This is a genomic window from Pseudomonas sp. Irchel 3E19, from assembly GCF_900187585.1.
GTDB classification, from domain to species: Bacteria; Pseudomonadota; Gammaproteobacteria; order Pseudomonadales; family Pseudomonadaceae; genus Aquipseudomonas; species Aquipseudomonas baetica.
Genome location: NZ_FYDT01000015.1, coordinates 1 through 57,671, shown reverse-complemented (window position 1 = coordinate 57,671; position 57,671 = coordinate 1). Strand labels below are relative to the sequence as shown.

Annotated in this window: 48 protein-coding genes (1 of these 48 running past the window's edge); 19 read left to right on the top strand and 29 right to left on the bottom strand. The window is 59.1% G+C overall.

The window, feature by feature from the left end; translation table 11 throughout:
* Positions 1-1,180, top strand: partial view of an acylase gene (locus tag CKW18_RS12155; protein ID WP_095189019.1) — the 3' portion only. It extends 1,166 nt beyond the left edge of the window; the window shows 1,180 of its 2,346 coding nt (coding positions 1,167-2,346); its start codon lies beyond the left edge, outside the window; its stop codon occupies positions 1,178-1,180.
* 57 nt (positions 1,181-1,237) lie between these two features.
* Here CKW18_RS12155 and CKW18_RS12150 read toward each other — a convergent pair whose 3' ends face one another.
* Complete coding sequence (locus CKW18_RS12150) at positions 1,238-2,245, bottom strand: FecR family protein (RefSeq protein ID WP_095189018.1); 1,008 nt, start codon at positions 2,243-2,245, stop codon at positions 1,238-1,240.
* 153 nt (positions 2,246-2,398) lie between these two features.
* On the opposite strand from CKW18_RS12150, the gene CKW18_RS12145 reads away from it, so the two are divergent.
* Positions 2,399-2,668 carry a PepSY domain-containing protein gene (locus CKW18_RS12145; RefSeq protein ID WP_095189017.1) on the top strand — a complete coding sequence of 90 codons (270 nt, stop codon included), beginning with the start codon at positions 2,399-2,401 and terminating at the stop codon, positions 2,666-2,668.
* Between the two features lie 59 nt (positions 2,669-2,727).
* On the opposite strand, the gene CKW18_RS12140 is transcribed toward CKW18_RS12145, so the two are convergent.
* Positions 2,728-7,533, bottom strand: a complete 4,806-nt coding sequence (locus tag CKW18_RS12140; protein WP_095189016.1) for a dermonecrotic toxin domain-containing protein — start codon at positions 7,531-7,533, stop codon at positions 2,728-2,730.
* Between the two features lie 230 nt (positions 7,534-7,763).
* Between CKW18_RS12140 and CKW18_RS12135 the strand changes: the two genes are divergently transcribed.
* Positions 7,764-8,804, top strand: coding sequence for an Ldh family oxidoreductase (locus CKW18_RS12135; RefSeq protein ID WP_095189015.1), 1,041 nt, complete (start codon positions 7,764-7,766; stop codon positions 8,802-8,804).
* Positions 8,805-8,886: 82 nt separating this feature from the next.
* Here CKW18_RS12135 and CKW18_RS12130 read toward each other — a convergent pair whose 3' ends face one another.
* A complete protein-coding gene (locus tag CKW18_RS12130; RefSeq protein WP_095189014.1) occupies positions 8,887-9,204 on the bottom strand; it encodes a YqjD family protein in 318 nt (105 codons plus the stop codon).
* A gap of 154 nt (positions 9,205-9,358) precedes the next feature.
* Here CKW18_RS12130 and CKW18_RS12125 point away from each other — a divergent pair, with 154 nt between their 5' ends.
* Positions 9,359-9,613 (top strand): hypothetical protein, encoded by a 255-nt coding sequence (locus CKW18_RS12125; protein ID WP_095189013.1) that lies wholly within the window; start codon positions 9,359-9,361, stop codon positions 9,611-9,613.
* 7 nt (positions 9,614-9,620) lie between these two features.
* Here the strand turns inward: CKW18_RS12125 and CKW18_RS12120 are convergent, their stop codons facing one another.
* Entirely contained in the window at positions 9,621-10,535 is a 915-nt protein-coding gene (locus CKW18_RS12120; protein WP_095189012.1) for a LysR family transcriptional regulator, read from the bottom strand.
* Positions 10,536-10,619: 84 nt separating this feature from the next.
* Here CKW18_RS12120 and CKW18_RS12115 point away from each other — a divergent pair, with 84 nt between their 5' ends.
* The gene (locus CKW18_RS12115; protein WP_095189011.1) at positions 10,620-11,543 is read left to right on the top strand and encodes a carbon-nitrogen hydrolase family protein; all 924 of its coding nucleotides are present in this window, start codon (positions 10,620-10,622) and stop codon (positions 11,541-11,543) included.
* A 114-nt stretch (positions 11,544-11,657) separates the two neighbouring features.
* On the opposite strand, the gene CKW18_RS12110 is transcribed toward CKW18_RS12115, so the two are convergent.
* From CKW18_RS12110 to CKW18_RS12095, 4 genes are all read right to left on the bottom strand, one after another.
* Positions 11,658-12,203 carry a GNAT family N-acetyltransferase gene (locus CKW18_RS12110; RefSeq protein ID WP_095189010.1) on the bottom strand — a complete coding sequence of 182 codons (546 nt, stop codon included), beginning with the start codon at positions 12,201-12,203 and terminating at the stop codon, positions 11,658-11,660.
* Positions 12,204-12,256: 53 nt separating this feature from the next.
* A complete protein-coding gene (locus tag CKW18_RS12105; protein ID WP_095189009.1) occupies positions 12,257-12,730 on the bottom strand; it encodes an LEA type 2 family protein in 474 nt (157 codons plus the stop codon).
* Between the two features lie 65 nt (positions 12,731-12,795).
* The gene (locus CKW18_RS12100) at positions 12,796-14,262 is read right to left on the bottom strand and encodes a nucleobase:cation symporter-2 family protein (protein WP_095189008.1); all 1,467 of its coding nucleotides are present in this window, start codon (positions 14,260-14,262) and stop codon (positions 12,796-12,798) included.
* A gap of 182 nt (positions 14,263-14,444) precedes the next feature.
* Entirely contained in the window at positions 14,445-15,338 is an 894-nt protein-coding gene (locus CKW18_RS12095) for a LysR family transcriptional regulator (protein WP_095189007.1), read from the bottom strand.
* A 99-nt stretch (positions 15,339-15,437) separates the two neighbouring features.
* On the opposite strand from CKW18_RS12095, the gene CKW18_RS12090 reads away from it, so the two are divergent.
* From CKW18_RS12090 to CKW18_RS12065, 4 genes are all read left to right on the top strand, one after another.
* Positions 15,438-16,529: a polyamine ABC transporter substrate-binding protein gene (locus CKW18_RS12090; RefSeq protein WP_095189060.1), complete on the top strand. Its 1,092-nt coding sequence runs from the start codon at positions 15,438-15,440 to the stop codon at positions 16,527-16,529.
* Between the two features lie 18 nt (positions 16,530-16,547).
* Positions 16,548-17,519 carry an agmatinase gene (speB, locus tag CKW18_RS12085; RefSeq protein ID WP_095189006.1) on the top strand — a complete coding sequence of 324 codons (972 nt, stop codon included), beginning with the start codon at positions 16,548-16,550 and terminating at the stop codon, positions 17,517-17,519.
* Between the two features lie 552 nt (positions 17,520-18,071).
* On the top strand, positions 18,072-19,190 hold the full coding sequence (zapE, locus tag CKW18_RS12070; RefSeq protein ID WP_095189005.1) for a cell division protein ZapE: 1,119 nt from the start codon (positions 18,072-18,074) through the stop codon (positions 19,188-19,190).
* A gap of 17 nt (positions 19,191-19,207) precedes the next feature.
* Positions 19,208-19,789, top strand: a complete 582-nt coding sequence (locus CKW18_RS12065; protein ID WP_095189004.1) for a DinB family protein — start codon at positions 19,208-19,210, stop codon at positions 19,787-19,789.
* Positions 19,790-19,875: 86 nt separating this feature from the next.
* Here CKW18_RS12065 and CKW18_RS12060 read toward each other — a convergent pair whose 3' ends face one another.
* Both CKW18_RS12060 and CKW18_RS30555 read right to left on the bottom strand, forming a co-directional pair.
* Positions 19,876-20,241: a DUF6124 family protein gene (locus CKW18_RS12060; RefSeq protein WP_095189003.1), complete on the bottom strand. Its 366-nt coding sequence runs from the start codon at positions 20,239-20,241 to the stop codon at positions 19,876-19,878.
* Positions 20,242-20,816: 575 nt separating this feature from the next.
* A complete protein-coding gene (locus CKW18_RS30555; protein ID WP_170947240.1) occupies positions 20,817-23,159 on the bottom strand; it encodes a hypothetical protein in 2,343 nt (780 codons plus the stop codon).
* Positions 23,160-23,569: 410 nt separating this feature from the next.
* On the opposite strand from CKW18_RS30555, the gene CKW18_RS12050 reads away from it, so the two are divergent.
* Positions 23,570-24,067 carry a GNAT family N-acetyltransferase gene (locus tag CKW18_RS12050; RefSeq protein ID WP_095189002.1) on the top strand — a complete coding sequence of 166 codons (498 nt, stop codon included), beginning with the start codon at positions 23,570-23,572 and terminating at the stop codon, positions 24,065-24,067.
* Between the two features lie 85 nt (positions 24,068-24,152).
* Here CKW18_RS12050 and CKW18_RS12045 read toward each other — a convergent pair whose 3' ends face one another.
* The 3 genes from CKW18_RS12045 to CKW18_RS12035 form a co-directional block, all read right to left on the bottom strand.
* Positions 24,153-24,362: a hypothetical protein gene (locus CKW18_RS12045; RefSeq protein WP_095189001.1), complete on the bottom strand. Its 210-nt coding sequence runs from the start codon at positions 24,360-24,362 to the stop codon at positions 24,153-24,155.
* Positions 24,363-24,515: 153 nt separating this feature from the next.
* Positions 24,516-26,762, bottom strand: a complete 2,247-nt coding sequence (locus CKW18_RS12040) for a TonB-dependent siderophore receptor (protein ID WP_095189000.1) — start codon at positions 26,760-26,762, stop codon at positions 24,516-24,518.
* A 170-nt stretch (positions 26,763-26,932) separates the two neighbouring features.
* The gene (locus tag CKW18_RS12035) at positions 26,933-28,675 is read right to left on the bottom strand and encodes a phosphoethanolamine transferase CptA (RefSeq protein WP_095188999.1); all 1,743 of its coding nucleotides are present in this window, start codon (positions 28,673-28,675) and stop codon (positions 26,933-26,935) included.
* Between the two features lie 259 nt (positions 28,676-28,934).
* Between CKW18_RS12035 and CKW18_RS12030 the strand changes: the two genes are divergently transcribed.
* Complete coding sequence (locus tag CKW18_RS12030; protein ID WP_095188998.1) at positions 28,935-33,722, top strand: dermonecrotic toxin domain-containing protein; 4,788 nt, start codon at positions 28,935-28,937, stop codon at positions 33,720-33,722.
* A gap of 43 nt (positions 33,723-33,765) precedes the next feature.
* On the opposite strand, the gene CKW18_RS12025 is transcribed toward CKW18_RS12030, so the two are convergent.
* The gene (locus CKW18_RS12025; RefSeq protein ID WP_095188997.1) at positions 33,766-33,957 is read right to left on the bottom strand and encodes a DUF6026 family protein; all 192 of its coding nucleotides are present in this window, start codon (positions 33,955-33,957) and stop codon (positions 33,766-33,768) included.
* A 275-nt stretch (positions 33,958-34,232) separates the two neighbouring features.
* On the opposite strand from CKW18_RS12025, the gene gnd reads away from it, so the two are divergent.
* From gnd to CKW18_RS12010, 3 genes are read left to right on the top strand one after another with little or no spacing between them, the layout of a single operon-like run.
* Positions 34,233-35,213, top strand: a complete 981-nt coding sequence (gene gnd / locus CKW18_RS12020; RefSeq protein ID WP_095188996.1) for a phosphogluconate dehydrogenase (NAD(+)-dependent, decarboxylating) — start codon at positions 34,233-34,235, stop codon at positions 35,211-35,213.
* Positions 35,210-36,733: a glucose-6-phosphate dehydrogenase gene (zwf, locus tag CKW18_RS12015; RefSeq protein WP_095188995.1), complete on the top strand. Its 1,524-nt coding sequence runs from the start codon at positions 35,210-35,212 to the stop codon at positions 36,731-36,733. The genes gnd and zwf overlap by 4 nt, the downstream gene beginning before the upstream one ends.
* Positions 36,730-37,539, top strand: a complete 810-nt coding sequence (locus CKW18_RS12010; RefSeq protein WP_095188994.1) for an HAD family hydrolase — start codon at positions 36,730-36,732, stop codon at positions 37,537-37,539. Before zwf ends, CKW18_RS12010 begins: the two co-directional genes overlap by 4 nt.
* 125 nt (positions 37,540-37,664) lie before the next feature.
* Here CKW18_RS12010 and nhaB read toward each other — a convergent pair whose 3' ends face one another.
* The 3 genes from nhaB to CKW18_RS11995 form a co-directional block, all read right to left on the bottom strand.
* The gene (nhaB, locus tag CKW18_RS12005) at positions 37,665-39,167 is read right to left on the bottom strand and encodes a sodium/proton antiporter NhaB (RefSeq protein ID WP_095188993.1); all 1,503 of its coding nucleotides are present in this window, start codon (positions 39,165-39,167) and stop codon (positions 37,665-37,667) included.
* Positions 39,168-39,289: 122 nt separating this feature from the next.
* The gene (locus tag CKW18_RS12000; RefSeq protein WP_095188992.1) at positions 39,290-40,579 is read right to left on the bottom strand and encodes a delta-60 repeat domain-containing protein; all 1,290 of its coding nucleotides are present in this window, start codon (positions 40,577-40,579) and stop codon (positions 39,290-39,292) included.
* 281 nt (positions 40,580-40,860) lie between these two features.
* Positions 40,861-41,127 carry a hypothetical protein gene (locus CKW18_RS11995; protein ID WP_095188991.1) on the bottom strand — a complete coding sequence of 89 codons (267 nt, stop codon included), beginning with the start codon at positions 41,125-41,127 and terminating at the stop codon, positions 40,861-40,863.
* Positions 41,128-41,484: 357 nt separating this feature from the next.
* Here CKW18_RS11995 and CKW18_RS11990 point away from each other — a divergent pair, with 357 nt between their 5' ends.
* Complete coding sequence (locus CKW18_RS11990) at positions 41,485-42,810, top strand: sigma-54 dependent transcriptional regulator (RefSeq protein ID WP_095188990.1); 1,326 nt, start codon at positions 41,485-41,487, stop codon at positions 42,808-42,810.
* An 84-nt stretch (positions 42,811-42,894) separates the two neighbouring features.
* On the opposite strand, the gene CKW18_RS11985 is transcribed toward CKW18_RS11990, so the two are convergent.
* The 9 genes from CKW18_RS11985 to CKW18_RS11945 form a co-directional block, all read right to left on the bottom strand.
* Positions 42,895-44,202, bottom strand: a complete 1,308-nt coding sequence (locus CKW18_RS11985) for a transporter (protein ID WP_095188989.1) — start codon at positions 44,200-44,202, stop codon at positions 42,895-42,897.
* A gap of 45 nt (positions 44,203-44,247) precedes the next feature.
* Positions 44,248-44,994 (bottom strand): hypothetical protein, encoded by a 747-nt coding sequence (locus CKW18_RS11980; RefSeq protein WP_095188988.1) that lies wholly within the window; start codon positions 44,992-44,994, stop codon positions 44,248-44,250.
* A gap of 44 nt (positions 44,995-45,038) precedes the next feature.
* Positions 45,039-45,719 (bottom strand): C39 family peptidase, encoded by a 681-nt coding sequence (locus tag CKW18_RS11975; protein ID WP_095188987.1) that lies wholly within the window; start codon positions 45,717-45,719, stop codon positions 45,039-45,041.
* Between the two features lie 63 nt (positions 45,720-45,782).
* Positions 45,783-46,772 carry a heme utilization protein gene (locus CKW18_RS11970; protein ID WP_095188986.1) on the bottom strand — a complete coding sequence of 330 codons (990 nt, stop codon included), beginning with the start codon at positions 46,770-46,772 and terminating at the stop codon, positions 45,783-45,785.
* 68 nt (positions 46,773-46,840) lie between these two features.
* The gene (locus CKW18_RS11965) at positions 46,841-47,413 is read right to left on the bottom strand and encodes an adhesin (RefSeq protein WP_095188985.1); all 573 of its coding nucleotides are present in this window, start codon (positions 47,411-47,413) and stop codon (positions 46,841-46,843) included.
* 1 nt (position 47,414) lies between these two features.
* A complete protein-coding gene (locus tag CKW18_RS11960; protein ID WP_095188984.1) occupies positions 47,415-47,864 on the bottom strand; it encodes a hypothetical protein in 450 nt (149 codons plus the stop codon).
* 358 nt (positions 47,865-48,222) lie between these two features.
* Complete coding sequence (locus tag CKW18_RS11955; protein ID WP_095189059.1) at positions 48,223-48,747, bottom strand: AAA family ATPase; 525 nt, start codon at positions 48,745-48,747, stop codon at positions 48,223-48,225.
* The gene (pnuC, locus tag CKW18_RS11950) at positions 48,744-49,307 is read right to left on the bottom strand and encodes a nicotinamide riboside transporter PnuC (RefSeq protein WP_095188983.1); all 564 of its coding nucleotides are present in this window, start codon (positions 49,305-49,307) and stop codon (positions 48,744-48,746) included. The genes CKW18_RS11955 and pnuC overlap by 4 nt, the downstream gene beginning before the upstream one ends.
* A 167-nt stretch (positions 49,308-49,474) precedes the next feature.
* Complete coding sequence (locus tag CKW18_RS11945) at positions 49,475-51,109, bottom strand: methyl-accepting chemotaxis protein (RefSeq protein ID WP_095189058.1); 1,635 nt, start codon at positions 51,107-51,109, stop codon at positions 49,475-49,477.
* A 303-nt stretch (positions 51,110-51,412) separates the two neighbouring features.
* On the opposite strand from CKW18_RS11945, the gene CKW18_RS11940 reads away from it, so the two are divergent.
* Positions 51,413-52,243, top strand: a complete 831-nt coding sequence (locus tag CKW18_RS11940; protein WP_095188982.1) for an undecaprenyl-diphosphate phosphatase — start codon at positions 51,413-51,415, stop codon at positions 52,241-52,243.
* Positions 52,240-52,668 carry a DUF1294 domain-containing protein gene (locus tag CKW18_RS11935; protein ID WP_095188981.1) on the top strand — a complete coding sequence of 143 codons (429 nt, stop codon included), beginning with the start codon at positions 52,240-52,242 and terminating at the stop codon, positions 52,666-52,668. The genes CKW18_RS11940 and CKW18_RS11935 overlap by 4 nt, the downstream gene beginning before the upstream one ends.
* Before the next feature lie 151 nt (positions 52,669-52,819).
* Here the strand turns inward: CKW18_RS11935 and CKW18_RS11930 are convergent, their stop codons facing one another.
* Entirely contained in the window at positions 52,820-53,140 is a 321-nt protein-coding gene (locus tag CKW18_RS11930; protein WP_095188980.1) for an MmcQ/YjbR family DNA-binding protein, read from the bottom strand.
* Positions 53,137-54,045, bottom strand: a complete 909-nt coding sequence (locus CKW18_RS11925) for a LysR substrate-binding domain-containing protein (RefSeq protein WP_095188979.1) — start codon at positions 54,043-54,045, stop codon at positions 53,137-53,139. Before CKW18_RS11925 ends, CKW18_RS11930 begins: the two co-directional genes overlap by 4 nt.
* Before the next feature lie 128 nt (positions 54,046-54,173).
* On the opposite strand from CKW18_RS11925, the gene CKW18_RS11920 reads away from it, so the two are divergent.
* Complete coding sequence (locus CKW18_RS11920; protein WP_095188978.1) at positions 54,174-54,785, top strand: FMN-dependent NADH-azoreductase; 612 nt, start codon at positions 54,174-54,176, stop codon at positions 54,783-54,785.
* A 239-nt stretch (positions 54,786-55,024) separates the two neighbouring features.
* Positions 55,025-56,062, top strand: a complete 1,038-nt coding sequence (locus CKW18_RS11915; protein ID WP_095188977.1) for a dienelactone hydrolase — start codon at positions 55,025-55,027, stop codon at positions 56,060-56,062.
* Positions 56,063-56,118: 56 nt separating this feature from the next.
* Here the strand turns inward: CKW18_RS11915 and CKW18_RS11910 are convergent, their stop codons facing one another.
* A complete protein-coding gene (locus CKW18_RS11910; RefSeq protein ID WP_095188976.1) occupies positions 56,119-57,312 on the bottom strand; it encodes an MFS transporter in 1,194 nt (397 codons plus the stop codon).
* Between the last annotated feature and the right edge of the window lie 359 nt (positions 57,313-57,671).

The following is a 57,671-nucleotide window of genomic DNA, read 5'->3' as shown; positions in this document are numbered from 1 at the left end:
CAAGGATTTGCAGGATTCGGTACACAAGATTCAGGGCATCCCTTGGGTCAACACCCTGGCCGTGGATGCCAAGGGGCAAACCCTGTACATGAACCTGTCGGTGGTACCGAACGTCAACGCTGCGAAGCTGGCCAAGTGCAGCGATCCGCGTGCCGGGCTGCAGATGATCGTTCTGGACGGCTCCAACAGCGATTGTGCCTGGGATATCGACCCGCAAGCGGCGCAGAAGGGCATTTACGCATCGAGCCAGTTGCCGCAGTTGCTGCGCAAGGACTTCGTTCAACACTCCAACGACTCCGCGTGGCTGGCCAACCCGGCGCAACCGTTGACCGGGTTCTCTCCGCTGATCAGTCAGGACGGCCAGCCACTGGGCTTGCGTTCGCGTTTTGCGCTGGATCGGCTGAGCACGTTGAGCGAAAAGGGCACGCTGACGGTAAAAGACTTGCAGCAGATGGTCATGGACGATCAGGTGTATCTGGCGAGCCAGGTGCTGCCGGATCTGTTGAAGTTCTGTGGCGCGGAACAGGGCGCCGATGCCGCCGCCTTGAAACCGCTGTGTGCCAGCCTGAAGCAGTGGGATGGCCGGGCCAATCTGGATTCCGGACTGGGGCTGGTGCATTTCCAGAACATCATGCAGACCTTGCAACAATCGCCTGATATCTGGCGCGTGGCGTTTGATCCCAAAGACGCCCAAAACACGCCGCGTGGTCTGGCGATCGAGCAACCGCCAGTGGCCAAGGCCCTGCGCGCGGCGATGCTGGCCTCGCTGGAAACCACCGGGAAAATGGGCCTGAAACCTGAAACCCGCTGGGGCGATATCCAGGTCGTCAGCAGTGGCGGTCAGCAGACGCCGATTCATGGCGGTCCGGGGCCTTTGGGGATCTACAACGCGATCCAGAGTGTGCCGCGCCAAGACGGCAAACTTGAAGTGGTCAGCGGCACCAGTTACCTGCAAGTGGTGACATTCGACGACCAAGGGCCACACGCGCAGGGCTTGTTGGCGTTCTCGCTGTCCAGTGATCCGGCGTCGAAATACGCGGCGGATCAGACCGCGGCCTTCTCGAAGAAACAATGGAGCGTGCTGCCGTTTACCGAACAGCAGATCAAGGCTGACCCGCAGTATCAGGTGCAGACTGTGCATCAGACATTGAAGCGCGATGGGGAAGTGGCGGCGCAATAAACGCAGGCATTTGTCAGGAACAGACGTGAAGGCCGCCCCTCGCAAGAGGCGCGGCCTTCAGTTTTTTGGCGGTTGTTGCGCGATGGCGTTGATCACCGGGTTGCCGTCTTTGTTGCGTGTCAGGTAGACCGGTATCACCTTGGGCAGAGACCCGCCGAGGTTGTTCAACTCTTTGATGTTGTAGACACCACCCACGCGGATCGTACCGGTGCTGCTATCGGCCAGCATCAACGGTTTGTTCAGATAACGGTTGATCAGCGGCAGCGCTTCATTCAACGCCAGGTTGTCCAGTATCAGCTTGCCGTTGCGCCAGGCCAGGGCGGCGTCATTGGGGTAGGTCTGGCTGATTTGCGGCATGTAATCGCCGTGCTTGTAGCGGGCCTGCATCGACGGCCCCAGGCGCAGACCATCACCCGGTAACGCCGCGTTGCTGGTCACCAGCACAGAACCTTCGACGAGGTTGACCCGCACCTGGTCCTCGTACATCCAGACGTTGAAGCGGGTACCGGTCACGCGAATCCGTCCTTCGCCGGCGCGGACCACGAAGGGGTGGCTCAGGTCATGGCTGACAGTGAAGAACGCCTCACCCTTTTTCAGGGACACGCGGCGCTCGTCCTTGTAATTGCTGAAGGTCAGTTCGGTATTGAGGTTCAGCTCAATCTGACTGCCGTCCTCGAGCGTGACCTGCCGGACAGAATCGGCGGCTTCGAAATGCTGATAGCTGTTGGGCAGCCAGCCGAGGTTCCAGCCCGTGTAGGCCGCCAGCGGTAACGCCAAGGCACAGACTGTTGCCGCGAGCGCGTACTGACGCCAAGGGCGGGACGCTTGGCTGATCGAGGGGCTTTGGGCAGTGGCGGATACGGGACGCGGCAAATGTTCGGCGACGTCCCAGATTTCCAGCATCGCCTCGTACTCGAAGGCGTGCAGCGGATGGGCGTCACGCCATTGTTCGAACTCCAGACGTTCCTGAGCAGAGCAATCGACGGCGTGCAGACGCATGCACCAGTGCGCAGCGGCATCAGTGATCGCATCGTATTCAGCGTCCGAAAGGGTGTCTTGGGTCATGAAGTCGTCCTGATTTCGCGCATTCTAACCTTTGGGGAGAGTCGCCGAGAACTGCCGTCATGGCATTTGCCCATCAAAGTGGAACTTATTTTTCCCGCAGGCGCCCAAAAAGCAGGACGTCATGCGACTACTATCCACAAATGGAGTGAAAAAATGATCAAAAGAACATTCGCCGCGATGATTGCCACTGCGAGCCTGTTGAGTGCTGGCGCGGCACTGGCGGACCGGCCGGGTGCCGGCTGGGTCACCATTGAGAAAGCCATCGAGATCGTTAAAACCAAGGCCGGCTATGTTGAGGTTTACGAAATCGAAGCCGACAACGACGGCTACTGGAAAGGTGAGGGGCGCAAAGCCGACGGCGCTGTTTACGAGTTCCGCATCGACGGCGCGTCGGGCAACGTGTTGCGCGATCAGAAAGACTGATTCGTCGAAGTACCAATGCGCAGTATCGCTACTGCGCATTTTTTTTGCCTGCGGTTTGCTTACAGGTCGAGTTTGCGGCCCATCATGCAGATCAGCATGGCCACGGAATCGGCATTGAGCAGGATCGTATTGACGCGCGCATCCGACGCGTTCTGATCGAGAAAGGCGTTACGCGCCTCGGTCAGGGTCGTACTGTTGGTTGCCTTGAGAATGCCTTTGCACGCCGCTGCTTCGGACAGCCCGTCGATCTGGTCCAGACCTACCCACGCGTGATCTTCGCTGCTCCACAATCTAAACAATTGCTCACGCGGCGTGGTCAGGGACAACACGTGGTGCTGATGATCCTCCTGCGCCTGCTTGAGCAGTTTGCCAATTGTGGTCTGGGTCGAAATCAGATCGGCGAAGGGCCGCCGGGCTTCGACCATGACGATGTCCTCGGCCTTCGACACCTGGTGCGCAAACTCATGAATCAGTAATGCGGCCTGAGCGTGACCTTCCACGTTGAACGGTTCGGTCATTCCGGTTTTGTACCAATCCAGGCGCTGATCGAAAAAACGCTCGGTGAAATGCACTTTTTTCTCGGCATCATCGTCGAGCACGAAGGCGGTCATGTCGCTATGCGGGTACTTGTTCGAGCCGACGACAAAGCGATCGGTGTTCATCAGGTCTTCCGTCGGGTCCACCAGCGCGTTGCAGATCGGTACGATGGTTTCGTGGATTTTGCCGAGCAGATCGGCGTCAATCGTCTTCACACCGAAAAACGATTTGAGGAAGGCTTCAAGCCGGGTGTTGGCCACTTTGTTCTTGAGCTGCGTCAGATTATGCAGGCTGTTGAAGGCGTAATACCGCGCCAGATCGACCGCCTGCACCAGCATCCAGGCTTTGAGCGGGTGTTTGCGGCGAATCTCTTTCATGCCCTGCGCTTCGATGTTCAGCAGCAGGCTGGTGGTGAAGTCGGGTGCTTCACGGCGATTGAGTTTCGACAGCGCCTTGCCGAAACGGATGGTCCGTGCGCTGCGGTCCAGTACCAGTGAAGTGTCTTTTTTACGCAGCGCGTGGCCATAGTTTTTGCCATCGAACAGGCGCCAGGTGGCGCCATCGTTTTTGATGCGCAAGGCTTTGCCATCGATGGCGGCATACGTGGTCTGGCTGGCGCTGTCCAGGTACGTGGCCTTTGCAGCATCGTGGACCAGATCCTTGAGAGCGATCGTTGTTGCTTCATACCGCTGCAAGCTGGTGCGCAACGAAGAGGTCGGCTGGATATCTTTCCACGCAGGCGCAAAGGTCGGTTCGGCGGCGGCAGGGGGGTTCTCATTCGGGGCGGCTGTCTGAGGCTCGTCCGCGGAATCCGACACGGGTGAGTCTTCCAGGGACAGACGACCGATGGTGATCATTTGTACGGCGCCGTCGATAAATGAGCGCAAGGCCCGTCGCCAATGGTGCGCCTGCAGGTTTTCTGCAGAGTCCTCGAAGTCTTTGTAGGCTTGCCAGAGAAACGGTAAATAGGCGAGCTTTCCGGGATGCAGGCCGGTAACGCGTTTGAAACCATCGCTGAACAGGTGTTTCACCGTTTCCCAATCCGCCTGTGCGTCGGTCAGGGTCTGGCAACCGAGAAACTGTTTGAGCAGGTTGGTGTTGTCACTGAACAGCTGTTCCAGCAAATGGCCGCTGATCGGCTGAGGGTCGAGGGTCATTTCGCTGGTTTCACCGACGCTCGATTGCAACAGGCTACGAAATATCGCTTGCTGTGCGCCGGGCAGTCGGCGGAGCAGCAGCGACTGCAGGGGCCCCGGCGTATTGAGGGCGCTGATCAGGCTGGCCGGCGTTTCGAACTCTTGAAACACGGTGTCGAAGTAGGGTGCGTAGAGCACCGTCGGACCTTTTTGCCCGCTGCCCGGACTCAAGACATACAGGCCCAGGGCTTTTACCGCCGTAGCGCCAACGGTTTTGATCAGCGACAACGGTGATATCACGGCATGCGCGCCAGTGACGGTCGCCCGTGCGCTGCCATCTGGCATATCGAACACCTGGCTGATGTGTTCGAAGGCGTTATCGGACAGTACGCCTTGCAGTTTCAGGCTGTGGGCATGCTGCAGCAATTGCCAGGGCAACTGGCGGATGAAGCGTTGTTTGCGCGCCGTGTCGTCGGTCAGGGTCTTGGACACTTTCGCCGCGTAGGTCGACGATACGTCCAGCGAGAGCAGCAACTGCTTGACGGCTTGCTGGTCCAGGGCTGTGGGTATCACCTTCGACGTTTTCGAGGTGATTTTGAAGCCGGTTCCTTGAGCGACATTAACGTGGTTGAGGGCGAACCCGGTGAGGCTGCGCGCCGGGCCGGCCAGTGCCAGGTTGGGTGTGATCCGGATATCCTGCGGATCCAGTTTACTGTTGGGGAATCGTTCGTCGAGGAGCGTCTTCAGGCGTTGTTTGACGTGGGAGGTCAGGTCGGCAACGTTGTCGAGGTAGTCCTTGTCGTCGCTGGCGCTGTTGTGCCATTGCTGCAGCAGTTCGAGGTGTCGCTGCTGTTCCTTGACGGGGGCCATGCCCAGCCAGGCCGGTAACGTCTGCTGTTGATTGACGGCCTGGCAGACACTGATCGCCTGAACCAGATTGGTGGCGTCGGCTGTTGCACTGAGTTTTTTCAGTGCGGATGCCTGGCGGGTTTTATCCTTGATGCGGCTGCGCACTTTGTTGCAGCGGGCCAGAAACTGCTTGATCGCTGACGCTACGCGATTGCGCAGCGGGCTGCCTTCTATCAAACGAAACGGGCCAAGCGTGTAATTGAGGTGGAACCGCCACTGCGCTGGTGCCAGGTTCTCCAGTAACAAACCACGTCGGGTAGAGTCTTCAAGCCTGGCTTTGAGTGCCTGGCGTGCCAGACCAAGGTTGGCGAACGGCTCCAGGCCCATGGCCGGTGTCCAGAGAATCACCCGTCCGGAATGCCGATCATCAAGACCGCCGCGCTCGGTCAGCAAAAAACAACTGGCCAGCGGCAATAGTCGGGTTTCTCCAGGCGCCTCAAGGGTGAGCGAAAAAACATCGGGGCGAAAGCCGTTGATGACCTTGCGCTCGTTACGGCTGTGGTCTTCGGCGGCGAATACGCTCACGACCATGGCCAGATCGGTCGCTGACAGACTGCCCTGCACACGTCTGAACCGCGCTTCACCGCGAAGTCCCACCGACAAGGCATTGACCCAGTTGGCCTGAATGCTTTCCAGGTAGGTGCGCTGTTCGGCCTCGGTCGCAACAGGCTGGGCACTGAACGTTTCGTTGAGTACGGCCTGGACTGATTCATAGGTCTTGATCGCCGCTACTGCGCTATCGGCCTGTACGCTGGAGGGCTGCTGATTGCCGCTCAATACCGGCCGCGTGCTCCAGCGGCCATTGGCTTCCAGCTCCAGTAAACGCTCATGGATCATCGCGCGGATATCCAGCGCCTTGTCAAACAGGGCATGCACCTGCACGACACCGTCGCTATGACGGAACACTTGCAAGGCGTATTCGATGTTTTGCCGTTGCTTGGTAATGATCGCCTCGAACAACACCGTAAAGATCTCACCGGCGATCGGTTCACCTGAAACATTAGGCTTGTCGAAACCCAGGAAGCGCGCGCGTTCTTCAAGGCTCAACAGGGCGTACATCTCGTCTTCGTGCCCGGCGCTGGCGAATTTCGCCAGTACGGTGCGCTGTAAATCCTGATAGTCCGCCAGCACCTGCAAGCCGGAAGAGGGGGTGTACAAAAATGCGTGGGTGTCGTCGATCATCAAGGAGCCGGCGGGTTCAATGAAATTGGCGGCGTGTTCCCAGACATGCACGGTTTCGAGGGTTGGCCGGCGGCCACCGGCAATCTGCTGAACGATAAAATGCAGGTTGTTGAATTGCTCGGCCGTAATGATATTGGCCTCACGCTTGAGCAACAGCTCTGTGCGCGCCTGACTGGCCAGTGCCTGACTGAAAAATCTGCGCCGCGTGGCGCCATCGGCTGAAGCTGTGTTCCAGTAGCTCTCCATTTGTTTGAACAGTAAGGGCTGCAGCATGCTCGCCGCATGGCTGACCGCATTCTCCCATTCGGTTTGATCCTCGTTGTCCAGCGCTTGTCCGGGATTGGAATATTCACGTTTGTGCTCCGCGGGCCAGTGTGGGTGGCGGTAGAACATCAGGACGGCATCGCTCAGGCTCATGGAGTTGTGCCAGTTCCGTGAGGCAGCCTGAGTGGTCTCGTTGTTCTCGCTGGCCGGCGTATAAAAACTGACCTGTGTGGGGCGATGCGAGTGCTTGCCCGAGGGTGGCTTGAGCAAATCATCGAGTACTTGATCAAGCAAGTCGGTCAGCGAAGGCAGCTTGTTCAACTCGTTGAGCATCGCCTGCGCCTCGGTCTGGCGCGCTTGCACAATCACTGCCTTTTGCGACTCGAAGACATCCCCCTCGATGGTCTTGAACGACACGCTGATACCGCCTGCTTCGAGCAGGCTGCGCCGTTGCGACATCGCCATGAAAGCCAGCAGGTTGTCATCTTCGCTCGCTGCTTTGATCTGCGTTTGCAGTGCGCTTTTGAGGCTGGCGCGGCTGTCGAATTTGCGGATGCCATCGTAGGGCGTGTAAAGGATGTGCGCCTTTTCGTCAGGTGTCGCACTCAGTGTAAAAGCACCGGCCAGCGGCACCGGATCCAGGCCTGCGGCGTTGAGCACAATGCTTTCGGCCAGCATCGAAGGGGTCTGCGCGCTACGCAGTGTGTGAGTGGCAAGCGCAACGTGCGCAAGCCAGCGGAAATCCTTTTCCGTCAGGTCGTGGGTTTTTCCCAGCGCCTTCCACAAACCGGGTGAATTCAGCGTTTCAGCAAATAACAGGTGAGAGGCGGTAGCCATGGTGGAGTCTCGAGCGTGGCGCCTGCGCAGGCGCGGGTGGGTTGAGGCTCAAGACTGACCGCACGCATGGGGTGGCAGGTGGTACATAGTTATCGCACTGACGACGGCCAAGCGTGGCAACGTGCCAATGCCCGACTCCAGGGTTGACAGACGACCGGCATGCCATGGTTAATCGGTGGGCGGTTGTCCGTACGCTGTTGTTCCCTCCAATAATCATTCTGGAGCTTCAGATGTCTGCGCCACACGATCCTGTTCCTGCTGCTGTTTCGTCCACCTTGTCACTTGAAGCGCTGACCCATCTGCTCGAAACGATTTTTCTCAAGCATGGCACGTCTGCCGAGGTCGCCCGTTCGCTGGCGGCCAATTGCGCCAACGCCGAGCGCGACGGAGCCCACAGTCACGGGGTGTTCCGGATTCCCGGGTACGTCTCGACCCTGAACAGCGGCTGGGTCAATGGCTGCGCTGTGCCGCAGGTTGAAGACGTGGCATCGGGGTTTGTCCGCGTCGATGCCGGCAACGGTTTTGCTCAACCTGCGCTGGCGGCGGCTCGACCGTTGTTGATTGAAAAGGCGCGCAGCGCCGGCATCGCCGTGCTGGCGATTCGTAACTCCCACCACTTTGCGGCGCTCTGGCCGGATGTCGAGCCGTTTGCCGAAGAGGGGCTGGTGGCGCTGAGCGTGGTCAATAGCATGACCTGCGTGGTGCCGCACGGCGCTGATCGGCCGTTGTTCGGCACCAACCCGATTGCCTTTGCCGCGCCCCGGGCCGGCGGCGCACCGATAGTCTTCGACCTGGCCACCAGCGCGATCGCCCATGGCGACGTGCAGATCGCCGCGCGCAAGGGTGAGCGCTTGCCCGCCGGAATGGGCGTGGACAGCCTCGGCCAGCCGACTCAGGATCCCAAGGCGATTCTTGAGGGCGGGGCACTGCTGCCATTTGGCGGGCACAAGGGGTCGGCCCTGTCGATGATGGTCGAACTGCTCGCCGCTGCGCTGACCGGGGGCAATTTTTCCTTTGAATTTGACTGGAACAATCATCCCGGAGCGAAAACACCGTGGACCGGGCAGTTATTGATTGTCATCGATCCGGACAAGGCCGCCGGGCAGAGTTTCGCCGAGCGCAGTCAGGAACTGGTGCGGCAGATGCACGGCGTGGGCCTGAAGCGTTTGCCGGGCGATCGACGGCATTTGCAGCGGGCCAGATCGCTGGCTGAGGGGATTGTGCTGGATGAACAAACGCTGGCGCAATTGCGCGAATTGGCTGCTTCGTGAACCAAGGCAGCTGAAAGCGGGCGGCGAGAGCGCTTGCTCCCTCGCCGCAGTTGTTTCGGTGCGGTGCTTTAAGCCGATGTGCTTAACGACGACCCAGCAACAAGCCGACCACCAGACCGAAGCCGGCCGAGATCGCCACGGTCTGCCAAGGATGGCCGCCGATGTAGCTTTCGGTGGCCTCGACAGCGGGTTTGGTGCGGTCGCGCACGCTGGAAACCGAATCCAGCGCCTGTTGCAGCTTCAGGGCGATTTGCCCGCGCAGGGTTTCCGCTTCCTCGCCGACCAGTGAGGCGCTGCTCTTGAGCAGTTTGTCGGACTCTTCGATCAGGGCCTGAAGTTCGCTGAAGGCTTGATCCTTGATTTGGTCTTCGGCGGCTTGCACGGCGGATTTCCGGGCCATTGGGTGACTCCTTGCAGTTGAATGGACAGTGATCAATGGAGTGTGGCGCTTTGTGAAAAGTTGCACTGAATTTAGGTCAGAAATAAAAACCTGCGCGGGAGATTTCCGTCGAGCGTGTAAGATGTCGCCATTTTACGCAGCAGGATAATTCCCCATGAGTTTCAATCTGGCCGACAAATCCCTCGCCGAGCGCGCCGCTCTGGAAGACGAGAAATCCCGTCTGTTCGAACTCTGGCAGAACAATCTGGGCAAAGCCAAAGGCGAAGCCGCGCGTTTGTTCGGCGAGCGCGCCAAGCGCAAGGGCAAGTGGGCCGAGTGGGTCCGCGCGGAACTCGACGGCATGTCGCCACCGGAGTTCGCCAACATGGTGCGCAGTGAAGTCAATCGCTTGATGGCGGCCAGCAAGTAACAGCGTTTCAGTTCGCGCTGAAGCAAGCGGCGATGGCCTCGCGTACCTTGACCACCACCGGATCGATCTGTGTATTGGTGCGCCAGCCCAGTTCGATCGGGTAGCGCGGCAAGGCCAGCGGGCAGGGTAGCAGCGTCAGTCCGCTGAGCGCGGCAATGCACTCGGCGGCATGCGCTGGAATCGTCGCGACCGCCTGACTGCCCTTGAGCAGCCAGGGCAATGCGGCAAAGTGCGTGGTCGAGGCGCAAACCCGACGGCTCAACCCGACCGCCGCCAGCCCCTCATCGGTAATGCCGATAAAACCGCCGGACGACACCAGAAGGTGCTCGCGGGCGACGAACTCCTCCAGATCCATCTGTTGCTGGCCGGGCGCCAGGCTCGCCGGATCGACCAGGCACGCATAACCGCCTTCACCCAATACCTGACGACTGAGCATGCGTTCGGCAAACCCGCCGGCGGTGATCGCCAGGTCGATGCTGCGCTCCATCAACGCACGGGCGACGATCTGGCTGTGAGTCTGGCGCAAGATCAGCCGCAGCTTCGGTACGCGGCGGGCGATTTCCTCAATCAGACGGCGACCGTAGGCGATTTCGAAATCATCTGACAGGCCAACAGTGACTGAACGGCCGTCGTACTGATTGGCGGCCGGATCGACCATCGCCAGGCTTTGCCGGCACTTGTTCAGCGCCTCGCTGATCACCGGTTTCAGTTGATTGGCCTTGAGCGTCGGGGCCAGACCGCGTCCGGTACGCACGAATAATTGATCACCGTAAACCTCACGCAAACGGCGCAATGCCGCACTGACCGCCGATTGCGTCACGCCCAGGCGCAACGCGGCGCGGCTGGCGCTGGATTCCTCATGCAGGGCTTCGAAGACTTTCAGCAAGTTGAGGTCGACCGTGGCGATATTCATTTGGCTCATATCATTCAGTAGTGAGCGGGGCTTTATTCATGATCCCGTGGCGCCGGAGAATCGGCAACACTTGAATCGGATGGAGTGAACGCGATGCCCAAATCAATTGTTGCCGCCCTGCAAATCGGTGCGTTGCCCGGCGGTAAAGGCGAAACCCTGGAACAGATTCTGAGCTGGGAACCGGCAATCATCGAGTCCGGCGCGGCGCTGGTGGTGATGCCGGAAGCGCTGCTCGGCGGTTATCCGAAAGGTGAGGGGTTTGGCACGCAGCTGGGTTACCGCTTGCCGCAAGGTCGCGAAGCGTTTGCGCGGTATTTCGCCAATGCCATTGACGTGCCGGGCGCGGAAACCGACGCGCTGGCCGGGCTGTCGGTACGCACCGGAGCCAATCTGGTGATCGGCGTGATCGAGCGCGCCGGCAGCACCTTGTACTGCACGGCGCTTTACTTCGACCCACAGGCCGGTCTGCTCGCCAAGCATCGCAAACTGATGCCCACCGGCACTGAACGGCTGATCTGGGGCAAGGGCGATGGCTCGACGCTGCCGGTGCTCGACACGCAGGTCGGCAAGCTGGGCGCGGTGGTGTGCTGGGAAAACATGATGCCGCTGTTGCGCACGGCGATGTACGCCAAGGGTATTGAAGTCTGGTGTGCGCCGACCGTGGATGAACGTGAAATGTGGCAGGTCAGCATGCGCCACATCGCCCATGAGGGTCGTTGCTTTGTGGTCAGCGCCTGTCAGGTGCAGGCGTCGCCGAAGGAGTTGGGGGTGGAAGTGGCCAACTGGCCGGCGGATCGGCCGTTGATTGCCGGAGGCAGTGTAATCGTCGGGCCGATGGGCGATTTGCTGGCGGGGCCGTTGCGCGGGGAGGCGGGGTTGCTCACGGCTGAAATCGATACCGACGAATTGATCCGCGCTCGCTACGATTACGACGTGGTCGGCCACTATGCGCGCCCGGATGTGTTCGAACTCAGCGTCGACGAACGCGCCAGACCGGGAGTGCGTTTCCACCCATAACCTGTGGGAGCGAGCCTGCTCGCGAAGCGTTGGGTCCGCCAATATCAATGTTGAATGTGCTACCGCATTCGCGAGCAGGCTCGCTCCCACATTGGAATTGTGTTGTGCCAGAGATTAAGGTTTTTGCAGCCATTCTTCGCGGCTGATTTCCCAGATTTCCCGAGGCAGTCGGCCGCTGACGAAATCGGCTTCATCGGTGCGAATCAGGCGCATCCCCGCGCGCTCGGAGAGTTTGCGCGAGCCGATATTCGGCGCCGCTTTCGGCACCCGCATCAGTGGGCGGTCGAGGGTTTCGAACCAGTAATCGGTAACGGCCGTACTGGCCTCGGTCATCAGGCCCTGACCTCGCCACTCGGGCGCCAGCCAGAAGCCCCGGTGGTTGTCCGGTTGATCCATCAGGCTGATATTACCGATCAACTGCTCAGGTGCCGATTGCAGACGAATCGACCAATGCCACTCCTTGCCGGCCGCGACGGCCGGGAGCGCAATGTCCCGCAGATAGGTAAGGGCGCCATCTTCCGGGTACGGCCATGGCACGGCGGCGTTCAGATAACGCACCACTTCCCAGTGCGCAAAGCGTTGCTGTACCGCCTCGGCATCCGCCAGTTCCAAGGGGCGCAGAATCAGCCGTTCGGTGTGCAACGTCGGTGTCTCGTCCATAAACCAGCGTCCTCCATGAGTGTCTTCGGTAGACGTGCGAAGCTAACGCATTTTTACCAGGTCGCGGCGCTGGCCTTGGGCAGGCTGAGTTTGCCGCTGTCGGTGAACCGCAGGGTGCCGAACAGCCCGCCGGCGAGTTTGCCACGCAGCACGTAAGGCAGGTTGTCGAGGGTTTGCGTCTGGCTCAGGCCAAGGGTCTGGCGCAATACCGAGAACGCGGAAACGCTCACCGGCACGCTGACCACGCTTTCGGAGAAACGCCCGATGGTGCCGCTCTGATCGCTGACGCCCGAGGCCAGGGGGTGGCCGTTGACTTCCAGATCCAGGGCAATGCCGTTGTAGTCGATGGCGGTTTCGTTGGGGTTCTGCACGCGCAGTTTGATGGCGAAGCGCACTTCCAGATCCTGGCTGGTCAACGGCTCGATGCCGACCACATTGATATTCACCGGATCACGATTGGGAAACAGCGCACAGGCACTGAGGGACAACATAAGCAGTGACAGAACGACGGCGTGCAAACGGCGCATAAACACTCTCTCAAAAAAAAGGGCTGAACCGTTGCCGGCTCAGCCCTTTTTCGCAGGCGCAGCGGTTAGCGGTTCAACTGTGCGACCGCTGCCGGCGAGGCAGGTTCAGCTTTGGCCGGCACATCGGGGTTTTCCATGACCTGAAGGATAGAGGCTTCCGGGTCGAAGTCGTCCTCTTCCAGCTCAATGAATTCTTCCGGCAGGAAGATGTTCAGCACGATAGCGCACAACGCGCCGACGGTGATCGGCGATTCGAAGATGTTACGCAGCGCTTGCGGCAGTTCACGCAGCACTTCCGGCACCGCGGCGATGCCCAGGCCCATGCCGAGCGATATCGCCACGATCAGCATGTTGCGCCGATGCAGACCGGCTTCGGCGAGGATCTTGATCCCGGCCACGGCCACGGTGCCGAACATCACCAGTTCGGCGCCACCGAGCACCGGTTTCGGCATCAGTTGCAAGACTGCGCCAATCATCGGGAACAACCCCAATATCACCAGCAGACCGGCGATGAAGAACGCCACGTAGCGGCTGGCCACGCCGGTAAGCTGAATGACGCCGTTGTTCTGCGCGAAGGTCACCATCGGCATGCTGTTGAACACCGCCGCCATCGCCGAGTTGAGGCCGTCAGCGAGCAGTCCGGATTTGATCCGGCGGATATACAGCGGGCCTTTGACCGGTTGTCGGGAGATCATCGAGTTGGCAGTCAGGTCACCGGCGGCTTCCAGTGGCGACACGAGGAAAATCACCGCCACCGGCACGAACGCCACCCAGTCGAAGTTGAAGCCGTACTTGAACGGCACCGGCACACTGACCAGCGGCACCTCTGGCATTGAAGCGAAATCCACCGTGCCCATCAGCCATGCGACGACATAGCCGAGGGTCAGGCCGATGACGATCGCGCCCAGACGCAGAAACGGCACGTCGACGCGGTTCAGCACAACGATGGTGCCGATCACCAGTGCGGCGAGGAAGATATGGCTGGCCGCGCCCAGATCCGCCGCGCCGAAACCGCCGGCAATGTCGGTCATCGCCACTTTGATCAGCGACAGGCCCATCAGCGTGATGATGGTGCCGGTGACCACCGGGGTGATCAGCATGCGCAGTTTGCCGATGAACTGGCTGAGCACCACTTCAATGAACGCGGCGAAGAAACACACGCCGAAGATCGTCGAAAGGATTTCGTCGGTGCCGCCACCGCGTGCCTTGACCATGAAACCGGCGCTGAGAATCACGCTGATAAAGGAAAAACTCGTACCTTGCAGGCACAACAACCCTGAACCCACCGGGCCGAAGCGCTTGGCCTGCACGAACGTGCCGAGGCCGGACACAAACAGCGCCATGCTGATCAGGTACGGAATTTCGCTTTGCAGACCAAGAGCGCCGCCCATGATCAGGGTCGGGGTGATGATGCCGACGAAGCTTGCCAACACGTGTTGCAGCGCGGCAAACACGGTGGCGGTCAGGTGCGGACGGTCGTTGAGGCCGTAGATCAGATCGTTGTTGCGCGGGGCTTTTTCAGAGGCGGTCATGGTGATTTGCGTGCCGTGAGGCGGGGCCGGGTCAGAAAATGGAGGCGCAGAATGCCGGAAGAGGGCGGCGAGGGCAACGCAATAAAACTGCCTGAAAGGTCAGGTTTTACTGGGCGGGGAAGGTTTATCCATCTGTAGGCGCTGGCGAAGGCTCGGGCCGCGTTCGGACGATCTTTTGATCTTCAAGCGAACGCAGCCAGTAAATCCTCTTCAAATGCCTTCTGTGCATCCCCGGGTACCTGCGCCCGATGCCGGGCCAGGTGAAACGCCACTTCAAAACTCAACTCGCCTTCGCGCACGGGCCGTAACAACCCTTTCTCCTGCCAGCCACGCGCATAGTGTTCCGGCAGATAACCGACATGTTTGCCTGACAAAATAAACGCCAGCGTGCCCTCGACCTGCTCCGAACGCGCCGAGCAGTGCTTGCCCTGAAACGGCTCATCAAAACGCAGAAACCGATACGGATGATCGACCCGGTCACAGACTTCTAGCGCCGCATCACTGGGCGCGTCGTCGGTAAACAACGGATGGCCCGGCGCGCAGTACAAATGCTGGGTTTCACTGAACAACTGGCGGTAGTCGAACGCGCTCTGCACCTGCGAGAAATAACCGATCGCCAGATCCAGTCGCTGTTGCAACAGCAAACGTTCCATCTCGCCGGGCATGGCGCTGATCAACTCGATACGCACGGATTCGTCACGCTCACGGAAACGGCGGATCGCCTCGGCTATCCGTTGCAGCACCGATTGGTCAACCGCCTCGGAAATCCCCAGACGCACCTCACCCATCAAACGCCCGACGACACCGTTGGATTGATGACGGAAGGTTTCAATTGATTCGAACAGCGTGCGAATAGCGATCAACAATTGCTCACCCTTGGGCGTCACGCTGAAACCGCCCTTGCCACGGCTGCACAGGCGATAGCCCAGACGTGTTTCCAGTTTGGCCATTTGCTGGCTGATGCTTGATTGGCTCAGGCCAAGTTCGCCTTGCGCAGCGCTGAAACCGCCGCACTCGACCACCCGCACGAACAGGCGCAGCAGTTGCAGATCGACATCGTGAAGCTGCCCGAGCATCACATTACTCCGCGATAAAGTCAGGTTAATAAACTTGGTATTTTGCCAATGTATCCGAGCGCGCATCCTGCCACCACTTCCTCCGGTCAGGTGTTCGTCATGGCTCCCGTGTTCAAGCTGTGTTTCCCCGCGCTTCTGCTGTCCGTGGTTATCAATGCTCAGGCCGAGGACAAAACCCTCAATCTCTATAGCTGGGCTGATTACGTGCCGCCGCAAATCCTGCAGCGGTTCGAACAGGAAACCGGCACCCACGTGCGCTACGACACCTTCGATACCTCCGAGGTGCTCGAAACCAAGCTGCTCACCGGCGGCAGCGGTTACGACGTGGTTGTGCCGTCTTCCAGTGTGTTGGCCCGCGGCCTGGCGGCGGGCGCGCTGCAAGAAATTCCCCATGACGGGCTCAAGGGCTACGCCAATCTCGACCCGGACCTGTTGGAGAAACTCGCCGCTGTCGATCCGGGCAATCGCTACGGTGTGCCGTATACGTGGGGCACGCTCGGTCTGGGCATGAACGTCGAGGCGGTCAGACAGCGCCTGCCGGACGTGCCGCTGAACAGCCTGGATTTGTTGTTCAAGCCTGAATACGCCAGCCAGCTCAAGGATTGCGGCATCGCCATTCTCGATTCGCCGCAGGAAGTCATCGGTCTGGCGCTGCACTACCTCGGTAAAGATCCCTACAGCAGCGACAAGCAGGATCTGGCCGCTGCCGAGGCGTTGTTGCACAAACTGCAGCCGTCGGTGCTGTATGTCGCCACGGGTCGGCAGATCAATGATCTGGCCAGCGGCAACGTGTGTCTGGCGTTGACCTACAACGGTGATGCGAGCATGGCCGCCGATCAGGCGCGCAAGGCCAGCAAACCGTATGAAGTCGCCTATCGCATTCCCAAGGAAGGCACGCTGATCTGGCAGGACAACCTGGCGATCCCCAAGGATGCACCGCATCCCGAAGCGGCGCGGGCGTTTATCGAGTTCATGCTGCGCCCAGACTCGGTGGCCGAACTGACCAACACGCTGTTTTTCGCCACCGCCAACCAGGCCGCGACACCGCTGGTGGATGAAGCGGTGCGCAGCGATCCCGACATTTTCCCGCCGACCGCGGTGCGCGAGCGGCTTTACGCCGATCGCAGCATGAGCCTCAAGGACATGCGCCAGCGCACGCGTCTGTGGACCACTTTCCGTAGCCATCAATAACATCAAGGGAGCGCACCGATGGATCAGCCCATGCTCAACGACCAGGCCATGACCCGTGACAGCCTGTACGGCACCGCAGCCGAAAGCACCTACGCCGGGATCACCAGTTTCATGCGCCGGCGCTACAGCCGCGACTTGCGCGGTGTCGACGTAGCAGTCAGCGGCGTGCCGTTCGACACCGCCACCAGCAACCGCCCGGGCGCACGCTTCGGGCCGCGGGGGATTCGCGCAGCGTCTTGCGCGATTGCCTGGGAACGCCACTGGCCATGGGCATTTGACCCGTTCGATCATCTGGCGGTGATCGATTACGGCGACTGCGATTTCGATTACGGCTCGCCCCACACCATCCCGGAAAGCATCGAGGCCCACGCCGAGCACATCCTGAGTTCCGGCAGCGCCATGCTGACTTTCGGTGGCGATCACTTCATCAGCTATCCGCTGCTCAAGGCCCATGCGCGCAAACACGGCACGCTGTCGCTGATCCACTTCGATGCGCACAGCGACACCTGGCCGGACGAGGAGGGTAAACGGGTCGATCATGGCACCATGTTCTGGCATGCGGCGCGCGAAGGGCTGGTCGATCCGGCGCGTTCGGTGCAGATCGGTTTGCGCACCACCAATGACGATCATCAGGGCTTTGAAGTGCTCGACGCACGGCAGGTCCATCGGCGCGGCTGCGAGGCGATTATCGAAGCGATTCGCGCACGGGTCGGCGATCACCCGGTGTACCTGACGTTCGACATCGACTGCCTCGACCCGGCTTTCGCTCCTGGCACCGGAACCCCGGTGTGCGGTGGCTTGAGCACGGCGCAGGCGCTGGAGATTCTCAGTGGCTTGCGCGGCATCAATCTGGTGGGCATGGACGTGGTGGAAGTGGCGCCGGCCTACGATCACGCCGAAGTCACCTCCTTGGCCGCAGCGACCCTCGCCATGGAAATCCTCTGCCTTTACGCCGCCCGGCACAAAGTCGACCTCAAAAGCACCGAATAAACCCTGTGGGAGCGGGCTTGCTCGCGAAGGCGTCAGGTCAGCCAACATCATGGTTGAATGACACACCGCCTTCGCGAGCAAGCCCGCTCCCACAGGAGACCTGCATTCCAGGCGGGGTTTTGTGTTGCGACCCTCGCCATGGAAATGCTTTGCCTTTACGCCGCCCGGCACAAAGTCGACCTCAAAAGCACCGAATAGACCCTGTGGGAGCGGGCTTGCTCGCGAAGGCGTCAGGTCAGCCAACATCATGGTTGAATGACACACCGCCTTCGCGAGCAAGCCCGCTCCCACAGGAGATCTGCATTCCAGGCGGGGTTTTGTGTTGCGACCCTCGCCATGGAAATGCTTTGCCTCTACGCCGCCCGGCACAAAGTCGACCTCAAAAGCACCGAATAAACCCTGTGGGAGCGGGCTTGCTCGCGAAGGCGTCAGGTCAGCCAACATCATGGTTGAATGACACACCGCCTTCGCGAGCAAGCCCGCTCCCACAGGAGATCTGCATTCCAGGCGGGGTTTTGTGTTGGCCGGGGAGCATCGTGCATACTGCCGCGCATGAATTTCGACTCCCCCCTAAGTGCCTGGCAGCACGCCATCGAGCACAACGGTTTCATCCAGGATGAGGCTCAGGAACACGCCGTCTGGGCGCTGCAAAAATGCCACGAAGCCTTGCACGCCGGTGCCCGTTCAGTCACCGGCGTGTACCTGTGGGGCCCGGTCGGGCGCGGCAAGACCTGGCTGATGGATCAGTTCTATCAGAGCCTGCGGGTGCCGGCACGGCGTCAGCACTTTCACCATTTCATGGGCTGGGTGCATCAGCGTTCGTTCCAGTTGACCGGGATCGCCGATCCGTTGCGTGCGCTGGCCAAAGAGCTGGCGGCCGAGGTGCGGGTGTTGTGCTTCGATGAGTTGTTCGTCAACGACATTGGCGATGCCATCATTCTCGGGCGCCTCTTTCAGGTGATGTTCGACGAAGGCGTGGTGGTGGTCTGCACCTCCAACCTGCCGCCGGACGATCTTTACGCCGACGGCTTCAATCGCGACCGCTTTGTGCCGGCGATTGCCGCGATCAAGGCCCACCTGCAGGTGGTGGCGGTGAACGGGGCCGAAGATCACCGTCTGCATCCGGGCATGGCTCTGCAGCGCTACTTTGTCGCCAGTGCCGAACAGGCCTGCGCGCTCGGTGAAGTGTTCGCGGCGCTGACGGCGGGGCAGCCGGTCAGTGCGCAGCCGGTGCCGGTGGGCCATCGGCTGTTGAAGGTGGTGCAGGCCAGTGAGTCAGTGCTGTGGTGTCGTTACGCTGATCTGTGTGAGCAACCGTTTGCCGCCATGGATTTCATCGCGCTGTGCGACACCTACCGGGCTATTCTGATGAGCGAGGTGCCCAACCTCAGCGCCAGGAAACGCGAAGGACGCATTGCCCGTGGCACCGAGGACGGCGCCGAACGGGTGGTGGCCGGTGATCGGGAACTGCCGCAGTTGTCGGTCCACGATGACGGTGTGCGGCGTTTCATAGCCCTGGTCGACGAGTGCTACGACCGCAAGGTGCCACTGTATATCGAGGCGCAAGTAGCGATGGACGCGTTGTACACCGAGGGTTATCTGGAATTCCCGTTCCGCCGCACCCTCAGCCGCTTGCAGGAGATGCAGTTACAGCGTTTTGCCCAAGACTGAGCGAAGAGGGCGCGAACATGATTCAACCGCTATCCCGCCACTTGTTAACCATGGCGTATCAGAACGCATGGGCCAATCACCGACTGGCCAAGGCCTGGACGCAACTCGACGGCGCCGAACTGGCAGCGCCGCGCGTGAGCTTTTTTCCGAGCCTCCGACGGACCCTCAACCACATCCTCACCTGCGACTGGTTCTACGTGGATGCGCTCGAGCGCGAGTTGCGCGGTGACGAGCCGCACCCTGACTGCTATGTGTTTTTCCACGCCGATGAGCCGTTCACCGAGGCTGCGCCGTTGCGCGAAGAACAGGCCCGCGTTGACCGGCGGTTGATTGCCTATTGCGAACACATGCACGATGCCGATCTCGGTCGAGTCGTGACCATCGCCCGCGAGACACCGCAACACGACAGCCGTCTGCGGCTACTCTCGCATCTGTTCGAGCACCAGCTTCATCATCGCGGGCAGGTGCACGCGATGCTCAGCGACACCCGGATAAAACCGCCGCAGCTGGACGAGTTTTTCTGCGTGGGCGAGGCGCAATTACGTGCCGGGGATTTCGCTGAACTGGGCTGGACCGAAGCGCTGATCTGGGGGCATTGAACAGCACAAGTTCGTGAAAGCCCGGACAGCAAACGTGCCCGGGCTCTCTATTACCCCGCTCAAATGCATATCAGCGGAGCGTGCGACTACTCAGGCAAACGCAGTTTATCCAGCAGTCGATTGGCCAACAGTTCGTTCAACATGATCACCTGTTGCAGCGCCAGCAGCGGTTTGCGCTCCGGGCCGCCCACCGAGTTGGCGATATTGCCGGCCATGGCATGGGCGTACGAAAGCGATTCGCAGGCCTCGACCAGCAGGGCTTCGTCATCCAGCGTGGGGTCGACGAGGAACACAGGGCGAAACCTGGGCGATGCTGGCGCAGTTGCCAGGTCTTCGGGCTTGAGGTAGTAGTCGAGGGCGCGGTCGGTTGCCTCTTTGACCTTTTGCGGGCTGAGCGCGGGGTCGTGGGGGATTGGATCGGTGTGTGGTGGGTTTGGTGTGATTTTGAACATAGGTGTAACTCCAGTTTCGAATATTAGGAGCCATCACCCTCGCTACCAAACGAGTGGGTGGTGGCCATACGTGGGTTGGTAGACCGGTCGAAACGGGAAACCCGGCGCTCACGAATGAGCCCCACGCATGACCACCATAAAAACTGAGCCCCAAAAAGGGACAGCATACGGTGACACGATACGGCGGTTTCGACGCGGGCTACCAAACCCCATCACTGTTTTACAGTGACAGGCAAACGATATAGCCCACCCCATAGCCGTGTAAGCCGGCGGATTCTGGCGTACGCGTAGGTAACGGCGCAAGACGTTGTAGGCTCTGTGGCGTAACGGGTTGTGTAATTTAAACGCGCTTGCAGAATTACGTTTACGGACAGAAAACTTGAAATTGCCACAATCCCCTGTGGGAGCGGGCTTGCTCGCGAAAGCGGTGGGGCAGTCACCCTAAATGCTGAATGATCCACCGCAAGCGCGATTAAATAAATGCGTCCCCTAATTCCACAATCACCTGCAAAAGCGATTAAATAAATGCTTTCACTTATTCCTCGCCTTATTCGTGCTCCCTTCTTTGAGCTTTCCTATTCGCCGGTAGCTAACACATTAAGAAGGTTTCCACTATAATTGCATGCAAACAAGCGCTTATAGTCTAGCGTGTAAACCATCCTGCTTGATCCCCTATAGCCTATCTCAAGATCTCCTTCTTCTTTTCCGGAGTGAAGGTTGATGCGTGTAGCCTTTGTGGTTATTTTGTTTGTGATTATCAGTCTGCCGGGAAGGGCGGCGACTAGGTATAGATCTGCGTTTGTGGAAGTGTAGCTGAGATTAAAACTTCGCATCAATTGAAAAGAGCTGGCCGACAACTCCTCAATCCTCGCATAAATGAGTCCGCCGGGGGCAGGCGGTCTAAACTCCGACACCAAAATATATAGGTATCTCCCATCAGAACTTAAAAGTGGCGCTGTGTATGCTATGTTGAAGGCTGGATAAGTTTTCGAATTGATAACCCTCCCTGTTTCTGAATTGAGCGCAGCTAAAACATAATTACTTGGATGTCTAGTGTGGCAATAAAGCTGTGTGCCTTCGTGATTGAATATAAGATAAACGCTGGGGGGCGGAGCTGGCAGAAAATCTTTAATGATTGTGTCTGTAGATGTGCTTATAATCTTAATCGATTCGCCTTGGCGATAAGTAGCTACTCGGCTTCCGTCCTCGCTTATGGCTAGAAAGGCGGGCACAGTGATTGAGATTCTTTTTATGATTTTTCGTGTAATGGTGGAAATAACAATGACGCCTTTGGCGTAATTGATAGCATATATCTTTTCGCCGTTTGGAGTTATCACCATTTGAGCGAAACGTTCAATGTCTTCCTTTTCAATAGAGCCGACTACGTGATTGGTTCGCGAGTCAATCACCTCAATTGTATTATCACACTCGACATATACCAGGCCGTCAACTGCTATAACAATGTTATATTGCGGACTACCCATATCGATATAACCCACAGGCCCCTCAGCCAAAACCTCCACCCGCGCCACAACATCACTAGCCCCTTTACTCTTTGCAACCAACTCATGCCCCCCCTCAGTCCCCGAGGCAATAATCCCCGTAACAGTTACAACCCCCTTGGCATCAGTAATGAAATCACGCTCACCACCACCCCCACCCGGAAACTGGAATCCCGATGCAAGGCGCAGAGTAACCACCACATTCGCCTGCGGCACGCCATCACGCGTTAGCAGCAAACCGACATCGAACGTTTTGCCAGCCAAAACCTCATACGGCCCATTGGTGAACACCAATGTTGCAGCCGGCAACGCCTCGCCAATCACCTGCGCCCGCGCAACCCTGGAACTCCCCACCGCATCACCATTGGCTCTGTGCACCTTGTAAGTCACCGTCACAGCGCCGTCAGCAATCACGTGCTCATTAGGCACTTCAACAACACACGGTTTTCTCTGTCCGAACTCGTCCGCCTCCACCGTGCCGGCAGGCGGCGTTACCACGACGTCAGGCTGGCCGGTAACTTTGCAGATATATGTCACGGAAATCAGGTCGCCCACCTGCCAACGTGCGTCACTGGTCAGCACAATGACCAACAGCGGATTGCCGGCCAGTTTCTCCAGGTCGATTGCTTGGTCATCTCCCGGATCGTTCAGGCGTTCGCGCAAAATCGGGCTGTCGAACGTCTCTGCTTCCAGATGAATGTCCAGCCGCTTCTCCGGGGATTTGCTGGGGTTGCCCAACTGGTCGGTGACAATGTATTCGATCACCGCACTCGGGTTATTGCCCGCTGCGAGAAACGTGTCGGTGAACAGCTTGTAAGTGATCGGTGCGTTGCCATCGGGGACATCGAAATCGACCTGGGTATCGCCTATCAGCAGTTCGATGCGGTCATATGGGCGCCGGTTGTTATAGAAGAACCTGAACTCCACGCCTTGCGCTGCGCGTTCGGCACTGACGCCTTCGTTGATCACGTCTGCGGGGATGACAAGATCCAGATTGTCCGGCGTACGCAGGTGATAGAGCACCAGCAGGTCACGGGAGTCTTCACTGGTGTTACCGCCGGCGCGGGTGACCTTGTAATGCAGGCGGTTGACGCCCTGCCTAAGGTAGCCGTGTGGTATGTACAGACGCTGACGCAGCGCTTCTTCGCCCGGCTTGACGGTCACACCGGTCACGGGGGTCGTGTTGTCGTTGATGTACAGATCCACGCGATCATCGACCGCCATGGTCCAGGATTGCAGTTGTAACTCAGGCCAGGGGTCGATCAGGCACTCCAGGCCTTGGAGCTGGCCGTCGTAAAGCACTTGGGGAATTCCACCGTGGGCGATGCCTGCCGGTTTCACCGGAGTGATCCAGCCTTGGATAATCACCGGGTAGAGCACGAACAATGCATTGAGTACGGAAGACTGGATATCCATCACTTGCTCCTGGAGGCGAGAAGCCCGAATGCGCTCGGGAAGTGGGCTAATCAAACATCAGGCGGGGCAAGCGGGCTACTGTCAAAGTTGACAGGTAGGAGCCATTTCCGGACGAGTGGTTAACTCGCTCAGTGGTGCAGAATATTTTGCGGACGCGTTGCGCTGGGAGGAGGGACGGCAAAGGATTGCGGCCTGCGGCGGGACTTGGACGTTGTACCGGGCTGGCGCCTGTTTGAATACCAAACCCTGTTGACATGGGCTTACCGCGAAAACCCAGCGCCCCCGGCAGGCGCTGCCGAAGGCTGCAATCTTTTGATCTTTTGCTTTTCGCACCGGGCTCGCGCTAAGGTCAACGGCGCCTTTCAGCAAGCACTTTGCGCGCCGGGGCGTTTGTGTGTTCGGGGATGGAAATGGATTCCGCAGAAATTCTTGTACTTCAAGCCAGTTACACCAACCCACTGCACGCCGAGGCCATCGGCGTCGTGCTCAATCACTATGCAGAAGATCCCATGGGCGGCGGTCAGCCGATCGACCCTGAGTTGCTGCGCCGGTTACCCGAAGAATTGGCGCGCCGACCCCACGCGTTCAGCGTGCTGGCCTTTGTCGGTGGCGAGCCGGCAGGCCTGGTGAATTGTTTTGAAGGGTTTTCCACGTTCGCCTGCAAGCCGTTGGTCAACGTCCACGATGTGGCGGTGATGGCCAGGTTTCGTGGCCTGGGCCTGAGCCAAAAGATGCTTCGCAAGGTCGAGGAAATCGCTCGCCAGCGTGGCTGCTGCAAGATCACCCTGGAGGTGCTGGAGGGTAACGCAGTGGCGCAAAACGCTTACAGCAAATTCGGTTTCACGCCGGGCATGTTCAACCCTGATCACGGGCGGATGCTGTTCTGGATCAAGCCACTGCAGGCATAAAAAAAGGCGCCCGAACCGGGCGCCCAACTGTCATCTCCAGGGCCAGAGCGGAGCCTGTGGAGGTCCATCGGTTGCTCTACAAAACCTACTCGCGATAGGCCTCGGTCACTTGCGCCGTCTGGTCGGCGGGAACGCGAATTTCTTTCGCCTTCGCCTCGCTTGCGTGTTCGCTTTGCGCGTGGTGAACCGGGAAGTTGTCGTAGTAATGACGCATGCGCTCAGCGCCGCCTTCGGCAAAGACACTGGCAGAGCCGAGCGTGAATAGACTGGCAAGGATTGCCGTAGTGATTTTCATGGTGCCTCCTACTGAACAAGTGGGAGCCGTTCGTCCATGAAGCAGATCTCGGAACAGACTGTGCCGGGCAGGCATTAACTCGGGGTTAACACGGTGAAAGTGGCAAGGGAGGAGCACGCCCTCACCACAAACGTTGATGGATGCCAGAACGGGTCAGAGCTTCCAGTCCAGGCTCAACGTCACCGTGCGCGGGTCACCCCAATACACACCGTTGTAAAAACCGGCGTTGTCGTAATATTTCTGGTCGAACAGATTGTCGACGTTCAGCGAGGCCGACACGTGTTTGTCGAACTCATAGCGCGACATCAGCTTGACCACGGCGTAAGCGTCCTGGCGAATCCGCGTTTTTTCGGTGATGAATTTGCCGTTGGCACCGCGGCCGACCGGACGATTGGAGTTGCCGTACATGTCGCTCTGCCAGTTGACCGCGCCGCCGACGGTCAAGGCCTGCCAGTTGCCCGGCAAGCGGTAGGCCGTCGACACACGGAGCATGTTCAATGGCTCAGTGGTATTGCTGCGTTGTTTTTCGCCGTTGGCCGCGTGGGTGTAGGTGTAGCCGGCGGTCATGTTCCAGCCGTTGAGGATTTCCCCGGAAACTTCGGCCTCGAAGCCGTTGACCTTGTTGCCCTTGCCGCCGGATTTGGAAAATTCCTCGCCGGTCACCGGATCCGGAGGTACGGAGTCGTCACGTTCGGCGACGTTGTCCTGTGTGCTCCAGAACAGCGCAGTGGTGAGGTTCAGGCGTTCTTCGAGCAGGCTACCCTTGAGCCCGAGTTCGTAGTTGCTGCCGACGACCGGATCGAGGTAATTGCGACTACTGTCGCGCGCGCTCTGCGGTTTGAAAATGTCGGTATAGCTGGCGTAAACCGTGTATTGAGGCGTGAGGTCGTAGAGCAGGCCGGCGTAGGGCGTCCAGATATTGTTCTGGCGCTGGTGGGTGGCGTCGACGCGGGTGAGTGTTTGCCGCGCATCGTAGTAGTAATCGGTGCTGGATTCGTCCCAACTGCCATAGCGGCTGCCGAGTACGGCATGCAGCTCATCGGTCAGGCTCAATCGAGTGGCGATGTAGCCGGCCTTCTGGCGGGTGATGCCCCGCGAGCCGGGGAGGCTGGTGACGGTGTCGGCGAATTTGGCGATGTCGCTCATGTATTTCCAGTCACGGATGTTGTCGTAACCGGCGGCTTGCGGATTGTCAAAGGCGTGGGGCGAGTTCGAGCGGCTTTCAGCCTCGCCATAGCCGAACATCATTTCGTGCTCGCGCCCCAACAGCGCGTACGGGCCTGAGACGTTGACGTCGTACACCTTCATTTTCTGCGTACCGAGCATGTGCCCCCTGTACGCGGACATGCCACTGCGATCCGCCTCGGGGAAACCCCCGCCGCCGTAGTAGACCTTGCCATCGATATCGCTGTCGCGGTGGGTATAGGCAGCCTTCAACTTCCAGCCACCGCCCAGTTGCTGATCAAGGGTCGCGAACGCGGTTTTATCTTTGAGTGGCCACGAACTCCACGGCGTCGCCATGTTCGTTGAGCGGCCCAGGCCGGCCTTGCCGCCGTCAGCGTTCCAGTACGGTACGGTGCCCCAGGACGTGCCCTGAACCTGCTTGTCCTGATAGTCGTAACCCACCGCGAGCACGGTAGAGTCGCTCAGATCGGCTTCGAGAATGCCGTAACCGACCTCGCGTTGCAGGGCATATTTGTCCCGGAACGACTGGCTGTCGCGATAGGCCAGCACTGTGCGCCCGCGCAGGCGCCCGTCGAAAGCCAGCGGGCCGCCGACATCGACGTAGCTGTAGTAATCGTCATAGCTGCCGCCACTGACCCCGGCCAAGGCCTGCAACTGTGCGGTGGGGCGTTTGCGCACCATGTTGATGGTCGCCGATGGGTCACCGGCGCCGGTGGTCAGGCCCGTGGCGCCGCGTACCACTTCGATACGGTCATAGATGATGGTGTCCGCATCGGACTTCATCCGCCCGAACGTATTGAGCATTCCGTCAATCTGGAAATTGTTGATGGAGTAACCGCGCGCCGAATAGCTGACCCGATCGGAGTCGTTGTGCTGCACCACGATGCCGGTGGTCTGACTCATGGCCTCGGACAATGTACCGAGTTTGAAATCATCCATTTGCTGGCGGGTGACCACGGATACCGATTGCGGGGTTTCCTTGATCGACAGATTCATCCGCGTCGCTGTGCTCATGGCGCCGGTGGTGTAGGCCGCAGAGTTTTCGGTGGCGGTACCCAAACCCTGCGCGGAAATGTTGGTGGCGGCCAGTTCCAGCGCAGTGGCGGGGGGCTCAGCCGGTTTTTCAGGATCGGTTTCGGCGAGCAGATCGCTGCTCACGGCCATGCTGTACAAGCCGAGGGTGAGTGTCATGGAACGGGTGATAGGCGCGAACATCGCAGCCGACTCCTTGTCTTCGAGGGAAAAATCCATTGCTTCAAAGACGAGGCGGCGCGCTGCGATTTAGTAACAAACGAGAAATATTTTTATTTGAGGGGGTCTACGGGCAGCGTCTGCCGGTAAACAGCGAGCAGTAAAAAGGGACCAATCGTTGGCCCCTTGCGTTATTAATGTTGTGCGACCTCTGCGGGGTCCGTTTTTTTCGGCTTCATCAAACTGAAGTCGATGAGCGCTCGTTGCTCACGTTCATAGGGGTTGCCGATCATCAGCGGACGCGCTATGAAACGGTCGCTGACCAGGCTCTTGCTGCGATCGAGCTCATCGAAACTCAACCCTGCCATGTCTGCCCACGTGTGGATCAGGTGCGAGCTGCTGTAAGGCCGTCCCAGGTCAGCGGCGAAATTCCAGTCGTGGTTTTCTTTCCACTTCGGCGACGCCCAGGCCATGAACGGAATCGTGTACATCGGCGCGGTCGGCTTGTTCTCGTTACGGCCCAGGGTCTTGTGGCCGACCGAGTCGAACACGTCTTCGCCGTGGTCGGAGAGGTACAGCAAGAAACCGTTCGGGTCGGATTTGGCGTAGTCCTTGATCAGGCTGGAAACCACGAAGTCGTTGTACAGCACCGCATTGTCGTAGCTGTTGTAAGTGGGTACCTGATCATCGCGCACACCGGCCGGCACGCCGCTACGATCCTGGAACTTGTCGAAGCTCGGCGGATAGCGGTACTGGTAGCTCATATGGGTGCCGAGCAGGTGCACAACGATCAACTTGCGTTGGGCCGGATCGGTCAACGCCTTGTTGAAGGGCTCGATCACATCGCCATCGTACTGGGCGGCATTCTGGTTGCGGTTGTTGTTCAGATACACCTGCTCGTCGGCCTGTTCGGAGAAGGTCGTGAGCATGGTGTTGCGCTTGGTCATGGTCTGCTGGTTGGTGATCCAGAAGGTTTTGTAACCGGCCTGTTTCATCATGCTGACCAGCGATGGCGTGGACAGGTACAGGTCCGGATTTTCCTCATCGGCGAAGGTCAACACTTGCTGCAACGCTTCGATGGTGTACGGGCGCGGGGTGATGACATTGTCGAAGACCGACAGTTGATCCTTGAGCTTGTCCAGTTCAGGCGTGGTCTTGCGCGGGTAACCGTAGAGGCTCATGCGCTGGCGGTTGGTCGATTCGCCGATGACCAGCACCAGGGTCGCCGGCTGATTGGCCGAAGCGTCGGTGAGGTTTTTCAGCGGCGCGATCTTGCTGGCGCTATCGAGCATGCCCTGCATGTCCGCCAGGGTTTCCAGATAACGGTGATAGGCCACGGCCATCTGCCACGGCACGGCCGGCTCGATACGGGTTTCGAACTTTTCAAAGCCCTGGGCGAAGCTGCCGGTGCGCATCGTCTGCTTGACCAATGGATAGCCGATCACCGCGACCAGAATCGCCATCGCCGCCACGAAGGCGCGGCCACGGGGCAGGTACACCGGGCGCAGACGCGTCCACAGGAAATAGGCGAACAGGGTGTGTGCGAGGAACGCCGGCACCATCCACCAGGCAAAGTACTGGGTCATGTACTCGCCGGCTTCAGACACGTTCGACTCGAACATGATGAAGATCACGCTCTGGGAAAATTCTTGCTGATAGATGAAGAAATAACCCAGGCTCGCCATCGAGCAGGCCCACAACACCACACCGATCAAGGCGGCGAGCAGTCTGGTGCGCTGGGGAAACAGCAGCATCGGCGCCAGCCAGATGGCACTCATCACGAACGCCTGACGAAAGCCCGTGAAGCCGGAGGTACCGGTCAACTGGATCAGCAGTTGGGTAATGCCCGAGAAGTACCAGAAAAAGACAAACAGCCAGAGAAACCCGGCCCAGTCGAAACCTGTCGCAGACTTGTTGCTGCGTTTGAACATCGCCATCAAGCGCTCCAGCCTTTGAGAGTGTTGCTGCCGGTGCACGGGGGTACACCAGCGACTTTCGGCCACACCATCAGGTAGCGGGCAGCCACAATGACGCAAGTATCCGTAATTTATTGTGAAAAGTTTGTGAGTTACCACTGCGCGTGGGTGGGCGTGCGGTACAGGAGTACCGCATGGCTGGCGAGGCAATCAGGTTTCATCGCTCCATTGAGCAGGCCTGACGCACTGTCACCTGTGACTGACTCCAAAGGATATGGACATGACCCGACTTGACCCGGCGCCGCCCCTGTTGCAAGTAAATGAAGTGCTGGCTGATGCCGTCGCCCGGGAGTTTGCCGACCGGCCTATCGTGATCACGGCAGCCCTCATGCAATTCAGCGCCGCGCTCAAACAGCGCTATCCGCAACTGGACATTGATGTGCTGGTCACGACCCTCAATGTGCCTCGTTGGGAGGACAACGAGCGCGTAGCGACCGACGATACAACTGCGACCGCTCGTTCCAGTGCGCCACTGTTTGAAATCATGATTCACAGCATTACCGGCAAAGCCACGCTGGCATTCACCAGCGAACATTTTCTCAGTGATGCGAACGGGCGTCGCCTGAACATCGACATTCGTGAGGTCGAAAGCCTGTTAAGAGCGCTGCCTGGGGCGATGAGCGCGGCCTTACAGCAAGCGCTGACGGATTTCTGGAATGAACCTCTGGCCACCGGTACCACGCGCTGGCAGTGGCTGGCGGACATCTGCAAGGCGGCGCTCCTGCTCAAGCTGGGTCCGCAGGACACCAGCAGCCATCTCGACGCGGAGCAATGCCACACGCTGCGACAGATTACCCATTGTCCGCAGAAGGCCCTGCGTTTGCAGACCTACGGCAGCGGTTGTGCTGAAGCATTCTTGCTGCAATACAGTGCGGGGACGGGTGGCGCAGTCCGGACCGGCGCAGAGATCCTGGTGACCCGGACCGTTAATGGCCGCAAGATCGTACTGGCGTTTGACCCCGCCGGTGACATTGCCTGCTTCGACTCGCTGCAGGCATTTGCCGACCAGCGATGCTCGATGCTCGGGTCAGCCTCGTATGAGCAACAAATGCAGCCGTGGACGATTGATACGGATGTCTTCGTCACTCTGGCCCAAGCCATCCTCGACGCGCAGCTTGGGCAATTGGCCGAATCAGGCGAGACAGCCGGACAGGATCTGGCCAGGCTGGAAGCAAGCTACGCCGCGATCACTGATACGTCGAGATGCTTTCGCTCGCACCGAACGACTCCTTACGCGCAGCCGTTGTTCAATACCGTGCTCGACAATCCGCCCGATTGGATGTCCCGGGCCACGACTCAGGACGTGCTTGAGTGCAGTCGATATTTGCTGGAACTGGCGGCGTTGCAGTTGGTTGCGGACGGCCGCAGCTATGACGACGGTATCGAAACAGCTGCGGTGTTCGCCCGAAACGCGCTGGTCAAAGGCATGTCTGATTTCAGTCCGAGCGTAGACCCTGACAACCTGTTGATCACCCATACGCGCTATGAGGCCGATGCTTATGGTTCACCCACCGGTACTGCGATCGTCGAGACCGATACGTTGACTCGCCGGGCATTGAAAAACCTTGCCGGCTTGCTGCCGGGCAAAACCGAGTTGCACAACCGCGACGGCAGCCCGTTACCCGCCTGGGTGACCGCAGACACCTTGCGCAGGCTGGTGACACAAGCCGATATCGGCGCGCAATACACTCAACTGATCAAGCAAAAGTTGATAGATGACCTGTCACAGAAAGCCTGGCGCGAACAGCGCTTCGCCCAGTTGATGCGTGTGCAACTGCCGCTGCTGGCGCTTGAATGCAAAATCACCGGCGAGGGCGGGCTGACCGAAGCGGGCTATCGACAGGTCGCCGCGTTGATGCAGCCGGACATCGCCGCACGGAAACTGGACGCGCAAGTCATCGTCATCAGGGCTCTGTCCTTTGTGCTGGTCGAGGTCGAGCGGAGCGATGAGGTGGCTAACATGTTCGTGATTGGCCCCCGCGACGCTGAGAGTGGGCCGCATGTGCTGTATCGCCCGCTTTATACACCGTCGCTGATGCAGTTCGACTCTTTGACCGCGTTGCTGGCGGCGATCCGCAGCGATGTGGCGCTGGAGCACAGCATGCTCGACTGGCTGCACCCCGAGGCGCGAAAAATCTATGCGCACGGCGGCTTTACTGAACCTCATTTAGCCAGGCTGTCGATCGATATCGACTTTCCCACCCTGCGTACGCCAGCCGCGCCGGTACTCAGTGAAGAGCCCCTTAGTGGTGATCCGTTGAGCGAACTCTACCAGGCCAATGCGAAACTACTGCTGCAGAGTGCGGATGAGCAAACGATCTCCAATAGCGAGTACCGTTGGTCAACCCTGCTGGGCTTGGGCGAGCGGGTGTTCGATTCCTTGCTGGGCGCGGTGATGCCCTATGTGCGCGGGCCCGCGGCGGCGGCAGGCTGGCTGCTGCTTCTGGAGCGTGAGGCACTACAGTCTCTGCATGCCTTGGCGCTGGGCGACGCGTTACCGGCGCGACAGTTTTTGTTTGATGTATTGATTCAACTGGTATTGGTATTGCTCAGCCATCGCCATCCCGTGAGGGCGGTAGCGCACGATGTACCCGCCACCTCTGTCGTTCGCCCGAACGGGCCAGCAGGCCGGTTGCTTGCGACGACGGCCACCACGCAGAAGATGCCGGGTTCGACGCTCGATTTTTCGCTTGCGCCACCCAGAGATACCCTCGCTACGCTGCAGCGCTATTTGCTGGCTCATCCCGAAGGTCTTGGCTCGCGCATCGAAGCACCACCGTTGCCGGGCATCCATGTCGTAGACGGCCGTTGGTATGCGCAGGTACCGGGGCGTATTGCCGGTTGGGGCTGGGCGCGGGTGGCGCCGGCCGAAGGACAGAATGTGCTGATGCTCAATCCGGCTGGGGCGCCCATCCCCTGGCTGGAGCTGCGCAACAATGGCACGGGGCTGTGGGACACTGCCGCGGAATTTCGCGTGCGTCATGGTGGTCGTGTGTCGAGCCAATTGAAAGACTATGTCTTCGGCGATCCACAGCTCATCGCTGAACGTGCAGCCAGAGAAGCCAGGCTTGTGCGCTTGAAAGAACAGCGGATGGAACTGGATAAGCAAATCCTCCATGCCGAGGAGATCGGCAATGCTGCGCTGTTGGATTTCTATAAAGAGTCGATGACGTATAAAGCGTTACAGGAGAACGTCAGTCAAAGTCAGGGCAAGGAACTGAAGCAATATCAGCGAGACCTGGCCTCGTCGCAGCAGAAACTGCGCATTTTTAATCAGACAAAGCTCAAGGCCGGTGCGTCGTATGTGGAATTGCAGCTCAAGTGCATTGCGCAACTCGACAGACTTGGCCCGGTGTTCGACGCTGATGAACACTACCTGCGCGAAGCGAAGTTCTCCTGCATTGAGGAAAAACTGGTGCGCTACAACATGGTTGAAACCGCATTGGAGAGCCTGTCGAGCATCGATCCGGAATTGGGTTTTGAAAACCGTCAGGTCTTTGCGCAGGTTTATGATGATCCGCTTGTTGCCGATACCACGCCTTATAATGCGCTGCTCGAAGCGCGCAAACGCATTCTCAGGCACTACCCGCGCAGAGTTGAAGTCAGCCAGATGGTCGAGGCGACTGCCGCGGAACTGGCGCAACTGGACCAGCAGTTTTTTCATGGGCGACGTGCTGTCGTGCACCTTGAAGGGATAAAAAAGCGTCGACTGAACACCGAAGGACTGAAGGTGTTCGAGCTGATGTCAATTCAGGGCGCCCTGACCGGCGATCCAGCGCTCGAGCCGAGCATGGTCGAAGCCGCCGGTATGGCGGGGTTGCGCGCGATTCCGCTGGGGCGAGTGACCTCGCACCTGCTGGAGCTCGATACCACTTTCGGTTTCACGGCGAATGAGCGGGTGCTTCTGCTCAAGGATGCAATCAATCACTACCGCAACGCCGAAGCGTTTGCGCATTATCTTGAACCCACCGATGGCGCGAAGTCGTTTGTGCCGCAGGAGTTTGTCAGCAAGCTGCAGGAGCGCCTGACAGCCTACCGGCTCAAGGCCGAGGAAGAGCTTTCCAGGGCAGCCCATGGGCTGGAGGCCGGTGTTGCGGAGGTTGAACCGGGTGTCAAGCAGACCAAACGCAGACGGAGCCAGAAGCGCCGGGTGATTGAAACCCCGGATGGCGTACTGATGGGGGAATCGAGTGATGAGGCTGATGATCCGGATGATGCCGTCATCGCCACTGACATCTACACGGGCCGGCAAACGACTTATTACCGTCACGATGAAGCGGAGCCTGTTTACCAGGCTCGACGGGATGAGTCGCCTGAGGTTCCGAAAACCAGGCCGACGCCGGGACTGAGTAAACTACTCAAGGACGCCGTCGCGTTGCTCGGCGGTGTTGAGGAGCTTAAGGTGCGTGTGAGTCAGACTGGCAATCGTTCACTGGAGCCCAAGAGTCAGGAAGATACGCTGGTTTACCAGGCGCGCAAACTCGATCAGACCGCTGCAGCGCTGAGCCTCAGGCTTGATGAGTACGCGGCGGAACAGCTAACCCGGGCTGCCGACCTCAAGCGCCAATTGGTGTTGGCCGCTCAGGCTCTGCGGGAGGAGGGCGTCCGTCTGCGCATCGCGGGGGCTCGCCGTCTACCGCCGACGGTGGGCAACCTTGAATACCTGCTGCAAAAAAACGAGGTGCGTATCGGCAACTGGAACTGGGCTGACAAGACCAGCGCTACCCATGGGCCTGAGTATTTGCTGGAATTTGAGGTACTGGATGAAAAAGCGCTGGTGCACCGCGAACATGCGGTGCTGTGGTTTGCCCACTTCCACTGCAAGACGAAAAAAGCAGGGAGTGTGAGAAAAGGCCACCTGAAAGCGGCCAAGCTACGGTTCAAGACTTATGCAGACCAGTTACGCGAGGCGCAAAGCAGCCAGGTGCAAGCGATAGAGAGCGCGAATATTCAGAAAAGCGTGGCGGCAAGGCTGTTTTTCAAATATTTGCCGCCAGCGGAACAATAAAACCAATGAAGCCGTTCGCGGGGCGGTTGCAGACCGCCTTCGATCAGTTATGCAGCGTGCGCAACACCGGCGCCGGCACGCAATCCTGCATGGCTTGAATCTGTTGCAGGCGCTCTTGAAGGTGAGCAACCTCACGCAACAATTGTTCGCGTTCTTCGCGCAGTTGGCGCAATTCGTCGCGACGAACGGTAACGTACAAAGTTTGTGGGGGACGTGCGGTTACAACGTTGTCCATTGCTCACCTCGCAAATGGCATGCATCAACTGTGATTTTGCCGCTCGTTTGCGAGAGGCAGAACACTATCGGCATCAATTTTGGTTTCTTTTGCCTGTGAATGGAACTTTTTTATTTTTCATGGTCGGTGTGTCTTCGGCACGTTTCGAGGCGTTATCTGTCTGGATCGGGCACAATGCCCGGAAACTTCACCCCAGCGCTCTGGACTAACCTCCATTAGTCGCGTTGGGCTATAACCTTTGACACACATTTATTTGTAGTAAGGAGCATCAGCACATGCAACTCGGGATTATTGGACTGGGCCGCATGGGCGGCAATATTGCACGGCGTCTGATGCTCAACGGTCACTCCACCGTTGTTTACGACCGCAATACTGCCTTTGTCGACACCCTGGCCGCCGAGGGCGCTACTGGCGTTGCCGATTTGCCGGCACTGGTCGCAGGCCTGGCCAAGCCGCGTGCGGTTTGGGTCATGCTGCCGGCCGGTGCGCCGACCGAAGACACCATCGAAACCCTGAGCCACCTGCTTGAAGCCGGCGACACCATTATCGACGGCGGCAACACCAACTATAAGGATGACATTCGCCGGGCCAAAACCCTGTCCGAGAAGGGCCTGCACTACATCGACGTCGGTACCTCCGGCGGCGTCTGGGGCCTGGAGCGCGGCTATTGCATGATGATCGGCGGCGACGCCGAAACCGTGACCCGTCTTGATCCGCTGTTTGCGGCGCTGGCGCCGGGCATGGGCGACATTCCGCGCACCAAGGATCGCAAGTCCGATGATCACCGCGCCGAACATGGTTACATCCACGCAGGTCCCGCCGGTGCCGGGCACTTCGTCAAGATGATCCACAACGGCATCGAGTACGGCATGATGGCCGCGTTCGCCGAAGGTTTTGACATCCTCAAGACCAAGTCCAGCGAGCGCCTGCCGGAAGATCAGCGTTTTGATCTGAATGTGGCTGACATCGCCGAAGTCTGGCGTCGTGGCAGCGTGGTTTCTTCCTGGCTGCTCGACCTGACCGCCGATGCACTGGCCAGCGACCCGAAACTTGACGGTTTCTCCGGTTCGGTTGCCGACAGCGGTGAAGGTCAATGGACCATCGAAGCCGCCATGGAGCAAGCGGTGCCGGTACCGGTGCTGTCCAACTCGCTGTTCTCGCGCTACCGCTCACGTGGCCAGGGTACCTTTGGCGACAAGATTCTTTCGGCCCAGCGCTTCGGCTTCGGCGGCCATGTGGAGACAGCGAAGAAATGACCCATACGATCCGCAGAAAATCCAAGGCAGACCCCGCACCACCGACCACGCTGTTCCTGTTCGGTGCCCACGGCGACCTGGTCAAGCGCTTGCTGATGCCAGCGCTGTACAACCTCAGTCGCGACGGTTTGCTTGACGAGAATCTGCGGATCGTCGGCGTTGACCATAACGCCATTACCGATGAAGCCTTCGCGCAAAAGCTCGAAGACTTCATCCGTACCGAAGTGGCGGCGAAGGTCGGCAAGGGCGATCAGATGCTTGATCCGGCCTTGTGGGCCAAGCTTGCCAAAGGCATCAGCTACGTTCAGGGCGATTTCCTGGACGACAGCACTTATTCTGCGCTGGCGGCGAAAATCGCCGACAGCGGCACTGGCAATGCGGTGTTCTACCTGGCCACCGCGCCGCGCTTCTTCAGCGAAGTGGTGCGCCGACTGGGCGCTGCCCAATTGCTTGAAGAAACGCCCGAAGCGTTCAGAAGGGTGGTGATCGAGAAGCCGTTCGGCTCCGATCTGCAAACCGCCGAAGCACTGAACGCCTGTTTGCTCAAGGTGATGTCCGAGAAGCAGATCTATCGGATCGACCATTACCTGGGCAAGGAAACCGTGCAGAACATTCTGGTCAGCCGGTTCTCCAACAGCCTGTTCGAAGCGTTCTGGAACAACCATTACATCGACCACGTGCAAATCACCGCCGCCGAAACCGTCGGCGTCGAAACCCGTGGCAGTTTTTACGAACACACCGGCGCACTGCGTGACATGGTGCCCAATCACCTGTTCCAGTTGCTGGCCATGGTCGCCATGGAGCCGCCAGCCGCGTTCGGCGCTGATGCGGTGCGCGGCGAAAAAGCGAAAGTGGTTGGCGCGATCCGTCCATGGACGGTGGAAGAGGCGCGGGCCAACTCGGTACGCGGCCAATACAGCGCTGGTGAAGTCGGCGGTAAAGCGCTGGCCGGTTATCGCGAAGAGGCCAACGTCTCGCCCGACAGCAACACCGAAACCTACGTCGCGCTGAAAGTGATGATCGACAACTGGCGCTGGGTCGGCGTGCCGTTCTACCTGCGCACCGGTAAACGCATGAGCGTGCGTGATACCGAAATCGTCATCTGCTTCAAACCGGCGCCATACGCGCAATTTCGCGATACCGAAGTCGACGAGTTGCAGCCAACGTATCTGCGCATCCAGATCCAGCCCAACGAAGGCATGTGGTTTGACCTGTTGGCCAAGCGGCCGGGGCCGGCGCTGAACATGGCCAACATCGAGCTGGGGTTTGCCTACAAGGACTTCTTCGAGATGCAGCCGTCGACCGGTTACGAAACGCTGATCTACGACTGCCTGACCGGCGATCAGACGCTGTTCCAGCGTGCCGACAACATCGAGAACGGCTGGCGCGCCGTGCAGCCGTTCCTCGACGCCTGGCAACAGGACGCGAGCGTGCAAACGTACGCGGCTGGTGAAGACGGCCCGCAGGCTGCCGAAGACTTGCTGACTCGCGATGGTCGCGTCTGGCACGGTCTGGGATGAGCCAGCCGATCCGTTTTCTTCTGAGCGACATGGACGGCACGCTGTTGCTGCCCGACCACACACTGAGCCAACGCACAGTCGCCGCTGTGCGCTCTTTGCGCGAGGCAGGCGTGTTGTTCAGCCTCGCCACCGGGCGCCCGCCGAAAGCCATGTTGCAGCAGATCGAAGCCTTGGGCGTCGATCTGCCGACGGCGGCGTTCAATGGCGGCACCATCGTCAATCCGGACGGCAGCCTGCTGGCGGCGCACTACTTGCCGGCGACCACTGCACTGATTGCCTTGGCGACGTTCGCGGATCAACCGGACGTCGAAGTCTGGGTGTTCAGCGGCGGCGATTGGCTGGTCAAGGACGCCAACGGCCCGATGGTACCGCGCGAGCAGCACGGCCTCGGCTATCCGCCAGTGGTGGTCGAGAGCTTTGAACCGTATCTGGAGCGCATCGACAAGATCGTCGCCACCAGCAACAACACCGGGTTTCTGATCGAGCTGGAGGCGCGCCTGTTGCCCAAGGTCAACGGCATGGCGCAAGTCTCGCGCTCACAGCCGGTGTATCTGGACGTGACGGCGCTGGAAGCCAACAAGGGCACCGCGCTAGCAACCATTGCTGCGCATCTTGGCATCCCTCTGGAGCAGACCGCGGCGATTGGCGATGGCGGCAACGATCCGGCAATGTTCCATTGCGCGGGCTTGTCGATTGCCATGGGGCAGGCGGAGGAGGCGGTACGGCGTCAGGCGGATGTCGTCACTGCGCCGAACACCGAAGATGGCGTGGCCCAGGCAATCGAGCAGTACATCCTCCCTCGCTGACCCAATCGGAAAACCCAATGTGGGAGCGAGCCTGCTCGCGAAAGCGGTGTGTCATTCAACGAATCCGTTGTCTGTCACTCCCTCTTCGCGAGCAGGCTCGCTCCCACAGGTTTGTTCAGTGCTTGTTAGAGCCAGTAGCTGACGGCGTACCAGCCCAACAGCCCCATCACAATCGTGTACGGCAACGCCATCCACACCATCCGCCCATAAGACAATCGCACCAGCGGCGCAACCGCCGAGGTCAGCAGAAACAGAAAAGCGGCCTGCCCGTTCGGCGTCGCCACACTCGGCAAATTGGTACCGGTGTTGATCGCAATGGCCAGCGTCTCGAAGTGCTCGCGGCTCATGTGCCCGGCCAGAAATGCCTGTTTCACTTCGGTGATGTAAATGGTCGCGACAAACACGTTGTCACTGATCGCCGACAGCAGGCCATTGGCAATAAACAGCATGCCCGGTTGTTGATCCATTGGCAGCGCCAGCACCCATTCAATCAGCGGCACAAACAGCTGTTGATCGTGAATCACCGCCACCACGGCAAAGAACACCACCAGCAAAGCGGTAAACGGCATGGCGTCCTTGAACGCGCTGCCCAGACGATGCTCGTCGGTGATCCCGGTAAACGCGGTGATCAACACGATCACCATCAAACCGATCAGGCCAACTTCAGCGACGTGAAAGGCCAGGCAGCCGATCAGGATCAGCGCCGCAGCGCCTTGTACCAGCAGCGCCGCACGTTGGCGCGAGGTGCGCTCGGCGTTGTCTTCAGCCGCGTAGTTGGTCAGGACGGCACGAACGTTGTCCGGTAGCAGCGTGCCGTAACCGAACCAGCGCAGTTTCTCCAGCAATACGCAGGTCACCAGACCGGCCGCCAGTACCGGCAAGGATACGGGCGCGACTTTCAGGAAGAATTCGGCGAAATGCCAGCCCATTTCATGGCCGATCAGCAAGTTCTGCGGCTCGCCCACCAGTGTGCAGACACCACCGAGCGCCGTGCCGACTGCACCGTGCATCAGCAGGCTGCGCAGGAACGCGCGAAACTGATTCAGATCATCGTGATGTAGCGTTGGCAGGTGCTGGTCATCGCTGAATTCGCTGTCCTGACGTGGATCGTTGCCCGAGGCCACCCGGTGGTACACCGAGTAAAACCCCACCGCCGCGCTGATGATCACGGCGGTGACCGTCAAGGCATCGAGAAACGCCGAAAGAAACGCGCAGAGAAAGCAGAACATCAGCGCCAGTGCCGCTTTCGAGCGCACGCCCAGCAACAGCCGCGAGAACAGAAACAGCAGCAGGTCTTTCATGAAGTAGATGCCAGCCACCATGAACATCAGCAGCAGGATCACCGGAAAGTTGTGCACCAGTTCGTCGTAGAGCGCCTGTGGCGTGGTCATCTTCAGCAGCAGGGCTTCGATCAGCAATAGGCCGCCGGGCATCAGCGGGTAGCACTTTAGAGCCATGGCCAAGGTGAAGATGAACTCGATCACCAACAGCCAGCCAGCCGCGACAGGGCCGACGGTGAACAGCACCACGGCATTGAGGATCAGAAATCCGACGATGGTCGCCTTATACCAGCGTGGCGAGTGCCCGAGAAAATTGTGCGCGAACGCCTGGGCCATTGAAGCGGACATCGCTTGCTCCTTGTTTTAAAGAAGCGCGCAAGTTGCCGGATGTGTCAGCCAAGTTCAAGGCTTAACTGCGTGAATACAGCCCTTTATCGCAGCCTTCGGCAGCTTCTACACGAAGCGAGTTGTTACAGGTTGGTGTAGCGCGCAACCATCGCCCGGTAATTTCCATCCAGCGAGTAGCCTCCGACCAGAATCGCCCCCTCTGCTTGCACCGCCAGTGAATTGGCGGTATCGAGGCTTCGTCCCAAGCGCGTGCGCAACCAGCCCCGGCTTTGGCCGAAGCTCGGGTCCAGGCTGCCATCGAGCCGATAGCGGGCGACGATGAAATCCGCCTCAATCCCGCCAATGGTCGCGCCGACGGCGATGATCCGACCGTCCGCCATGCGCTGCGCGGCGCTCCACTGACAGCCACTGGGGCCGATATCCAGCAACTGCGGCCGGCCGCCATTGCAATGTAAATCCGGGCGGCCATTGCCGTGCAGGCTGAAGGACAGACAGCGGATCGGGTCACGGCTGCTGCCAAAGCAGTGCAGCGTGTCGTCGGACTCAATGATCTGACTGACCAGAGCGCTGTTGCCCTGAGCCTTGAATGCCATAAAGCCGTCCACTGCAAAGCGTTCATCGAGTCGCCCATCGGGCAGATAACGCGCCAGCAGACCTTCCTGGGGAAAATCGATGGAGCCGCCCACCAGAATTCGCCCATCCTCCTGCAACAGCAGGCTGCCGAGCCAGGTGTTAAGCAACAAATGACGGATCATCACAAAGCCGCGACCGTTGAAGGTTTCATCCAGGTGGCCGTCGGGTTTGAGGCGAATCAGCATGCCGGCATGGTCGGCGAGTTCGAAATGATGATTGGCGATCAGCAGAATGTGCCCGTCATCCTGCACCGCAAAATCGCAGGCCTCTGCGCCCGGCACTCCAGGCGGTAGCCAGCTGTCGCGGGTGCCCATGGACAAGTCGCCCGGCAGGCGCACCACTTGGTAACCCTTGTCTCCAAAGGATTGATCCGGCCGGCCGTGCGCATCGAACAGGGCGAGGGCGGGCAGGGTGCGACGGCTGTTTTCATAATGCAGGCCGGCCAGCAGGATTCGTCCATCGGGCAGCGCCTGGACTTTGCCGGCCATGGCTTCGAAGCCTTTGGCAAACGTGTCGATCACGCTGCCCTGAACACCAAAAGACAGATCGGCGGAGCCATCGGCGAGCAATCGGGCAAGGCCGAAACGGCTGCCCTCGGCAACGCCGACTTTGGCCGCGACCAGAATCCGCCCTTGGGCATCGAGCGCCAGATCCTGGGTCAGGCTGCACTCGCTGTCGGCAAAGTACACCTGAGCGACGCCCCTGACGGCGAAGGTCGGGTCGAGTTGACCGGCATTATTGAACAACGACGGCAGCGCATAAGTGTTCTGGTTGGACATGCACGCATCTCCTTGCGAGTGACCAAAGCCGAATACCGGTCGGGTAACTGCATGAGCGGAACATTCAAAACCTGAACAGGGAGAAGTACAACTGTAAGAAATAACAGGTGGAGGGTCGCACTGTGCCAGAACAGTGTCTTTTTGAACCAGTCGCAAGCGTGCCAAGCAATTACACAAGAATGCGCGGTTGAAAGTTGTACAGAAGCATGGCGAATTAAAAAGCAAGAACAACTAAGGCGAGAAGGGCGGATGACTGAAAAGTCATCCGCATCGCCCGGTTATCAGTGTGGCATTGACCACGATTGCAGCGTGTAACCTTCATCGCTCAGTTCGGCGCGGGCTTGCTGCAAAAGTTGCTCAAGCTGTGCCGGGTCGGAATAAGCACTGCTTGGAATTTGTTTACGACCGATGTGGGAGTTGGTGCGGTCGATAACGGTCAGGCTCAGTTCGCCATTGCCGTCTTGTGGTGCCCAGGCCACGCACTGGAAAGGTTTGAACGCGTGGTTGGCAATCAAAAGAGCTTCGTTGATACGGAGCGGGGCGGTCATGGGGTCTTCTCTCTGTAGTGCCCAATCAAATGATCTGCCGTCGGTTGGGCTTACCGTTCGGCTGGTTACTTGTACTGATGCACGCAACCGGGGAGCAGGTCACACACGAAACAAAGAAATTTCAACTTTCTTTCAGTTGTCGAGTTACACGAGCGATGTTGAAAGCCTGGTGAAAGCTTTTAACGAGGGGCGTAAGTCGATAGCTGACTAACAACTGCGCTACTTATAACGAGTTTGCTTGTACACCTATAAGCAATCGATACAAGGCCCTGTCAAAATCTTGCTAATGTTACAGCCAGGTCTGCCAAATGACTGTTTTTACAACCTTTTCATAAAATTTGGCGCCAAGGAACAGTCATGATCGAAGCGCCTGCGTTACGACGTTTACTGGTGGTCGACCCTTGTGACGACTGCCATCGCTTATTACCGGGTTTGCGCGCGGTAGGCTGGGATGTCGACAGTTGTACGCTGGAAAATGCTGCCGATCGCAGCTGCGATGTCGGCCTTTTGCGTTTACAGCCTTTTCACCTCGAACGCCCCGAAGCGGTCAAGGAGCTGATAAGCCGCAGTGGTACCGAATGGATCGCGGTGCTCAATCAGGAAGTCCTGCGTTTACAAAACGTCGGTGACTTTGTCTGTGAATGGTTTTTCGATTTTCATACCTTGCCATTCGACGTGTCGCGGGTGCAGGTCACCCTTGGCCGTGCGTTCGGCATGGCGCGCCTGCGCGGGCAGGGCACGATCCACGTGGATCAACCCGAACACGAACTGCTGGGCGACAGCAAACCGATTCGCGAACTGCGCAAATTGCTCAGTAAACTGGCGCCCACCGAATCGCCGGTGCTGATCCGTGGCGAAAGCGGTACCGGCAAAGAACTGGTCGCGCGTACGCTGCATCGTCAGTCCCAGCGCCACAGCAAACCGTTTGTGGCGATCAACTGCGGGGCGATTCCCGAGCATCTGATTCAGTCCGAGCTGTTTGGTCATGAAAAAGGCGCGTTTACCGGCGCCCATCAGCGCAAGGTCGGGCGTATTGAGGCGGCCAACGGTGGCACCTTGTTCCTCGATGAAATCGGTGATCTGCCACTGGAGCTACAAGCCAATCTGCTGCGCTTTCTCCAGGAAAAACACATTGAGCGGGTCGGTGGCAGTCAGCCAATCCCGGTGGATGTTCGCGTGTTGGCGGCGACCCACGTCGACCTCGAAGCGGCTATCGAGAACAAGCGCTTTCGCGAAGACCTGTATTACCGCCTCAACGTCCTGCAAGTCGTCACCGCGCCATTGCGCGAACGTCACGGTGATTTGTCGATGCTGGCCAACCATTTTTCCCATTTCTACAGCCACGAAACCGGGCGCCGGCCGCGCAGCTTCAGTGAAGATGCACTGATTGCCATGGGCAAGCATGACTGGCCGGGCAACGTGCGTGAACTGGCCAACCGCGTGCGCCGTGGCTTGGTTCTGGCCGAAGGCCGGCAGATCGAGGCGCGGGATCTGGGGCTGATCAGCCAGCACTCGATCGCCACACCCATGGGCACGCTGGAAGACTACAAGACCCGCGCCGAGCGCCAGGCACTGTGCGACGTGTTGAATCGGCACAGTGACAACCTCAGCGTTGCTGCCAAGGTGCTTGGTGTGTCACGACCAACGTTCTATCGCTTGTTGCACAAGCATCAGATTCGTTAAAACCGAAGATCAAAAGAGCGCAGCCTGCGACAGCTCCTACAGGGTCTACCTGTGTAGGCGCTGTCGCAGGCTGCGCTCTTTGCTTTAGAAGTAATACGGGAATTTCAGGCTGAAGGAAAAGTCCGGGGCGTCATCGGTCAAACCGATGGACAGGTTGGGCACGATGGTCAGGTTGTCGGTGGCCGCAATGGTCATGCCGACGTTGAAGTAACCGGCGTTGGCGTCACTGGACACCACCGATTGCCAATCACCGCCATCCTGTTTCAGCTTGCTCTTGCGCTGCACCAGGTCAGACATCGAGAACGACATACTCATTTTCTCGTTCAACGCGAAAGCGACACCGGCACCAATCTGGAAGCTGTCGCCGATCTTCACCTTGCCCGGGTTTTTCTGGTTGACGGTGGAGCTGATGTCGTCGAACGACTCTTCAAGGTTGTGGGTGTAGGACAGACTGCCGAACAGCACCGCCGGGTCGAACGTCTTGACCAGCGAGATGCCGGGCGTGACCGACCAGACGCCGTTGCCGGTGGGCAGGGTGTCAGGTACGAACAGGTTGCTGTTGGCATCGGTCTGGCGCAGTTTGATGCCGAACGGGTCCTTGCCGGTTGGCGCCTTGACGCGCAAGGTCACCACGGCGTCCGGGGTGTTGACCGACTCGTCGAGGAATTTGTAAGCGATGCCGAAGTTAACGTCACCGATGGTTGGATCGCGGTCGACGTCCTGCTCGGTGGTGACGTTGGAGGCACCGCCATTGCCGCCGCCGGATTGATAGGTCGAACTGCGATAGACCACCGGCACGTTCAGGTCGAACTGCCAGCGGTTGTCGAAGTTGTAGCGACCGGTCAGATCCAGCGTCCAGGTATCGGCCTTGATCCGGTCCAGGTTGATATTGCCGAGGAAGATCGAGTCCAGCGCGAGAAACCCGTTGAGAATCAACTGACGGGTGTCGTAGCGCGAATAAGTGATGCCGGTTTCAACGCTGAACTTGCCGCCACCGAAGAAGCCACTGGCCTCGTCATACAGGTTGGAGACACTTTGCGCCGGTTGCGAATCGTCGGCCAGCGATTGGCCGTAGGAAGCGCCACTGCCCCCAGCAGCGCCCCCGGACGCGGCTGCGGCTCCGGTACCGGCGGCCACCCTCTGGTTGCCTTTCATGTCGGACGGCGATTTGGCCAGACGTTTTGGGGGCGGGGCGACGGGTTGATCTTCGACCTGGCGAACTCGCTGCTCAAGTACCGCCAGGGCTTTTTGTTGTACTTCGTATCGTTGCTTAAGCTCCAGAAGTTCCTGTTTCAGAGCTTCTACATCGGCGTTCGGTGCCGCTTGCAGCATCGCCGCCGGTAGAAGAGTGCTCAGACATACAGCGGCACGCAGTGATACTGATCGATACATGAATAAGCCGTCCCTTTAAGCCCAATGATCGAGACTCAGCGTAGTTCAATATCCAATATTGCGTAGAGCCCTGAGTTGAGTCAGGTTGCAGTCCAGTGCGCCGGCGCTCATGCCGTTATTGTTCAGTACGACGTTGAGTTGGGTCATGTTGTTGACCATGTTGGCACTGCCGAGCAGGCGGGTGTTCTGCAGCAAGCCACCCTGGGCGACTTGTTGCAGGGCGGTGCCCTGATTGCCGGAAGCCTGAATGGCCATTTGGACGCCACCGCTGGTAGCTGAAACCGCAACGTTACCGGCGGCATTACTGCCTGTGATGGTCTGTCCAGCCACTAACGCCTGCCCCTGCTGAGGTAACAAAGCGGGCGCCTGAGCGGCTTCCCTGACGTTAATCGCGACGTTGTTGCTGGCGGTGTTGTCGTCGCCGGCGGCGCGTACGCTTTGGGTCACGCCCTGGCTGCTGTTAAGTCCCGCCCCGCCGATAACACTGCCCGTGCCCAGTGTTGGCGTGCTGCCGTTGCCATGCTCCTTGATTGTCTGGACATAGAACTCGGGTTTTACGGTTGATGCCTGAAGTTGCATCGACGTCGATGCGCCGATCAGGTCACCGCTGGCGTTGCGCCAGGTACTGCTCATGACAATGCCGAAGCTGATAATCCGCCCCGGCATGACGTAACGACCGCGTAGCTCGGACAGTTCCTTGTCCTGTATTTCGATAGGTTTGAATCCTGCATTGGCATAGCCTGACGCACTTGCTGCCAGGCAGGCGGCGGCCAGCCAGTATGAGGTTTTCATTTGCTGCTCCCGGGACATCCAGCCCCATTCTTTATAATCGGCGATTAAAAGAAGTCGCTCTGTATGAACCCGAAGTCCATCAATTCAGCATCTTTGACAGGGTTGAAGCCATCCAGCTTGTTCTTGGCCGTCAGGGGTGTCGGCGGGCTGCGCAAGGCGTTGGCCTTGTCATAACCGGGGCCGACGATGGCGAAGACAATGCCGTTCCAACCTTTGACAAAGTCATCATGGGAGTAGCGTTTGTGGCCCAGAACCGGGTCTGCGATGTAAACCCAATCCTTGTCCGCACGCTGCAACACCACGAAATGCTTGTAGCCGCGAATTTCGATCAGTACCACCACCGGTATTGTTACCGCGTCGAGTTTTTCCGGTGGAATCTTGTAGCCCCTGGCGCGCATGCCGATGCTTTCTATGTAGCGCTTCATGTCGAGCATGGAAAAACCCTGAGTACGAACAAGGTCCTGGTCAGCGTTGACCAGCATGCCTTTGATGATGTGCTCCTCATCGACGTCGAGCCAATAGCCTTGGCGTAACACCGTGGCCAGTGCGGCGGCGCCGCAACTGAAGTCGGTTTTCTGTTCGACGATGTCGGCAAACTTGCGCTCACGAATACTTTGCACGTTCTTGTAGACGAGTACGCCACCTGGCAGGGCAGCGATAGGCATCTGGGCAGCCTGAGTCAGGCCAGACAGGCAAAGCAGAGCGAGAAGGGCAGTCTTACGCATGATCGATACGCCTTTACGGACTGAGGAAAAGCCCCGTTTCCGGGGCTTTCGTTTCGATCGCGATTACATGCAGGCTTTGCAGCCAGCAGCGATGGACAGCGAGTTGCTTTGTTGGTTGCCCACACCCGCCGAGACGTTGGCTCCGCCGTTGCCGGAGAAGTTGTTCATCGAGTTGGTCATGTTGGCATTGTTGACGACAGGTGCTTTCCAGCCATCTTTGGTCAGCACTTGTTGGGTGGTTACGCCAGCGAGGCCAAAAGTACCCACGGCTTCGAACTTGGCTTTCTGGTCATCGTTGCCGCCGTGGCCGCCGCCACGGTTATCCCAACCGCCATGGTTGTCGTCTTCGATGGTTGCAGTGCCTTTGGCTTTGAACACGCCAGCGGCCGCGTAGGTGCCGGTGAGGGTGTCGGTTTTGTAGGTCTGCACGCCTTTGTTTTCGACAACCAGGCCAGTAGAGGACTGATTGGCGGCTGCTGCGGCTGTGGCTACACGGCCACCGGACACGGCAATCGCCAGGTTGTTTTTCTGTTGGTTGAAGTTGCCAGCAGACACGTTGATGCCGATGTTGCCGGAACCATTGTTGCCTGCGTTGTTGAGGGTGGCGTTGTTGAAGGTAGACGAGTTTTTCACATAGTTGTTATTGTTGACTTGAGTCGCGCTCGAGGCAGCAACAGCAGTACCGAAGATGAAGCTTTCATCAGCGGTAGCCAGTGCAGCAGCGTTGTCCTGCTGGTTTCCGTCGCCGGCTGCAACGTTGGCGCCCATGTTGCCGTTAGAGCCATTGAGCGAGTCACTGGCATTTGCGTTGTTCAGAGTGCCCTGGTTTTTCACTACGTTGCCGTCGCTGTCTTGCGCATCAAGAACAGCGGCGCCGGCGCCGGCGGTAATTTGCAGCAGTTGTTCCAGGGAAGGACCTTTAGGCTGGTTATTGCCATGGCCGTTGCCGTGCCCGTTACCATGATCGTTATCACGACCGCCTGCCTGTGCTGCGATTGCCATCACTGCTGCAAGTGCGAAAACCAGTGGTTTGAGAGCCATTGTAGGTTTCATGGTGTTTCTCCGTGCTTATTAGTTGGTTAAGTGTTGGTACTTTCTAATTGCACTGCTTTTTATTTGGGTCAGTCTGCGACCCGGATGCTCAGGGTGTTAGCCATTCGGTTCCCCACCCCGGCACTCTGGTTCACCTGGATTACCCCGCGGCTGCCGGTGAAGGCCTGATCACTTGTCGTGACCTGGCGACTGCCGGGTGAGGTACCAGTTGCTCCTGAGCTCGGTAAAAACGCCACGTTCTGTTGCGAAAGGGCGCTGTCGTCAACGCTCTGCGGGGCAGCACTGATGCTGACGCGCGTCACGTTGGCCATCTGGTTGTTGGCCCCGGCGCCCTGGTTCACGCCCAGGATCCCGTTGCCGTTGCTGAAAGAGTTGCCGCCAATGGTTGCGCTGGCATTGGTCGCCGCACTGGCGGGTGTATCGAGGTGCTGCCGGACGTTGGTCGTGGCGCTGGCCGAAGTGCCGATGGCAATGGCCTTGGTGTTGGCCTGTTGCATCTGGTCACCGGCGGCCTGGTTGACGTTGTAGTTGCCGCGGTACTGGATGCCGGTGTCCTGAATGTTCGCGTTGTTAACCGAGTTGGAGTCGGCCATCGCGTTGGCGCAGCCGAGAAGGGCGAGCAGCACAAGGGTGCGATTCATCTTATTGGCCTCCAGCCATGCGGGTCAGCGGAGCAAGGCCGGAGCTCATTGCGCGATTGACCGTGTTGGAGATTGAACTGCCAGCACCGCCGCCGTGACCGCCGTTCATGCCGGGCAGGCCATTGGGATTGGTCAGAGTGTTCATGCCGGGCATGTTCGCCGTCGGGGTGGTGATGTTGCCGCGAATCGAAGAGCCACTGGCAACACTGGCAAACTCACCGTCATTGAGTTCGGTACTGCCCATCGCCTGGTTAATGCGAGCGGAAGGGTTGGCATTGACTGTGGTCGGATAGGGGTCTTTGCCGCCGCTGCGACCGATAGGGATCGGCTGAACATCGCGATTGAGCACGATCACGCCATTGCCTTCGGCCTGAACGTTAGAAGTGATGAATGCGCTGGCTGCTGATCCAATCAGCAGTAGGCAGGTCAAACTTTTATTGAAGTTCCCCACGGCGGCAATTCCTTCTTCAGCGGGCTGCAACTTGTCAGCGTTGGGAAGGAGAGAGCGAAAGCTGTGCCGCTTTTGAGTTTTTCAGTTATTTCAATGGCTTGCCTGATCGAGACGGCAGACTGACCAACATGCTGTTTCAACCTTGAAACACACCGCGTTCCGGCGACGTGTCTATTGGCTGAGCAAAGCTCTGGAACAAGGGTTTGCGGGGATGTGTTTCATCAGCGTAACAAGGCGCATGACAAAGCCATGAAGGCCGCTGAAACGGCCACTTTGCAGGCGCACGAGTGTTTCAGGAATGGACACTTTGCCCCCATAACAGGGGAAAACGCTGGGGCGGATGACCCAAAAAGCAGGGTCACTCGTGCAACAAGCGCTCGACCTCTGCAAAGGCTTGCGCCTGTCGCTCGGCCCAACTGCCCTGAATTATCCGGACGGGCTGGCGGTGTTGCGCCAACCAGGCGGCAGTGGCGTTAAAAAAGCTCAAACGCTCTTGCAGATCCGGTTGGCAGCGCTGGCCGTCATCGGTCCAGTCGATCTGCTCGGGGGAAAGTAAAAGGTGCAGGTCGTAATGCCGGGCCAGCAATTGCGGCTCGAGCCACGCCGGGCAATCGCCAAACAGGGTCTGGCTCCAGAGCATGTTGCTGAGCAAATGGGTGTCGAGAATCAGCAGGGGTGGCCGTTGCGCCCGCGCCTGATCCTCCCACTGCAATTGGCCGCGAGCGATCTCGGGAATGTCGGCCAGACAGGTATCGCGCGGATTCTGCTCGATAAAAAAGCGCACATATTCGTCCACCCGCAAGCCGCCGAACCGTTGCTGAAGGCCCGCCGCCAGCCAGCTCTTGCCGGTCGACTCCGGACCGGTCAGAACCACGACCTTCATGTGCGCAGCGCCGGGTCGGCGCGCCATTCGCGCCAGCCTTGAATGGCAATCAGGGTAAACAACGCGTACAGGGCTGCGGTGAGGTACAAGCCCTTGTAAAGGAACAGGCCGACGAAAATCACGTCGAGCACGAACCACAACGCCCAGCATTGCAGGCGCTTTTGCGCCATCCACAATTGCGCGACCAGGCTGAAACCGGTCAGCGCCGCATCCAGCCACGGTTGCGCGGCGTCAGTCCAATGCGCCATGGCTGCCCCCAGCAACAAGCTGCCGACGGCACCGCCAGCCAAACCGAGCCCTACCGATTGCCGATCAAGGCGGGTAACGGCGCGGCCGTCATGCATCGTCCCGGCACGGGTCCATTGCCACCAGCCGTAAACCTGCAGCGCGGCGTAGATCACTTGCAGCAACATGTCCGAGTACAGCTTCACTTCAAAGAAGATCCAGCTATAAAGCAGCACCATGACCAGCCCGATCGGCCAGCACCACGGATTCTGTTTGACCGTCAGCCAGACGGCGATCACGCCGAGGGCGGCGGCAAACAGTTCAAGCCCGGACATGGGGGTTCCTTGGGGGGAGTGAAAGAAGGGGGCGGATTGTACTGTATTGGCCAGAACACAGAAGAACCCTGTGGGAGCGAGCCTGCTCGCGAAGGCGCTGTGTCAGCAAAGGAAGCATTAACTGACATGACGCTTTCGCGAGCAGGCTCGCTCCCACAGTTTTTGGGTTAGACGCGGAACTGGCGCAGGAGGGCGTTGAGTTGTTCGCTCAGTTGGCCAAGTTTCAGGCTGGCCGCACTCGATTGTTCCGCCGCAATGGCCGTGCTGTGCGAGAGCCCGGCCGCTTGCGTAACGTTCTGGTTGATGTCCTCGACCACATGCGCCTGTTGCAGCGTGGCGCTGGCAATCGAGGCATTCAGACCATTGAGATTACGTAACGCCTGACCGATCGCATTCAGGCTGGCACCCGCGAGCCCGGCCTGTTCGATGGTCAGTTGTGAGGCTTTGCTGCTGTCGCCGATCACCTTGACCGCCGCTTCGGAGTGGTTTTGCAGGCGCTCGATCATCGTCTGGATCTCCGCGGTCGACTTTTGCGTACGCTGCGCGAGCAAACGCACCTCATCCGCGACCACGGCAAAGCCGCGACCCTGTTCGCCGGCCCGCGCCGCCTCAATGGCCGCGTTGAGCGCCAGCAGGTTGGTCTGCTCGGCAATCGAGCGGATCACTTCCAGCACGCTGCCGATCTGAGTGCTTTCGGCTGCCAGGGTGCGAATCACTTCCACCGCTTGATCAATGGTCCCGGACAACTTGTCGATCTGTTGCAGGCTGCCGTCGATATTGATCTGGCCCTGTTGGGCCTGGGCTTCGGCGTCGCGCATTTCTGCCGCCGCATGCTCGGCGTTCTTCGCCACGTCCTGAACGCCGTAGGTCACCTCGTTGATCGCGGTGGCCACCAGTTCCATCTGCTGCGATTGTTGCTGGCTGCGTTGCTGTGCCTGGGAGGCATCGTTGCCCAGCTCGCTGGACGACTGGCCAAGTGCGCTGGCCGACACCTGCAAGTCGCCGATCACCCGGCGCAACTTGGCGGTGAACGCGTTGAAGTGATGGGCAAGCTCGGTGACTTCATCTTTGCCGTGGGTATCGAGGCTGCGGGTCAGGTCGCTTTCGCCGCTGGCAATATTGGCCATGGCGTTCACGGTTTCCTGCAACGGGCGCACGATGCTGCGGGCGATCAGGATCACCAGCAACGCCATGATCACGGCAATCACCAAGCCGATGACCGTCGCCTTGATCACCTGACTCTTGAATTCGGCCTGCACATCATCGACGTACACCCCGGAACCGAGCACCCAGCCCCACGGCTCGAACAGTTTGACGTAGGAGGTCTTGGCCACCGGCTCACTGGCACCCGGTTTTGGCCAGCGGTAATCGACCATGCCGGCGCCTTTGGACCTGGCAATGGCAACCATCTCGTTGAACACCGCAAAACCATCCGGGTCGCGGATCGCCGAGAGGTTCTGGCCTTCGAGTTTGGGATTGGTCGGGTGCATGACCATCACGGGCGTGAGGTCGTTGATCCAGAAATAGTCGCTCTGGTCATAGCGCAGGCCACGGATGGCGGTGAGCGCCTGTTTCTGCGCGGCCTCTTTGGTCAGAGTGCCAGTGGTTTCCAGTTCGTGGTAATAGCTCAACAAACCGCTGGCGGTCTGCACCACATGCTGGGTTTTCTGGGCCTTGGCGTGATACAGGTCATCGTGAATCTGCTTGAGCATCAACACGCCCAAGGTCAGCAACATGACCACTGCCACAATCAAGATGAGCCACAAGCGTCGGCTGATCGACACACTGCGCAAGCTGTTCATAACGCTGTCACTCCGGATTTTTTTCTTGTAATAAATCAACGCCAGCATCCAATCACGTTTTCAGTGATCGGGCATACGCGACCCAAGTCGTATAACGCCGCAGCACTATTAAGGCTTATCTGATAGGATTTCGGCTCCGCGCGTGAAAACCTGAATCCAAGTTGATATTTCACGCAATTTTGACTGTTTCGTGTGGATCCTGTGCGCGCGGAATCGGTACAGCAAAACCAGCTACGCTGATCGCAGTGAACGTAAAAAAATACTATCGGGGCATGCCCGCGCGCATCGCTCTTTGGGGGATTGATGGATCTTTGGATGGCCTTGCAGGCACTGATACTAGGAGTTGTAGAGGGGCTGACGGAGTTTTTGCCTATTTCCAGTACCGGACACCAGATCATTGTTGCCGACTTGCTCGACTTCGGCGGCGAGAGGGCCATGGCGTTCAACATCATCATCCAGCTCGGCGCGATTCTCGCGGTGGTCTGGGAGTTTCGTCGCAAGATTTTCGATGTGGTGGTCGGCTTGCCGACTCAGCCGAGCGCGCGGCGTTTTACCGCTAACCTGTTGATCGCGTTTCTGCCCGCGGTGGTGCTGGGCGTGATCTTTGCCGATCTGATTCATGAGTATCTGTTCAACCCGATCACCGTGGCGGCGGCTTTGGTGGTGGGTGGGGTCATCATGTTGTGGGCGGAAAAGCGTCAGCATGAAGTGCATGCGCAAACGGTCGATGAGATCACCTGGAAAGATGCCTTGAAGGTGGGTTTCGCCCAGTGTCTGGCCATGATCCCCGGCACTTCGCGTTCCGGCTCGACGATCATTGGCGGCCTGCTGTTCGGTCTGTCGCGTAAAACCGCTACCGAGTTTTCGTTCTTCCTCGCGATGCCGACCATGGTTGGCGCTGCGGTGTACTCGGGCTACAAATACCGCGATCTGTTTGTGCCAGCAGACTTTCCGGTGTTCGCCATCGGTTTCGTCACCGCCTTCATCTTTGCGATGATCGCAGTGCGCGGCCTGCTCAAGTTCATCGCCAGCCATAGCTATGCAGCGTTTGCCTGGTACCGGATCGTCTTCGGTCTGGTGATTCTGGCCAGTTGGCAATTTGGCTGGGTGGACTGGTCGGCGACCAAGCCATGAATGACTCCCGCGCACGCCGCCCTGAAGGTCGTCCGTCCGGTGGCAGCATTCAGAACCTGAAACTTAAACTGGTGGTGCTGCTGATCGTCTGCGCGCTGCCATTGTTCGGTTCGCTGTCGATGTGGCTGCGCGGGATTTCGCTGGTGCCGTTGGCCGCGTATGGAATCGTCAGCGTGCTGGCGTTTTTCATGTATTGGGCCGACAAGCGCAAGGCGCGCACCGACGCCTGGCGCACGCCGGAGAACATCCTCCACGCAGTGGAACTGGCCGGCGGCTGGCCGGGCGCGCTGATCGCTCAGCAAGTGTTCCGGCACAAGACGCGCAAGGTGTCGTTCCAGGTGCTGTTCTGGGTGATTGTCGTGTTGCATCAGGTGTTCTGGATCGACCAGATATTCCTCGGCTCGAACCTGTTATCCCTGTTTTAAGCCTTGCACTGAACAATGTGGGAGCGGGCTTGCTCGCGAATGCGGTGTGTCATTGAGCTTCAATACGACTGATCCACCGCCTTCGCGAGCAAGCCCGCTCCCACATAGTCAAAAGCTACAACAGCAGGCCGATTTGGGTTTTCTTGGGCAGCTAGCTCACCACCAACTGATGCGAGCGCTGCAGCAACCCCTGCAATTCTTCGGCACCCAGCGGATAGGGCGGATGCATGATGATCCACTGCGCCCTGGCCAGGTACGGCGCCGGGTGAATGCCCGGGCGGTCGCAATGGCCGAGAAACAGATCCTTGTCGACCTTGAACGCCAGCGAATCTCCCCGCAGCCCCTGCAAAGCAAACATCTTGTTGCCGGCAATCGAAAACACGCGCACGCCACCCCACTTGTAGTCTTCGCGCGCACCGGGCAACGCCAGGCAGAACGCCGCAACGTCCGCTTCGCTCATCTTTCCCTTCATAACAAACGCTCCCCACACGCATTGAACGATTCGACCAGGTGATCGATCCACGCACGCACCGCCGGCATCACCCCGCGCCGATGCGGGTACACCGCTTGCAACCAGCCACCGGGCAACGACCACTCCGGCAGCAGTTGCACCAGTGTGCCGTTTAGCAGTTCTTCCTCGCAGTACATCATCGGCAGCAAGGTGAAGCCTTGGCCCGCCAGCACACAGGTCTTGCGCACAATAAAGTCATCAATGCCCAGCCGTGCTTCCATGTTCAACTCAAAACTTTCACCGTGTTGATCGAACAGGCGCAGATGAACCATGCGATCAGCCTCCAGCGCACCCAGTACCGGCAGGTTCTTCAGGTCTTGCGGATGGTTGATGGCCTGAGCTTGTGCAAACGCCGGGCTGGCCACCACGACCACTTGTGCCTGGCGCAGACGCCGGGTCACCAGCAACGGATCCTCATCTCCGAGTTCGCGCACGCGCAGGGCGACATCGAAGCCTTCAGCCACCAGATCCACGCGCCGATTGAGCAGGACGACTTCCAGTTGCACCTGAGGGAATTTGCCGAGGAATTCGCTGATCACCCATGGCAACATTTCCCGCGCCAGCCCCGTGGGGCAGGACACCCGCAAGCGTCCGCGCGGCTCGCTGGACATGCTGGCCACTGCCTCGTCAGCCATTTCAGCTTCCAGCAACATCGCCTGACAGTGGCGTAAATAGCGCTCACCGACAGCGGTGAGATTCAACTGCCGGGTGGTACGTTGCAGCAAACGCGCACCGAGACGTTCTTCCAGTTCGGCAATGCGCCGCGACAGCCGCGATTTGGGAATGCCCAGCAATCGCCCGGCCGCCGCAAAGCCGCCAGCCTCGACGACTTTGGCGAAATAGTAGAGATCGTTCAGATCTTGCATGGTTGATATCCGACTGTTCTATCAGTGGGACAAACTATCGCATTGTCGGCGACTAATCAGCTATTGGTTTGTTGCGTAGGATTGTCTCCATTCCGTCGCCACCGGCGATTCATTCCAGGGGATTCCACATGAAACTGCTGCATATCGATTCGAGCATTCTGGGCGACAACTCGGCCTCCCGTCAGTTGAGCAGCCAAGTCGTCAAAGCCTGGCAAGCCGCTGAGCCAAGCGCCGTGGTGACCTACCGTGACCTGGCCGCTGACGCCATCAGCCACTTTTCATCGACCACCCTGGTCGCCGCCGGCACCACCGCTGAACTGCGCGACGCCGCCCAGCAGCACGAAGCCGAACTGAGCGCTTCGACCCTGGCCGAGTTCAAAGCCGCCGACGCCATCGTGATCGCTGCACCGATGTACAACTTCACCGTGCCGACCCAACTCAAAGCGTGGATCGACCGCGTTGCCGTAGCCGGTCAGACCTTCCGCTACACCGAAGCCGGCCCTGAAGGCCTGTGCGGTGGCAAGAAAGTGGTGATCGTCTCCACCGCCGGCGGCATCCATGCCGGTCAGGCCAGCGGCATCGCCCACGAGGAATACCTGAAGCTGGTGTTGGGCTTCCTCGGCATCACCGACATCGAAATCGTCCGTGCCGAAGGCCTGGCGTATGGCGACGAAGTACGCAACAACGCCATGACCGCTGCCCAAGCGAAGATCAGCGAGCAATTGTTCGCCGCTGCGTAAGGCCTGCGTAAAGAACAGCGCGGGGTCAGGCAATCCCCGAAAAACTCTGTATTCTGGTTCCGCAAGGGCCAGATGCGGAGTTTTTTGTTTCTGGCTGTTACATAATCTGGCCCGGGTTATGCACTCAAACGCTCAGCGTCTGAGTGCAGCGTCGTGTTGGAGCACCGAATCCCCGGCGTTTGAGGCCTTTACAAGGCAACGGATCATTCGATTGAGTAACAACAGGGGGGGGGCAGCCCATGATGCGTCTTTGTGCAACGTTACTGATTTGCCTGCTCGGCAGCCTGAATTCAGTGCAAGCTGCGCCGGGGCGTCATCCTGTCTGGAGTGTCGGTTACCACGAGATGACCTTTCTCGATCCGCTCGATCTGCAACCGATGCGCGCCATTGCGTTTTATCCCTCCAGTGATCGCGAACACTTGAGCCTGCTCGAAGGTTATTCAGTGGAGGCCGGCGAGGACACCAAAGTCGCCATCGGCCGTTTCCCAATGTTGATGCTCTCCCATGGCAACACCGGCACGCCGCTGGCCTTGCACGATCTTGCCACGTCGTTGGCACGCAAGGGTTTCGTGGTGGTGGCGGTGATTCACCCCGGCGACAACTCCAAAGACCACAGCCGCCTCGGCACGCTGAGCAATCTCTATGGGCGGCCAATCCAGATTTCCGAAGCGATTACCGCGACCCTCGGCGATTCGATGCTGGCGCCGTTCGTCAACGCCGATCAAGTCGGGGTAATCGGTTATTCCGCCGGGGGCGAGACAGCGTTGATCCTGTCGGGGGCGCAACCGGATCTTGATCGCCTGCGCCGCTATTGCCAGGAGCGTCCGGACGACCGTGACGCGTGCAACACCCAAGGCGAACTCATCGTTGACCGTGATGACTTGCAACCGGTGGCTGACCCACGCGTGCATGCCCTGTTGCTGATGGCGCCACTGAGCCTGAAATTCGGTCGCCATACCCTCGCCGACGTGCATGTGCCTGTGCTGCTTTATAGCGGCGATGGCGACAAACTCGTCGCCTTCGATAAAAACGCTGCCGCCCTGGCGCGCAAACTGCCGACCGCACCAGACTTCAAGTTACTGGCCGGGGCAGGGCACTTCGTGTTCATGGCGCCGTGCAACGAAGAGCAGATTCGCGCCATGCCGGCACTGTGTACGGATGCTGATGGGGTTGATCGCGAAGATATTCATCGCAATCTGATTTCCGAGGCCGGGCGGTTCTTTGCGCATACGTTGGGCAGGCCGACGCGGGCGGGGATGCAAACCGCCGATCAATAGTCAGGTGCAGAACCCTTGTGGGAGCGAGCAAGCCCGCTCCCACATTTGATCGTATTTCAATGCTGGATCATCGCCCGGCGCTTGAGCAGCAGGGTCAGCGCCAAACCCGTCACCGACAACAGCGCCGCACTGAAGAAAATCCACGAATACCCCAGATTCAACGCCACTGCACCCATCAACGGCCCGGCCACCGCCAGCGCCAGATCGAAGAACACCGCATAAGCACTCAACCCGGCACCGCGGCTGGAATTGGGCACCTGCTTGATGGCTTCGACCCCCAGCGCCGGATACACCAGCGAAAGCCCGAATCCGGCCAATCCCGCGCCGATCAACGCATAGGCCGTGGAGGGCGCCAGCCACAACATCACCAGGCCTACGGTTTCCACGCTCATGCAGATGATCGCCGAGGTAAAGCCGCCAAAACGCGCGATCGCAGAAATGAACATCAACCGCGAGACGATGAAACACACACCGAACACCGTCAGGCAATACGCTGCGCCGCTCCAGCCACGATTGAGGTAATAGAGGGTGATGAACGTGGTCAGCGTGCCGTAGCCGATTGAAGCCAGGCTCAAACTGGCGCCATACGGTGCTATGCGGCCAAATACCGCCCAGAACGGCAGCCGTTCGCCACGCACCACCGGCACCGACGGTTTGTTGCGGATCAACAGCAGTGCCCCCGCCGCCAGTAGCGACAAGACAATGCCAAGGCTGGCAAAGCCGTATTCGGCCACCATCACCACGCCCAGCGGCGCGCCAATGGCAATCGCGCCATAAGACGCGATGCCGTTCCAGCCGATTGACCGTGCCGTATGTTCTGCACCGACCTGGCCCATGCACCAACTGATCGTGCCGACACCGATCAACCCTTGTGCGATGCCCAGCAGCAAACGCCCCAGTATCAGAATCAACAGGCTCGGCAGCGGGAAGTCCTGCAGGAGTGTGGACGCCAGGGTCAATACGCCACTCAGCACGATCCCCAGCAAGCCGTACACGATCGCCCGTTTGGTGCCGACCGTGTCCGACATCCGCCCGGCCATTGGCCGCGAGAGCAGGGTGGCCAAGTACTGTGAGCCGATCACCAGTCCGGCAATGATCGCGCTGAAACCCAGCTGTTCATGCACGTAACCGGGCAACACCGCAATCGTCAGGCCGATGCACAGGAAGGCAACAAAGGTATAGAAAACGATGGAGACGATCTGCAGAGTGATCGCCATGGAGCTTTGCGGGGGCAGTTGCTGCGCAGACATGAGCACTCGTTCGCGGGCGGCGGTGGGAGAGTTCGCATCATGGCGTGGGCCTGAAATAAAAGAAAGCAGGCTAACTATTTTCCTGAGGGTTGATGTTGTTGCTGACGGCCCCTTCGCGAGCAGGCTCGCTCCCACATTTGAAATGCATCCCCCTGTGGGAGCGAGCCTGCTCGCGAAGTATCCGCACCACCGCATCGCTCACGCCAGAATGCAAAAAGCCCCGTCACAGGGACGTAATGCTGTTCACTTAAGCATTTGAATCCTCGCCGGGCTTCTTCGAAAATCCGATGTCAGATCTCTGGCATCGGATTTTTTATGTCTGTTCAACAGGACTTGCTCGACCTCGGCGACCTTTTCAA

Coding starts and splice junctions, on each gene's coding strand:
- CKW18_RS12150 (WP_095189018.1), bottom strand. CDS start 2,245: ATGACCCAAGACACCCTTTCGGACGCTGAATACGATGCGATCACTGAT.
- CKW18_RS12145 (WP_095189017.1), top strand. CDS start 2,399: ATGATCAAAAGAACATTCGCCGCGATGATTGCCACTGCGAGCCTGTTG.
- CKW18_RS12140 (WP_095189016.1), bottom strand. CDS start 7,533: ATGGCTACCGCCTCTCACCTGTTATTTGCTGAAACGCTGAATTCACCC.
- CKW18_RS12135 (WP_095189015.1), top strand. CDS start 7,764: ATGTCTGCGCCACACGATCCTGTTCCTGCTGCTGTTTCGTCCACCTTG.
- CKW18_RS12130 (WP_095189014.1), bottom strand. CDS start 9,204: ATGGCCCGGAAATCCGCCGTGCAAGCCGCCGAAGACCAAATCAAGGAT.
- CKW18_RS12125 (WP_095189013.1), top strand. CDS start 9,359: ATGAGTTTCAATCTGGCCGACAAATCCCTCGCCGAGCGCGCCGCTCTG.
- CKW18_RS12120 (WP_095189012.1), bottom strand. CDS start 10,535: ATGAGCCAAATGAATATCGCCACGGTCGACCTCAACTTGCTGAAAGTC.
- CKW18_RS12115 (WP_095189011.1), top strand. CDS start 10,620: ATGCCCAAATCAATTGTTGCCGCCCTGCAAATCGGTGCGTTGCCCGGC.
- CKW18_RS12110 (WP_095189010.1), bottom strand. CDS start 12,203: ATGGACGAGACACCGACGTTGCACACCGAACGGCTGATTCTGCGCCCC.
- CKW18_RS12105 (WP_095189009.1), bottom strand. CDS start 12,730: ATGCGCCGTTTGCACGCCGTCGTTCTGTCACTGCTTATGTTGTCCCTC.
- CKW18_RS12100 (WP_095189008.1), bottom strand. CDS start 14,262: ATGACCGCCTCTGAAAAAGCCCCGCGCAACAACGATCTGATCTACGGC.
- CKW18_RS12095 (WP_095189007.1), bottom strand. CDS start 15,338: ATGCTCGGGCAGCTTCACGATGTCGATCTGCAACTGCTGCGCCTGTTC.
- CKW18_RS12090 (WP_095189060.1), top strand. CDS start 15,438: ATGGCTCCCGTGTTCAAGCTGTGTTTCCCCGCGCTTCTGCTGTCCGTG.
- speB (WP_095189006.1), top strand. CDS start 16,548: ATGGATCAGCCCATGCTCAACGACCAGGCCATGACCCGTGACAGCCTG.
- zapE (WP_095189005.1), top strand. CDS start 18,072: ATGAATTTCGACTCCCCCCTAAGTGCCTGGCAGCACGCCATCGAGCAC.
- CKW18_RS12065 (WP_095189004.1), top strand. CDS start 19,208: ATGATTCAACCGCTATCCCGCCACTTGTTAACCATGGCGTATCAGAAC.
- CKW18_RS12060 (WP_095189003.1), bottom strand. CDS start 20,241: ATGTTCAAAATCACACCAAACCCACCACACACCGATCCAATCCCCCAC.
- CKW18_RS30555 (WP_170947240.1), bottom strand. CDS start 23,159: ATGGATATCCAGTCTTCCGTACTCAATGCATTGTTCGTGCTCTACCCG.
- CKW18_RS12050 (WP_095189002.1), top strand. CDS start 23,570: ATGGATTCCGCAGAAATTCTTGTACTTCAAGCCAGTTACACCAACCCA.
- CKW18_RS12045 (WP_095189001.1), bottom strand. CDS start 24,362: ATGAAAATCACTACGGCAATCCTTGCCAGTCTATTCACGCTCGGCTCT.
- CKW18_RS12040 (WP_095189000.1), bottom strand. CDS start 26,762: ATGTTCGCGCCTATCACCCGTTCCATGACACTCACCCTCGGCTTGTAC.
- CKW18_RS12035 (WP_095188999.1), bottom strand. CDS start 28,675: ATGGCGATGTTCAAACGCAGCAACAAGTCTGCGACAGGTTTCGACTGG.
- CKW18_RS12030 (WP_095188998.1), top strand. CDS start 28,935: ATGACCCGACTTGACCCGGCGCCGCCCCTGTTGCAAGTAAATGAAGTG.
- CKW18_RS12025 (WP_095188997.1), bottom strand. CDS start 33,957: ATGGACAACGTTGTAACCGCACGTCCCCCACAAACTTTGTACGTTACC.
- gnd (WP_095188996.1), top strand. CDS start 34,233: ATGCAACTCGGGATTATTGGACTGGGCCGCATGGGCGGCAATATTGCA.
- zwf (WP_095188995.1), top strand. CDS start 35,210: ATGACCCATACGATCCGCAGAAAATCCAAGGCAGACCCCGCACCACCG.
- CKW18_RS12010 (WP_095188994.1), top strand. CDS start 36,730: ATGAGCCAGCCGATCCGTTTTCTTCTGAGCGACATGGACGGCACGCTG.
- nhaB (WP_095188993.1), bottom strand. CDS start 39,167: ATGTCCGCTTCAATGGCCCAGGCGTTCGCGCACAATTTTCTCGGGCAC.
- CKW18_RS12000 (WP_095188992.1), bottom strand. CDS start 40,579: ATGTCCAACCAGAACACTTATGCGCTGCCGTCGTTGTTCAATAATGCC.
- CKW18_RS11995 (WP_095188991.1), bottom strand. CDS start 41,127: ATGACCGCCCCGCTCCGTATCAACGAAGCTCTTTTGATTGCCAACCAC.
- CKW18_RS11990 (WP_095188990.1), top strand. CDS start 41,485: ATGATCGAAGCGCCTGCGTTACGACGTTTACTGGTGGTCGACCCTTGT.
- CKW18_RS11985 (WP_095188989.1), bottom strand. CDS start 44,202: ATGTATCGATCAGTATCACTGCGTGCCGCTGTATGTCTGAGCACTCTT.
- CKW18_RS11980 (WP_095188988.1), bottom strand. CDS start 44,994: ATGAAAACCTCATACTGGCTGGCCGCCGCCTGCCTGGCAGCAAGTGCG.
- CKW18_RS11975 (WP_095188987.1), bottom strand. CDS start 45,719: ATGCGTAAGACTGCCCTTCTCGCTCTGCTTTGCCTGTCTGGCCTGACT.
- CKW18_RS11970 (WP_095188986.1), bottom strand. CDS start 46,772: ATGAAACCTACAATGGCTCTCAAACCACTGGTTTTCGCACTTGCAGCA.
- CKW18_RS11965 (WP_095188985.1), bottom strand. CDS start 47,413: ATGAATCGCACCCTTGTGCTGCTCGCCCTTCTCGGCTGCGCCAACGCG.
- CKW18_RS11955 (WP_095189059.1), bottom strand. CDS start 48,747: ATGAAGGTCGTGGTTCTGACCGGTCCGGAGTCGACCGGCAAGAGCTGG.
- pnuC (WP_095188983.1), bottom strand. CDS start 49,307: ATGTCCGGGCTTGAACTGTTTGCCGCCGCCCTCGGCGTGATCGCCGTC.
- CKW18_RS11945 (WP_095189058.1), bottom strand. CDS start 51,109: ATGAACAGCTTGCGCAGTGTGTCGATCAGCCGACGCTTGTGGCTCATC.
- CKW18_RS11940 (WP_095188982.1), top strand. CDS start 51,413: ATGGATCTTTGGATGGCCTTGCAGGCACTGATACTAGGAGTTGTAGAG.
- CKW18_RS11935 (WP_095188981.1), top strand. CDS start 52,240: ATGAATGACTCCCGCGCACGCCGCCCTGAAGGTCGTCCGTCCGGTGGC.
- CKW18_RS11930 (WP_095188980.1), bottom strand. CDS start 53,140: ATGAAGGGAAAGATGAGCGAAGCGGACGTTGCGGCGTTCTGCCTGGCG.
- CKW18_RS11925 (WP_095188979.1), bottom strand. CDS start 54,045: ATGCAAGATCTGAACGATCTCTACTATTTCGCCAAAGTCGTCGAGGCT.
- CKW18_RS11920 (WP_095188978.1), top strand. CDS start 54,174: ATGAAACTGCTGCATATCGATTCGAGCATTCTGGGCGACAACTCGGCC.
- CKW18_RS11915 (WP_095188977.1), top strand. CDS start 55,025: ATGATGCGTCTTTGTGCAACGTTACTGATTTGCCTGCTCGGCAGCCTG.
- CKW18_RS11910 (WP_095188976.1), bottom strand. CDS start 57,312: ATGTCTGCGCAGCAACTGCCCCCGCAAAGCTCCATGGCGATCACTCTG.